Source organism: Ruminococcus sp. AF17-22AC (assembly GCF_003460065.1).
Taxonomy (GTDB): Bacteria; Bacillota; Clostridia; order Lachnospirales; family Lachnospiraceae; genus Blautia_A.
Genome location: NZ_QRXT01000006.1, coordinates 19,826 through 77,496, shown reverse-complemented (window position 1 = coordinate 77,496; position 57,671 = coordinate 19,826). Strand labels below are relative to the sequence as shown.

Genomic DNA, 57,671 nt, shown 5'->3' with positions numbered 1-57,671 from the left:
TAGCAAATTCTAATCTATCCATCATATCTGGATCCTCCAGACTGCAATGTAGTATTTCTTCTATCTTGCAGATTCTGTGTGCCATGGTATTTCGATGAAGAAACAGTGCCTCTGCTGCCAGTTTACGTGAACAATTATTATGAATAAATGCTTCAAGAGTATCAAGAAGTTTTGTGCCGTGTACACGGTCATAGGTTACCAGTGGACCCAGCTTCTTTTTGATAAATGCCAGTGCTTCCTTATCAGCAGACATGCGTAACATAATACGATCATATTGAAGATCAGATAAAAAAACCTGAGACCATTGCTGTTTTCTTATATTACGAACCAAAAATCCCTCTTTTATCTGCTGATAGGTATTGGGAAGCGCCAGATAATCTTCTACTATATCGCTGATGATTGCAGAGCACATACAGTTATTGATTTCGCATGTCTTTTGAATCATATCTTCTGTCATTTTCTTGATTATGGACTCATTTATTGAAGAAGTTGTAATCGCATAACATTTTTCTTTACCGCATATAACTACATTTTTGATGTGATGATTATTAAGAACTCGGGATATACCCTTTATCTGGGATTCCTTCTTTATTTCCAAAAGAAAAGAATTCTCTGATGTTTCCAGCGAAAGGGCAATCACACGAAATGGTTCAGATGGCCACTGAAGAGAAGCGATTCTATATTCTGCTTCCTCGGTCTGTGTAACTTTTCCATTAATAATATCAAAAAACAGTTTTCGATCCAGTTCAGATTTATTCTGACGTCCGATCTGATAACGGGTATCAAGTGCAACATTGCTTCTGGATTCCACAATTGCAGTCATTATTGGAAAGGTAAGTTCTGTAAAGCCCGCATTATTGTTGAGAAAGAACAGCGGAAGTTTTAATTCATCTGCCAGCTGAAGAGCTTCCTTAGGAAAATCATCAAAAAAACGTGTTTTTATTGCAAGAGCTGACGCATTCGCATCGTTCATATCTCTTATAATCTGAAGAAGAGCCTCTTTATCATTTCGTATCACATATCCAGTAGTTATCAAAATCAAATGTTCTCTGAGCCACGGTTTGATATTTGGCTGCTCCATCATATCAAATACTTCAACCTTACGTAAAATACCTTCTTTTCCTGCAACAAGCGAAGCGTCTCCATTATTCCAAATTTTAACTATATCTTTAACAAGTAAATCCATTTTTCTCTCCTATAATGATATCAGACAGAACAGCAGCGGTATGATCAACATACAAAGCAGAGTTGTCGTTACCACAGCTGTAGAGGCATATTCTCCGTCCAGATTATATTGTTCTGCAATCATACTGGAAGTTGTCATTGCTGGTGCTGCACAGATCAGCATAAGGATCATACTTTCAATTTCTGAAAGAAAATGACGAGAAATGAAGTATATGATCAGTGGAAGTGCAAATGATTTTGTAAAAAACAGGACCAGTATGGACTTATATTTAAAAATATTGGTAAGTTTCATAAATCCAAGACTGCATCCAAGGTAAACCAGCCCCCAACTGTAGCAGGTATTGCCAACAGAACCAATGGTACTCAAAATTATGTCCGGAACAGAAATATGAAAACTAGTCAGACATAAACCCAGTAGGATTGAAAGGAAAATTGGATTCATAATGATCTTTTTCCAGGGATTCTCTTTCAGTCCGATTCCATTTGTAAATAATGTAAAACCCAGAGTCCAGACCAGAGTCGTATCAATAACGGAACATATAGGAATATATACATTGCCGCCCTGATCACCAAACAGTGTCATGATCAGAGGAATCACCAAAAAACCATAATTGCCACCTACAGAACATCCACAATGAACATTGGCTGTAGTTCCTTTAAGATGACAAATGTGGCTTCCAAGGATTCCTCCTGCAGCCATAACAAAATACATAAGAATCTGTGATAAGACCATTTTTCCATATTGAGTCATTGTCTGAAATGTGGTCTGATTTTCAAAGATCAGACCAATCGTCAGTGCCGGCAGCGCAATCCTAAGTAAAAACCCGGAAATAGAGGGCATTGCTTCTTTTTTTATTATACCTGTGCGTGAAGCAGTAAAGCCTATGAGAACAAGTAAAAGAAAACCACACATTTTAGGCAGAATCGCCATCATATAATTCATAAAGTCCTCCTGTGACCCGTTAGTATCCTTTTAATAAGAATAACAGATCAATTACTTATGTTATTATACGAGCCTGATTTTTCTTTTTCAACCCTGTGTAGAATTTCATTACAACAAATATCGTAATGCAGGCAATCAGTGACTGTGAACTTGGATAACTGCTACTTCTCCTCACGCAATTAATTTGCGTGGGGAATTTGAAGTTTCAAATAAATTGCAGAGAAGATTCCTATTGCAATAAGATCCCTTCCTGATATCCAAGTGCAAAGAATAAAGAAAACCGTGCAAAAAGGAGTGTGATGCTTAACCACACTCCTCTAAAACTTTCTTTTGAAAAATAGTTTTCTGCTGGTTGTCAGCCTCGGTACCCAGTTAAGACATCTGTCGAGATGGATATTTACCCTGCTCCACCTGCAGCCCAACTTTTAACGATGCTCTTACATCGAAAACATTTCTGTTTCTATTTTTCAGGCAATTTCTCCAAACCCGCATTAATCCATGTTTATACTTGCAAAATCAGGTGTTCCGTACAGGTCGAACGGTGTACTCTGGTATACGTAATAATTCAGCCAGTTTGTGTACAGATTGTTTGCATGTGCGCGCCACAGGAGCAGTGGTTTATTTTCCGGATCATCATCTTTGTAATAATTTTTCGGAAGATCGATCGGAAGTCCCTTTCCCATATCTCTCTTGTACTCTCCATCCAGCGTGATGCGGTCGTATTCCGGATGCCCCATCACAAAGATCCGGCGTCCACCCTGCGCCATTGCAAGGAAAAGTCCTGCTTCTTCGGATTCTGCAAGAATAGTAATTTCTTTGCACGCACGGATATCTTCGATAGGCACTTCGGTATGTCTGGAATGCGGTGCCAGAAAAGCATCGTCAAATCCTCTCACAAGCGGAATCTTACGGTTCAGGACTTTGTGCCAGAAAAGGCCGAACATCTTATGGTCAAGCTGTCGTTTCTGAAGTCCATAAAAATGATAAAGGCTTGCCTGTGCAGCCCAGCACAAAAAGATCGTTGAAGTTACATGGCTTTCTGTCCAGTCCATGATTTCTTCCAGCTCTTTCCAGTAATCCACTTCCTCAAATTCCATCTGCTCTACCGGCGCACCTGTCACGATCATTCCATCAAACTTCTGATCTCTCAGATCAGGAAATGTCTGATAAAATTTGTTCAGGTGGCTGACAGAAGTGTTTTTGGCCTGATGACTCTCAACCGCCATAAAAGTCACATCCACCTGCAGTGGTGTATTTGACAGCGAACGCAGAAGCTGAAGTTCCGTCTCTTCTTTCAGCGGCATCAGATTCAGAATCAGGATCTGAATCGGACGAATGTCCTGATGAACCGCTCTTCCTTCGTCCATCACAAATATATTTTCTCTTTCCAAAATTTCTTTTACAGGCAGATCGCCCTGTATCTTAATCGGCATTTCCCATTCCTCCTTTAATTACCATGCTTCTATATTTCAATCTGTTTTGATTCTTCTGCCAGCTTCAGGAAATCTTCTTCGGAAAGAATCGGAATCCCAAGCTCTCTTGCTTTTTTGTTTTTTGAAGAATTCGAATTGACATCATTGTTGATCAGATAATTCGTTTTTCCGGTCACAGAACCAGTCACCTTACCTCCCAGAGATTCAATCAGATTTTTCGCTTCTCCACGATTGCTGAAACGCTCCAGGCTTCCCGTGATCACGAAATTCTTTCCTGCAAAAATCTGATTGTCAGCTTTTTCTTCTTTTACAATATGAAGATATCCCATCAGATGGTCGACCTTCTGATTATTCTCAGGCTTCGCAAAATACTTCGTCAGACTTCCTGCAATGACCGGCCCGATGCCGTCAATCGCACTGATTTCTTCCTCTTTTGCCGAACGGATTTTATCCAGATCATCGTCAAAATACCTACAGATGATTTTTGCATTCGACAGTCCGATATTGCTGATTCCAAGACTGTATATTACCTTTGCAAGTGTAGTATCTTTTGCCTTCTCAATGCTGGATATAAGATTATCAAAAGATTTCTCTCCGAAACCGTCCATCGTAACTATCTCGTCTCTGTATTTCTCAATTTCAAAAATATCTCCGAAATTATGAATAAAACCTTTAGCAATAAATTTTTCCAGAGTAGCTTCTGAAAGGCCGTCAATGTTCATCGCGTCTCTGCTGACGAACAATGTGAATGCCTTGATTTTCTTCGCTACACAATCCGGGTTCATGCAGTACAATGCTTCCACATCATTTTCACAGATTATCTTTGCCTCCTGTCCACACACCGGACAGGTATCCGGAATCTCCAGATTTCCACTCTGTGTAAGATTCTCCGCAATCTGTGGAATGATCATATTTGCCTTATAAACCTGAATCGTATCACCAATGCCAAGCTTCAGATCTTTTACAATACTGACGTTGTGAACACTGGCCCGGCTGACTGTCGTCCCTTCCAGTTCCACCGGATCAAAAACTGCGATCGGATTGATCAGTCCCGTCCTTGACGGACTCCATTCGATTTCCCGGAGCGTCGTCTCCCGCACTTCATCCGCCCATTTAAAAGCAAACGCATTTCTCGGAAACTTCGCCGTACTTCCAAGCGACTCTCCATAAGCAATGTCATCATATAATGCCACAAGCCCGTCCGACGGAAAATCATTGGTTACGATCTTCTCTGCAAAATAATCCATCACCTCATCCAGATTCTCAGATGTTACCACACGATACTCCACCACTTCAAATCCCTGTGTCCGCAGCCATTCCATCTGAAATTCTCTGGAATTATGCATTTCAACATCCTGCGCAGATACAAGCGCAAATGCATAAAAACGTACATTTCTCTCGGCCGTGATCTGATTATTAAGCTGGCGCACAGAACCACTGCAGAGATTTCGCGGATTCTTGTATTTCGCATCAACATCCTCAATAGAATTATTGATCCGCTCAAAATCAGAGTAAGTAATGATTGCCTCTCCGCGAAGCACCAGTCTTCCCTGATATGCGATCTTCAACGGAATGTTTCGAAAAACACGTGCATTGTTGGTGATAACTTCTCCAACGATACCATTTCCCCTGGTGACTGCCTTCTGCAGTTCTCCATTTTCGTAAGTAAGAACAATAGTCAAACCGTCCATCTTCCATGACAGCAGCGTTTTGTGATTTCCTATAAACCCCCGCAAAACTTCCCGGTCTTTTGTTTTGTCCAGAGAAAGCATCGGAGATTCATGTGTTTCCTTCGGAAGCGCGTCCACTGCCTCATATCCGACACGAACGGTCGGGCTGTCAGCAAGAACGATTCCTGTTATTTTTTCTGCCTGCTCCAGCTCGTCGTACAGCGCGTCGTACTCCCTGTTGCTCATGATTTCTCTGTCTTCCTGGTAATATGCCTTTGCCGCCTCGTTCAGCTTCTGAACCAGTTCTTTCATTCGGGTTACTTCTGCCGTTTCCATGATGGCCTCCTGTTTCTGTTATTGTTTCATTTGATGAATCACGTATCAGCTCTTTAAGCTCACTCCACTCATCTCTTTGTATTTCACGATATGCCCCGCATTTCAACCCATTCAGTGTAAGATTCATAATCCGCACTCGTTTCAGCGTACGTACCTGATATCCGAGGTATTCACACATCCTGCGAATCTGTCGGTTCAGTCCCTGCGTCAAAACAATTGTAAAACTTGTTTTGCCGGTCTTACGTACCGTACAGGGTCGCGTAACAGTCCCAAGTATCGGCACACCTGTCTGCATATGACGTACAAATTCATCCGTTACTTCGTGGTCCACAGTCACCTGATATTCCTTTTCGTGATAATTGCCTGCCCTCATGATTCGATTGACAAGCTCACCCTGATTAGTCATCAGAAGAAGTCCCTCTGAGTCTTTATCGAGCCTTCCCACCGGATAGATCCGCGTCGGATAATCAATATACTCAGTTACTGTTGTCTCCTGTCGCTGTTTCTTCGTGCTGCAGACGAGTCCACGTGGTTTATAAAAAAGAAGCAGTACCTCCCTTTCTTCCCGCTCCACTGGTTTGCCATCCAGACAGATCACCGCATCAACAGGTATCCTCTCTCCTGTGCCTATTTTTTTCCCGTTCATGGTAACTCTTCCAGCTTCTGTCAGACGATCCGCATCCCTTCTGGAACACACTCCGGCACTGCTCAGATATTTATTTATCCTTATTGTATTCTGATCTTCTGATTTCTTTTTTTTGTCCATTGTTTTATTATATAGTGTTTTTATTTCGTCCGCAACCGGCAGTTTTATATTTTATACACCTCTTGTATTTTTTCGCCACATCATGTATGATGAAGATAATATGTAATTGTGTGATTGCACAAAGGAGGAAAATTATGTCAGATAATAACCGACAGATAAATCCCCTGCTGCTTATCATAGTCATTCTGCTTTGTCTTTTTTCCGGATTTTTCCTGCGTCAGTCATCCTACGATCCAGACTATTTTACAAAAGAATCCGTGGCCTCCACGAAAGCAGACAAAGCTTCATCAGCAAAGGATTCAAAAGACAAGACGAGCACTCAAAATTCAGATAAAAAAAAGACTTCCGGGTCAACACCATCAGCAACACCAGAACCCACTCAGAAACCAACCGAAACGCCGGTCGTTTCTGACAACAATGATGTTTCCACGGAAGCAGCCAAAGGTACATGGACTGCCAACGGAAGCAGCTGGATGTTTCTGGTTAACGGACAGCCTTACACCGGATGGCTTACCGACACTGATCATAAAAAATATTATTTCAATCAAGACGGTATCATGCAGACCGGCTGGATCGAAGTAGACAAAAAGCGTTACTACATGGATCAGGACGGTATCATGCAGACCGGTACTGTCACTGTGGGCGGAAAAACATATGAACTTCAGGCGGATGGTTCTCTGAAGAACTAGAAAAGACACAGGAAAAACTCCTGTGTCTTTTATCTTTTCTTATTTACTGAAGCAATCCACTGTAAACATATCCGGTCTCGCCATCGTAATCGATCTGAATCCAGTCACCCTCCTGACCTACTTTCACAACCTGATCACCAGTGTCAAGACCACCTATGATATCACTGTCGCTGCTTGCTTCTGCCCTGACATTACATCCTTCTGTAACTGTCAGAGTCGTGCCGTCTGCACTCGTGCCGGAAGAAGTATCTACTTCTTCACCTAGTCCATTCAAAAACTGTGCCAGAGCCGGATCATCTTTCTGTGCCTGCTCATATGCTGCCTGCACTTCTGCAGTCAGCTTCTGCACATCTTCGTCTGACTTCAGTGAATCCATATACCCAGAAACCTGTGTGTTCTGCTCGAGATCACCAAGTATCTTGTAATTATTATCACTGTCTTTTACTACATAAGAACTCCACAAAGACGGTGCCGGTGTATCAATTCCTTTGCATACAAAACTTCCCCGTGTATACACTACAAAAGAATTATCATCCAAGCCTTTCTTTGTATAAACATTGCTGACCTGATATCCTTCGATGTAATCTTTGGCATTTGTGATCTTTGATTCATCTGAGGGTGTCAGATTATTGACAACAGTTCTCAATGCGGTAATGTCTTTGTCCCCTAAAGCTTTGTAGTAACTGTTCATAAGCGCAGCAATTTCTTCGCTGCCATCCTCCAAGGGATTCGTGTCTTCTTCTTTCTTCCCGTCGTTTGTCTCCCCATCATCTTCCGGAGAAGAAGGATCAGTTCCCTGGTCGTTGTCCTGAGCTGTTGTTTGTTCTCCGTCTGAAGTTCCCTTCCCACTTCCGACACAGGCGCGAACACCAACGAACAACACAGCTACGATCACCAGAATCGCTCCGCCAAGCATAAAATAGCGAAGGTTATCTGACAACCATTCCCTGAAATTATCCAAGTTCTTGTCCTCCTTAACTTACAACGCACCGAGGCAGACCCGTACCTCGTGCAACACACCTGAAGGGAATCGAACCCCCGCACATGGTACCGGAAACCACTGCTCTATCCACTGAGCTACAGGTGCAGGCTATTAAAGCTTTTTATAATATAGCATATATTTTACTATTTGTAAAGTTTTTGAATAATTTGCTATTTATAAACAACTTTCTCAATCGCCTAATATTTTTGTATTTCTGTAATCTGTGACATGATTTCCCAGACGGAATATGGTATATCTTCCAATGCTTCCAATCTCCTGATATCCTGCCTCAGCCAGCACTTCTTTTTGCTCATCTGCCGTAATTCTTAATGCCAGATAATTACACATCTGTATTTTTCCGCCTATAGCGATTATTCGGTAATCTGGCTCCGGCGAATTAATCTCATAATAAAGCTTCCTTGATCTGCCCTGTGTCGAACGTGCATTTCTTCCTATCAAATTGTAAATAGACGGATCATATACACGCACATATGAACTTATATCGTCGTCTGATGCAAATGTAAATTTTTCGCCCTGCGCATCCGCCTGAATGAGCTCGCAAATTCCGGCAACCTCATCCGGCACCTGCTGATAATTATGAACACGTGTATAATTTCCAGCCAGATATACTTCCTTTCCACTCACTGCAACGATTCCTATACACAATACCACCAAAAGCATCTGCATGTTTTTCTGATGGTCTTTTATCAATTCTGTCATTGCCAGTGCAATTACAGGAGAAGAAGGAATCAGCCATAACACTCGCCAGTAAACGCTCGCACCAATGCATTTCTGAATGACAGCAGCTGTAAGAGGACAGAAAAACAAAAAGAGCATGATCAGAAGATAGGTGAGCACATATTTTACATTTTCTTCTTTTCTTTTAAAAATGAGCAAATAAGCAGCTGCAAGAATCAACAAATATGAGAAAAGGCTGTCCCCCCAGTAATTGCTCCAGAAATTCAATATCTGATTGATTAATTCTTTCATTCAAGTTTTCTCCTGTTTACAGAACATATAAAAAGATCAGTCCCAAAACCAATGTCGGAATACAGCACAATGCACACTTCCAAATACACGTAAAATCTTTTTTATAAATCAACTTCACGACTGCAAAGCTTCCGATCAACAATGGTGCCAGTATAATTCCCATAGAAGATACCAGACAACAGCTCAAATTTGCCATCAGCATCAATCCCCATGAATATTCCGCTTTTTCTTTCATAACTATTGTCAGGCACAGATACACCAGCATCGGAATCAGGATTGCTGCCAAAATCGCTTTTCCCTGCCACAGGCGAACCATCTGAAAATTACCTGCATTATAAACAGAATATGCCGAAAAACTACTGAGCACTGCCACGAGCAGCAAATAAATATCCCGGGCTTTTCGATCATTCGGAAACCAGCATCTGCTCAAAAGACTTTGAACCATATAAACTACACCCAAAAATACTGCCGGAAATACCACATGCGCCATAATCGCAGGGTGCAGTCCGGCACTCAGCTGACTGACTACCGCAAGAAATACCGGAAACGGAGAAAGGATATATCTCTCCGGCAATACCATATAATATCTGCCTGTATCAGGGTTCACTTCAAAAATAGTGTCCGTATAAACATCTGTTGTTGCACTTGCCACAAAGAAACTGTCATCTGCATCCATATGTGCCAGAAGCGCACACATTACAATCTGGCATATAATAAGAAGAAGCGCCAACGCAAAGTAAAACGTAATCTTATTTTCCCTTTTTTGTACACTTATCACATTTTGTCTCTTCTCTTTATTTCCAACAACCGATACAACTCCCACTACTGCCAGAAGTACTGCCACCCCACCATACAATACTGTCAAAATATGAAGGGGTGCCTTCAAAAAAGTCAATGGAAGTGTGAATATCTCCATCAATGAAAATAAGACCAGATATCCAAACGGCAGGCATGCTTCCGGACAAATGTCTTTTCTTTTTGACATAAACAGAATTCCGATTGCCGCCGGTACCAGCAGCAACCAGAATAATGCAAGTATTCCTTTCAGAATAATACTCATTTTATTTCTCCAATTTCTTTTTGAGGATTCCCATCGCAACCTTCTCCGGTGTGATCGGAAGTTCACGCACCCGGACGCCTGTTGCATTATAGATTGCTTCTGCGATTGCCGGACATGGAGTATCAATAACAAGTTCTCCGATTGATTTTGCACCAAACGGACCACTCTCTTCATAACTGCTCTCAAATGCCACACGGATGTTTCCAAAATCTTCTCTGGTCGGAATTTTGTACTGCATCAAAGAATTGTTACGGACCTTACCTTTTTCGGTATACTGAACCTCCTCAAACAGTGCCATTCCGATTCCCTGCGCAATACCTCCCTCGGTCTGCACACGGGCAAGATTCGGATTAATCGGTGTTCCACAATCTACGGCGGCCACATAGTCCAATACCTCCACAGTTCCTGTTTCTGTATCAACCTCTACTTCTGCCATACCCACCATAAACGGCGGCGGAGACAGCGGTGAAGAATGCTGTTTTACTACCTGAAGCTCAATATTATTGAAAAATGTACCCTTTAAGGCAATCTGTTCCAAAGATACTCGTTTCTCTTCTTCTTCTCCATCACAGAAAACATACGATCCGTCAAAATCCACTTTGTCCTGATCTACTTCGATCATCTGTGCGCCAAGTTCACAGATCTTTTTTCGAAGCTCCTGGCAGGCCTTCATAACTGCCACACCTGTGGTATATGTGGTTGAAGAAGCATAAGAACCGGAATCATATGGTGAAATATCAGTATCCACACTGAATACAACAATGTTTTCCATCGGTGTCTCAAGACAGTCTGCCGCGATCTGTGCCATGATGGTGTCACATCCGGTTCCCATATCTGTACATCCAAGTGCCAGAGTATAAGATCCGTCTTCATTCAACTTAATATCTGCGCCACCAACATCAACACCGGCAATCGAAGAACCCTGCATTGCCATAGCTACGCCAACACCACGCACCTTACCATTGCCCATATCACGGAACGGATATTTTGAATCCCAGTCCATCATCTCTTTGGCTCTTGCCATACATTTATCCATGGTACAGCTCTGTGCATAAGGAACATCCGGATATCCCGGAAGTGGGCCGCCCTCGATCGGCATGTTCAGCTCTTTGATTCTGACCGGATCCATGCCCATCTTGTGTGCCAGCTCATTCACTGCAGATTCGACAGCAAAGATTCCCTGCGTCGCACCATATCCACGATAAGCTCCTGCTGCCTGTACATTCGTATAAACTACATCAAACGCAAAACGATATGCTTCTGTGTGACGATAAAGACCTATAGATTTGTGTCCACTTAAGCCAACTGTGGTGGAACTGTGTTCGCCATATGCCCCCGTATTTGATAATGTATATACATCAATTGCTTTAATGATTCCATTTTCATCTGCACCGGCACGCACTGTAATTTCCATCTCATGACGCGGTGAAGAACAGATCATAGATTCATATCGTGAAAAGATCATCTTTGACGGACGACCGGTTTTCCATGTAACGATTGCCGGGTAAATTTCACTGACGGATGTCTGCTTTGCACCAAAACCACCGCCAATCCTAGGTTTGATGACACGCACTTTAGATGCCGGAATGTCCAACGCCCTTCCTACAATTCTTCGTACATGAAACGGAATCTGTGTAGATGAAAGTACAACCAGTCTGCCAAAATGATCCATATAACAGGCCGTACGGAAAGTCTCCATCATAGTCTGCTGATTTGCTTTTGTGTGATAAGTCTGCTCTACAGTATATTTACACTCGCTCAGGACTTTATCCACATCACCGTGCTCTTCCAGTGCTTCCGCGCACAAGTTACGTTTATTATTTCCACCAAGCGGGATTTTTAGTTTCCAGTTTTCTTCCGGATGAACCAGAATCGGATTGTCTTTTGCTTTATGCATATCAAGAACCGGTGCCTCGACACGATACTGTACTTTGATTCTTTTTAATGCTTTGTCTACCGCTTCCTCGGTCTCTCCGGCAACAATTGCAACTACATCTCCGACAAAACGTACATGACGGTCGATGATCAGACGGTCATCCGGACTCATCTCCGGTGCTGTCTGTCCTGCCAGTGTAAAACGTTTCTGTGGAACATCTTTATAGGTAAGAATGCATGCGATTCCTGCAACCTTTTCTGCATTTCCGGTCTTGATATCCTCCACCCATGCGTTTGCATGCGGGCTTCGCAGAATTTTTACGATCAGGCAGTCCTTTGGAGCCAGGTCATCAGTATACACCGGTTTTCCAGTTACCAGTGCCATTGCGTCTGTTTTGCGTACAGGCTGATTTACATATTTCATTTTATGCTTCCTCCTGTGCTTTTTTGTATTTCAGAAATTTCAAAATGCTCGTTGTCTGAGAAACAAATCCTGAACATCTGCATAAGTTGCCTGCAAGATATTCTTTGATCTGTTCTTCCGTAGGCTCTTTGAGTTCACGCAGCATTGCAAATACATTCATAATAAATCCCGGATTACAGAAACCACACTGCTCAGCGCCTTCATTTGCAAGAAAGCTTCCAAACTCCTGCGCCTCTCTCTGCATTCCTTCCAGTGTCACAACTTTTTTGCCATCAATTCTTGCAGCAAGCACTGAACATGACAGTACCGGTCTCTCATCAAGTAATACGGTACAAAGTCCACAGTTTGCCGTCTCGCATCCTCTCTTTACACTGAAGCAGCCTTTTTCTCTCAGGAAATCAATGAGAAGCATCCCAGGTTCTATCTCTTCCTGGCGGTAAGCGCCATTCAGCCAGAAACTAATATTCATCTTTCATTCCTCCTACTGTTTCCCATGTTCTTCTTGTGAACACTTCAACAAGAAGTGTTCTGTATTCTGCGGAGGCACGCATATTTCCGGAAGTTTTGACATTTGCAGCCGCATATTCTGCAAACTTCCTGATGGCTTCCTCTCGCTGCTTTTTCGTCATATTCTTAAAATTTTTAAGAATATGATCTTTATCTTCAACTACAACAGCATGTCCCGGTCTTGCACCAATCACTGTCCGCGCTTCTTCTCCGATCATAGATGCTACGCATGTCAGTACCGGGAAATCCGTCTTTGTATTACGCTGGCTCATATAACAGACACGAAGAGGCTGTTTTTTTACAATAATATTGACCAGAATATCATTGTCCTTCTTACGGTTTACAAATTCTGTCAGCGGAATCTTTCCTGCATCGTAAAGTTCCACCCATGTATCCATACCCAGAAACATGGTCAGCACATCAGAAAATCCATAGCGTCCCCAAATGCTTCCCCCTACTGTCGCACAGTTGCGAAACTGCACTCCGACAATGTGTCGCAGACTTTCCTGTATGGCTCCATGTGTGTATTCATTCAGACTTTCATTTATCTCCAGTTCCCGAAGTGGTGTCATACAGCCGATCACAAATTCATCGTCAAATTCCTGAATCGTATCCAGCCCCAGCCCCGAAAGATCAATGGCTGTGGAAATATTACGATTTCCCATCTTCAGCCACACCATTCCGCCAAGGACAATTGCTGTTTTTTTCTGATTCAGCTCATACGCTTCTGCAACGCTTTTTACTTTCACATAGCTTTTAATCTTTAGCATCTGTGTATCGTTTCCTTTCTGTCATCCAATTTCGAATATGCACAGGCATACTTAATTTAAGTTTAGCAGAATTTTTTTTAAATTTCCATAGTCATATCTATATTTTTTGTGTTTGTTTTCTGTGAAATATGCATAAAAAAGCCTTCTTTACATTGACAATGTCTTTTTGCTGTCGATGTAAAAAAGGCTTTATATTCAATAAAGATCAACGGTTGTTGATAGCAGTTACAAGGGCGTCAATAGAGGCTCTGATAATGTCAGGATTCACTCCTGCGCCCCATGCAAGGGTGCCGTCCGGTTTCTGGATACCGACATATGCAATCGCTTTGGAGCTGGTGCTCTTTTCAAGTGCATGTTCCTGATAAGTTACCAGTGTAAACTTCATCTCGTATGCCTTCCTAAGTGCATTGCTGACTGCATCCAGACGTCCGTTTCCAGTTGCCTCAGTCGTGATGGTCTTACCATTGAAGGTAGAAGTTACCTGGGTTGTAATACCGCCATCTTTCTGCTGGAAATGAACTTCATTGATACTATATGGTTCCACAATATTTTCAAATGTAGATTTAAACAGGTTGAAGATCTCATCCGGATGAAGTTCTTTATGGCTGTGATCGGAAACAGCTTTTGCTGCATATCCCATAGCTTCGCGCATTTTCGGAGGCAGGTTCAGACCGTATTTTGTCTCAAGAATATATCCGACTCCACCTTTACCAGACTGGCTGTTGATACGGATAACATCAGCATCGTAGTTTCTTCCGACATCGGTCGGGTCGATTGGCAGATACGGAACCGTCCAGCGACTCGGATCTTTTTCTTCTCTCCAGTGCATGCCCTTTGCGATAGCATCCTGATGAGAACCTGAGAATGCTGCAAATACAAGCGCACCACTGTACGGGCTTCTCTCATCTACTTTCATTCCGGTACATTCTTCGTAAACTTCGCATACATGCGGCATATTTGAGAAATCCAGTTCAGGATCCACACCCTGTGAAAACATGTTCATGGCAAGTGTTACAATATCTACATTACCGGTACGTTCTCCATTACCAAACAATGTTCCTTCGATTCTGTCTGCGCCTGCAAGCAGTCCCATCTCAGAATCTGCAACGCCACATCCACGGTCGTTGTGCGGATGAAGAGATACAATCACATTGTCACGATATTTTAAGTTTTCACACATATACTCGACCTGGCTTGCATATACATGCGGCATGGAGTGCTGTACAGTAACCGGCAGGTTGATGATTGCTTTGTTGTCTGCAGTTGGTTTCCATACATCCAGGACTGCGTTGCACACTTCCAGTGCATATTCCGGCTCTGTTCCGGTAAAGCTCTCCGGGCTGTATTCAAACTGGAAGTTTCCTTCTGTCTGATCAGCCAGTTCTTTCAGAAGTGTTGCACCATCTACGGCAATCTTTAAGATTTCTTCTTTTGATTTCTTAAACACCTGTTCTCTCTGTGCAACAGAGGTAGAGTTGTATACATGTACGATTGCCTTCGGAGCACCTTTGACTGCTTCAAAAGTCTTACGGATGATGTGCTCTCTGGCCTGTGTCAGTACCTGGATCGTTACATCGTCCGGAATCAGGTTCTGCTCGATCAGTGTACGGATAAAGGTATATTCTGTTTCAGATGCAGCCGGGAAACCAACTTCGATTTCTTTAAATCCAATCTCAACAAGCAGTTTGAAAAATTCCACTTTCTGCTCAAGGCTCATCGGGATTACCAGCGCCTGGTTTCCGTCACGCAGGTCTACACTGCACCAGATCGGGGCTTTATCTACATATTCTTTTTCTGTCCATTTCATACATTTTACCGGTGGCATAAAATACTGTCTTTTGTATTTTGTTACGTTTTTCATGATCATTCCTCCATTTTCGCTGAATGTTTTGCTGTGCAGAGCAAAAAAAAATCTCTCATCTCTACAGACTACTGTAAGAGACGAAAGACAACTATCTTCGCGGTACCACTCTTATTTATGAACGGTTCATACACTCATGGGATACGGAACTAAAAAGTACTTATATCCTCTCCATATAACGGTGGATACCGTCTGCGCCTACTATCCATTATGGAATTCGGACAGATGCTCAAAGGCGAGTTCCATGAATTCCTTCTACTGTCTCGCACCACCCGACAGTTCTCTGTGCTCCAGTCCTCACGTACTATTCCTCATCAAAGCATTTCGCATATTTTATCGATGCATAAAGACTAACATGTCAACGGATGATTGTCAAGTGGGAATTTACTTCCGCATAGCCCTGAATATGCAAAAACGCCCTGCCGTAAGCAGAGCGTCCCCACATTTTTCTGATATCAGCCTTTTAATCTGCACACCATATCCCAAAGTGCTTTTGCTGAATTAAAGTTATCCGGAATAATATCTGCCGGAGTGATCGTGATGTCAAATTCATCCTGTAATTCACTTACGATAGACAGAATTGCAAAAGAATCCAAAATACCATCATCGATTAAAGTTGTACAGTTTTCATAATCTGCGTCTGGCTGAATGTCTTCCAGAATTTCAATTAATTTTTCCATTTTAGTTCTCCCTTTAATTTTCTGAATTTAAAATATCAGTATGTATGCCATCCCGCACTAAATGAAGTCCATCTGCCTGTGTCCAGAAATAGATTTTCGGAAGCGGACGACTCAGAAACAGATAAATTCCTTCTGTTACAGAATATGCACCTACTCTTTCAAAAACCAGTATATCACAAATTTTCGGATTTCGCAGTGGAAATTGTTTTACGATCACATCACTGACTGTACAAAGTGCACCACATAAGTTCCAGTGTTGTTCTTCATCCCCGGTCTTTTCATGGCCTTCAAAGTCCAGTTGACTGCAGTACGGATGTTTCATCGCCATTGCCTGTCCATAATAATTTAAATGATTGATACCTCCATCCAGTATTACATATGGCTGTTCTTTGTTTACTTTCATATCTACAATCGATGTGATGTAATATCCACAGGAGGCAGCCAGAAACCTGCCCATTTCAAGAACGATCCTGCCTTTAAACTGCAATCCATCAAGAATTTCTACAAATTCTCCCAGAAGTTCTTCTGTCCGCATACTTTTATCTTTCACAAAATATGGTACAAAGAATCCCGGACCGTATTCAAGTGTCCTGATCTCCATCCCACCGATTTCCTCTAACTCTCTGATAAAAGTATCCAGATGTTTCAGTTCTTCCTGCATCTGAGACAGATTTCTTTTCTGTGTTCCGGAATAAAACTGTATTCCCTCAATCTCTATACCTGTATATTTTTCTCTTTCTGAAATTATTTTACGTATTTCCGCTTCATCAATACCAAACTGATTTCCACTTGTAACACGTATCAGAACCGACAGGGTTATTCCGTGGCGGACTGCAGTATCATTCAGTACTTCCAGATGCTGAAGTGACTCCACTGTATAAGTTCCCCTGTTTCCGTAAGTATCCAGCATATAAGCTATATCATCCGGATTTTTGTATACGCCTGAAAGTACAATTTTTTCCATTGGAATCCCGGCTCTTTCACAAATTCGAAATTCTCCCGGTGAGCATACTTCCAGAGAAGAAACAATCTCCAGCATCGGTTTTATCAGAAATGGATTTGCTTTCATCGCATAGCAGATTTCTGCTTTCCCGGTCAGACATCTTTTGACTTTTTCAGCGAATTCTTTCATTTTATCCAGATCAAAGACATATGCCGGTGTCGGTATATGTTCTTTTTCTATCAGTTGGTTCATAAATCTGTATTCTGACATTACCTGTTGTCCTCCTGATATTCTGTCATAAGTGCTTTGCGGTCGATTTTTCCGTTTTTAGTAAGCGGCATCTGTTCCACCTGACGAAATGCATTTGGAACCATAAACGCTGGCAAATACTGCTTTAATGCTCTGACGATCTCTTTTCGCTCAACATTTCCTTCATAGAAAGCTACAATTTTACTTTTACCCTGATCAAACAGACAGCAGCTTCTTATTATCTCAGGGATTTTATCCATTGATGCCTCTATTTCTCCCAATTCGATCCGATGTCCCATGTGTTTAATCTGAAAATCTTTTCTTGTTGCAAAGCATAGTTCACCCAGATTATTATAATACGCCAGATCGCCGGTACGATACATTGGTTCCAGATATCTGTCATTAAGCGGGTTCTGTACAAAAGCCTTTGCTGTCTGCTCCGGATTTCTGTAATATCCAAGTGCAAGTGCACTTCCGGTTACACATACTTCTCCATTCTGATTTCTTTCTTCCACAAGGTGATTCTCTTCATCCAGAAGGAATACTTTTTCATTCGGAAAAGCTTTTCCCATTGGAAGGACATCACCCGGCTGAAATTCTCTGTTCACAACGTAATATGTACAGTTACAGGTAATTTCTGTCGGACCGTAAATATTTACATACATCGTATTTGGAAGATATTTTCTCCAGATATTCAGATGCTTCACCGGCATGCTTTCACCTGAAAATAGAATTTTATTTATCTTTTCCGGTACCTTATATTCAAATCCATTCAGAGTTGAAATAATGCACAATGCAGAAACTGCCCATACTAATGTAGTAACTTCTCTCTCAATCAGAAAATCGATCAGTTTAGTCGGGAAAGAAAATAACTGTTTCGGTATAATCTGTACAGTTGCACCGGTCTTCAGCCCGGAATAAATATCCTTCACAGATACGTCAAAATCCCACGGCGCCTGATTTCCGATAACATCCTTTTCTGTAATATTAAACAGCTCCGTAAAACAGTCAATAAAGTCCAGAACTGAACGATGTCCCACAACAACACCTTTAGGAGTTCCGGTAGAACCCGAAGTAAAAATACCATACAGCGGATCTACATCTACTGCCTGATTTCTGATGGTCTCCAGTACTATCGGATCTTCCTGTACAGCATTAAGCTCCGAAAGCATAAGAACCTTCCCCTCAAAGCCCAGTTTTTCCAGATCCTTTAAATATTTTTCTGATGTGATGATGACTTCACTTTGCAGAATATCCAGAATCTGATTCAGACGGCTGGCCGGCTGTTTCGTATCAATCAAAACATAAAAACAGCCTGCATAGACAGCTCCCATAAACACACCTATTGTCTCAACGCTCTTTTCCATAAAAACCGGAATCGGATTTCTCGGAGCAATATATCTGCTCAACGCTGTTCCTATCTTTCTGCCTGTGCATTCCAGTTCCTTAAAAGTACAGGAGGTATTTTCATCTGCAAACGCAGTTTTATCCGGATATTTTTGTGCCGACTTCTCCAGATATTCCAGAATGTTTTTCTTCATTTTTCTCCCTTCTTTCTTTCAGTCAGTCTGCCGACTCTGTTTGGTTCAGTACCTGTGCAAGGACTTTTGAGTATGCTCTTGCAGCATCTCCGTTCATATGACCGTCATAATCGGTATATGCCTTTGCATTATGTGTGAATGCTTTAAAATATTGTGTATTAAAATTGATATAATCCACACCCTGTTCCTCAAAGAATTTACCGAAATATTTCCATGCGGCATTGTAATTGTCGCTGTGGTCTTTCAGTGTCGCAATTGGAACCGGTGTTGTTACTGCCACAAATTCAATATCATTCTCTTTACAGAAATCTATCAGCTTCTTCAGATATTTCATATTGGACGGAGTTACTTTGCCATCTTCATATAATTTGATATCTGTCTTTTTCAGTTTAGAAATGTCCACTGGATATCTCTCGATAAAACCGCTCTCATGATATTTCTGTGAATCGCTCTTAAGATCTGTAATGCTGTAATCCTTTTTTATTTTCTGAAGGAATGTTTCCTTCACTTTTGGCACTTCATAACTTAGAGAATATTCATACCAGGGAAACAGGATCGTACGGAAATTACATTTTGCGATTGAGTTCCAGAAATATTCCAATTTTGCCTTTGAAAAAGGAAATTCATGATAAAACAGCAGGTAATTGTTGCCTTCTTCTTTCTCTGAAACAAAATATCCCGGATCCACTTCATAAATAATTCTTTTCGGATTCTGTTTCTCAGCAACCAGTCGGGCAAGATAATACGCATCAATTCCGTATTCTCCGCCCACACATAAATTATGTCCTGTTCTTCCGGTGATTTCTTCCATCACTTCAGGATCAATATCCATTTTTCCATGAGAGGTGCCCAGAATAATATCATCAAACTGTTCGCTGACGACAGCATGAACATCATTTCTCATAAATGTACATGGATAAAGTGCAGTATCCAGCCCTTTTAGAAGGATACCACATATTACAAGTACAAGAACTGTTTTTAATATTTTTTTAGAACTGTGCATAAATAAAACCTCTCGCTACCGCTGTGGAACCAAAGAATCCGATGGAAACCAGCAGACAAAAATATACTGCAACTGTAACAGGAAGAGGAAGTTTTGCCAGAGATTCCCTGATCTTCATACCTCTCTCCTGAAGTACACTGACTACAAATAAGATCACACATCCTACTGCAAGGATAAGAAGCGCATATGGTGTGAATGCGGTTCCCTGCTTGCCTGCCGCAATCTGTAAGATCTGTGACGGGTTAAATCTGGTCACTGACAGTTTCATCATATGCAGTGCAACTCCCATATCGTCCGGACGGTCAAAATACATACTGATCACAGTAAGGATAAATGTCCTGATCACCGTGAACACATAATACCATGTTTCCTTTCCGCTGATATGAAGTTTCTTTTTCCAGCTGCGATAATTACCTGCCATAAGACCACTGAACGCTATGATCAGGCCGTTATACAGACCATAAATAATATATTTCCATGCTGCGCCATGCCATACACCAACTACAAAGAAAACAATAATATTTGCAAGACAGATTGGAAGTGTACGACCTGTCTTTCGGCCGAAGACTTTTTTCGCCCATTTGCTAAAGCTTCCCATCCAACGCGACAATGTAACCGGGTAAAAAACATAATCTTTCATCCATGTACCAAGCGTAATGTGCCAGCGATGCCAGAAATCTGTAACAGAAACTGCAAAAAACGGACGCTTGAAGTTTTCATCCAGTTCGATTCCAAACATAGACGCAATACCAATAACAACATCCATTCCTCCGGAAAAGTCTGCGTACAGCTGAAGCGTATACAAAAGAATTCCAATAAGTGCAAGTCCGCTGTACTGATCCGGATTTGCAAAAATCTCATCTACAAATACCGCCGCCCAGTCTGCAAGGATCATCTTTTTGAAAAAGCCCCATAAAATACGCTCAAACCCTCTGGCAATATTTTTACCCTCGAATTTATGTGGTGCATAAAACTGATTTGCAAGACGGCTGTATCTTCCGATCGGCCCCTGAAGGATCTGCGGGAAGAAAGATACAAACAATGCATATTTCAGAGGATGCTTCTCAGCCTCACATCGTTTCCAGTAGACATCCAGAAGATAGCCGGATGACTGAAAAGTATAGAATGATATTCCAAGCGGAAGCAGGATTGCCATACCCCTTAAATTCATATGAAACAGCGCATTCAGATTTTCGATTGCAAAATTAGTATACTTAACTGCCCCAAGCATACCAAAGTTTAAAATCAGGCCAAGAATCAATATATTCCGTGCTGTCTTATGATTTTCCTGCGCTTCCATTTTTTCGATCATAAGTGCAGCAATCCATGTGACGATCGTAGAAAACAGGATAAACACAACAAATCTCGGACCACCCGCTACGTAATAAATGTAACTGAATACAAGAAGTACCAGCCACTGCCATTTATGAGGCACTATGTAATAAACCAGTACAGATGCAGCCACAAACAGCAAAAAAAGATTTGATACTAACGACATAATAATTCTCCTGAGCAAATCATAACAGGGCGCTGCACTAATTCCTTAATGCAGCGCCCTGCCCTTTTCTTTTCATTTAATTTAAAATTGCATTATCCAGACAGCCGTCAGCGGAACCACCCTCATCTGATCCACTGTCATCTGATCCTGCAGCATCATAGCTGTTGTCATCGTAATCATAACTGTTATCATAATCATAGCTTTCATTATAATCATAGCTATTGTCGTAGCTTTCCGTTGCCGGCTGCGCAACCGGAGCAGCAGTAGGTGTCGGTGCCAGAGCTTTTTCGTTTTCCAGAGTATTAATAGATTTCTTCTGGCTGGCGCTGTCAAATACAAGATATGCTACGCTTCCTTCCAGATGAAGTTCTGCTTCCTCTGTATCCCCAAACGGGAATGTATGGATTTCAGATGTTGTTCCATCTTCAAAAGTAAGCTGAATATTATATTTCGGAATTTCTTTTTCCTCTGTATTCTCAGCATTTTCTTCTGTCTTGGCATCCTCTGTCTTTTCTGCATCTGAAGTTTCATCTTTTTTATTCAGATCAAACCACAGTTCGCGTTCTTCGTCTGCTGCAAACTTGTCGTCTTCTTTCAGAAAGTTATCCGGATACTTTTCATCTTTTTCATTCTTAATGGTAAAACCGGTAATCACTTTGCCAGTCAGGTTTTTGAGTTTGACATCCAGAATGCCTTCTGTCTCTTTCTCCGGTTTTTCACCGATGGTCTTTAATTCTTCTGTTTTTTCTTCAGAAGTCTCATCTGCTTTTGCAGTGTCTTCTGTCTGTTCTGCGGTATCTGCTGCCATAGCTGTCTGTGCAAATAAAATGCTGCTTCCAAGCATTGCTGTCATTAAAACTGTTACAATTTTTTTCTTCATTATTTTAATTCTCCTGCTGTCTCTTATTTTGTTTTATAATATTTCAGAGTTCCCTTCTGTCCGTATCTGATCTGATATCCGGTGTAACCCTTTTTGCCATACTCACTCTGGAAGTTTGGATCATATACATAAGTTCTGTTTCTGATTTTGATTTCAACCCATGCATGTGGCGCTTTACCTTTACCTTTTGCCACATAACCGCTCACATATTTTGCATTATATCCTGCAACTTTTGCCATCTGATAGAATGTAGCAGCCTGTACATAACAGTCACCACATCCTCTCTGGAAACCATACTGAGCATAGTAGATTGCATTTTTTCTTGCGACTCTGTAATTTGCTACATAACGCAGAGAAGAAGACCAGTTAAATGCCTTTTTCAGGTTGTTACCACATCTCTGATAACGAATTGCTGCCAGTGTCTCGACAGCTGACAGTCTGGTCGCACGTCCATTTCTCGCAATTTTATAATAAATTCTGGAATTGTATCTGTAATACGGTCTGTTTGTCACCAGTCTGCCGTTTTTTGCAAAAACATACGTATATCTGCCAATTTTCTTTACACCGGTAACTTTTCTGCCATTTTGGTCGTAATAATATCTGCCATCTTTACTCCACGTATTTTTTAAAGTTTTTGTGGTTGTAGTAGCTGCTACAACTGTCTGTGCTTCCATAACCGGAGCTGCCACCGGAGCTGCTGCGATCACAGCACTGAGAATCATTGCGGTAATTTTTTTATTCATTTTCATTTATTTTTCTCCTCTTTCTTAATCTCTTTGCATAATACCTTCTACAACTTCAGCACTTGCTCCCTTTCCTGCCGGACGGAACACACTCAGTGCAAGGCTGCCATAAATATAAGTTACATCAGAGCCGTTTCCAAAACATGAATCTTTGCTGATATGCATTTTACTGTATTTGCCAAGTAATTTTTTAATCTGTCTTGCGTTCTTGTATGTTTTTGATGCATTTCTGTATACAGTTGTTTTTTGTCTGTTAAACACACCATTTGAATTGAAGTAATACAGTCCCGGCATTGCATCTTCAGAAGTAATTCCACAACGAATCCCCTTCATCATGTGTCCCTGATAGTCAAAGCCGTAATATCTGCCGTTAATTTTTTTTACAACAATTCCGGTAGTTCCTACATAGTTCCTGTCTGCATGATATGCTCTGCCATTTTTGTCAAAGTAAAATCTAAAACTTCTGTTGCCAACTTTAATTGTACGCCACTGATTGCGAACTCTTTTGCCGTTTTCGTAACCATAATATTTGTTTTTAAGTACCGTTTTAGCTGCTGCCTGCACCTCAACCGGCTGTGATGCTGCTAAAACAACCGGTGATGCTACAAGAAGCATGAGTAGCAGCATTGCCATGATTTTTTTTAATCGTTTCATGTCTCTTCTCCTTTTTCGATTCATATTCTGTGATTTTGAAATTATGTCCGTTACTCAACCTATCACATGTTACATTATAATATATCTTTTACATAAATTCAATGCATCAGGGCTAATTTAATATAGTAAAAAGCTTCGAAATACATAACTGTATCTCAAAGCTTTTCGACATTCTGTCCTCAATCGGGGCAACAGGATTTGAACCTGCGACCTCACGGCCCCCAGCCGTGCGCGCTACCAAGCTACGCCATACCCCGGTGAGGATTATTATATCAAGCAGCCTGCGGTTTTGCAACCGTTTTCTCTATACTTTCTTCTATCCGTTTCAGTGCCGGATACTGATTTTATTGCGTATAACATCTGTATGACTATACCTGTCATATTTTGTCTTTTTATTTGTAAATGTAACTGCTGCTTTTTTATTATTTTTGTCAAGTGTTACTGTTCCTGTCCGGTCATTCAGACTCACATTTGCCGTCTGTGCTGTAATACTTTCAAATACATAACGTAAAGTTTTCTTCTCACTGACCGTGTACCTTCCCAGCGGAATAGTCGAAAACGTACAGCTCAACACCGCATATCCTCTATCTGTCGGATATTCACCCTTACGAAACTCCACAAAATCCTCATATGCATGCGAAATTCCTTTTCCATCTGTTCCGGTCACACAGAATCGAAAAACAGGATTTCCATGCGCCCATATAATGTCCTGCTCTCTGATTCTTTTTGTGATCACAATCTGCCCGTCCGGAATTTCTCTCGGAATTTCTCCTTTTACCCACGAAGAATTTGTCTGCTGCGTATCCTTTATTTTATCTGATACAATTGTTCTGGACGCCTTGTTTTCAATCGAATAAGCACTTCCATTCTGACTTATATGATTATGCGAACTTATTACTGTATTACTTCCGGCTGTAACTTTTATCCGAAAATAGTATGTCACATCATTAAATGCCTCTTCACTTTTCAGATAAGATGTGTTTGCAGTAAATGTAATCGTATTTTTCGTATTCTCAATTCTGAATCTGGATGTCACATCTTTTCCTGCTGAAGTTGTAACGCTTCCACTTCTGAATTTCAGACAGGAATCCAGTGTATCTTTCAGAACAAAAGAGCTGTAGGAGCCAGGCATCAGCCTCTGCGCAATCACATAATCATAATTTTTTCCTTCCTTTATGCCATATGGAGGATCTGTCCGCGTAGATTCATGTTTTGTCATACTGTTATAAGCAGCACCGTCATTTCCCACTCTTTTTTCCGGTTTGGGGTTCGGTTCATATGTACCTACTGTTTTCCCTGTTGTCAGAAAAAACGCATTCTGCGGATACGTCTCATTGTTCCAGCTCTCCTGAGAATTCCAGTTCAGCATAAAGTATCCGTCAAAGTCAAGCTGGCACCATGCTTTCACATCATCAGTATCAATATCTTCTCCTTCCGGACTTGTCAGCTCATTGTAAACAGCGCCATTTGCAATCATAGCCGTTGTTTTTTTCAGATAATTATAGCCTTTGCGCAGATAAATCCGATTTACACCCCAACCATCATAAACACGAATTCCCTGTCCTGCATCCAGATCCTTCAATGTCACATGTCCTTTCGGAGAAATTTTATTCTGTGTTGCATGATCCAGAAATTCAAAACGAAATCTTACAGTTCCCACTCCAATTGTATTAAATGCAATTCTGTTTTTGTAAAACAATATACATGGAATAATATTTCTTCCATCATTTCCTATATGATTTTTATTTACAGGTCCCCATTTCACTGCTGTCACTTTCAAATCTACAATTTTCCCATTATACTCCCCTACATTACTATATATGGCAGTAATAGGATCTGCATAATCCTGATCATCAATTACGCATCCCAAAAATGTTTTACAGTATTCTTCCGTAAATCCACGTTCATCGCCATACCAGTTATGCATTTTAGTATTCAAAGTTCCATTATACCTGCTGATAGAAACAAGACTGCTGGTATTTGCCCGGAAAGCATAAGTAAATGCATATTCGCTTCTCATCTGATAATCAGCAGCTACCCATTTCACCGGAACGCTGCTCGTTGCTCTTGCAACCATTGCTTCAGGATCTGCTGTGTCAAATTCATCGACTTCATCTCCTTCTGCCGAAAACACTTCCTCTGCTCCATTGTCATTATCCGCTGTCTCAATCGATATATCCGGGAATTCCGCCGCTGCATCTTCGTCCGGTATATCTTCTGTCAGATTCTCTTCACATTCCTCAGCATCAATAATAATTTCATCTGTGTCATTCTCTCCATCTGCTTCGTCTTCTGCTGTGTCCTCTGTGTCCCCTGTCTCATCTTCCTCACTGTCCGCTCCATTTTCCAAACCTTCCATACTTTGATTCAGATCCACAGCCTGTTCTGTTTCCGAAAAAGCTGCTGCTGATTCTACAGGCAGCGACATTCCATACCACAAACTTAAAATCATCACAACCATAAGACAGATACCCGTGATTTTTCTTTTCATGATTTTTTCGCCCCTTTCCATTTTTTTATGACTGGTATACTGATGCCAGCTGCAAGAAACAGTAAGAGCATAAGTTCTACCGGCATGGGATCACCTGTTTTTACGGACGATTTCTGTTTGCTGCCAGTATCCTTAACAGATGACTGAAAAGAATCCCCGGAAAAGCTTTGATCTTCATTTTCGTTTTGTTCTTCTGTCGTATCCATCTCAGAAGTTTCATCTTGAACAGAAAATATCCACGAAACATCTGTTTTCTTTAAAGCCCATGCATTATCCCATTCTTTCGGAATTTCCAGTGAGAATTTAAGTTCACCTGACGCTTTGCTTTTAAAAACTCCAAGCGAATGATTCTTTTGAAGTTTTGCAGCATCCAATGTTCCACTGTAAAGTACATTTTTTCCCATGGAAATCTGAAAGCAGATATTTTTCAGCATATCCATTTTTTCTTTTGATCTTCCCTCTGTACTGATTCTGAAAAAAATCTCCGCATCCTTCTTTGTCGTATTTGACACCTTTACTGTATCTGCCAGAACGTCTCCAGGCATTGCTGTTTCCAAATTCGCAAAGAAATCATCCGGGACTGCAATCAGTTTGTGTGCTTTTCCCTGAAATTCCACAGACAGTTTTCGTTCACCCTTTTTGCAGATCATTGTTCCATTTGTTTCATGGACACAATCCTGAATTTCCTGATTTTCCCACGGTGACATGGCGTTAAAATCCGGTTTGAAATTAGCAGCCTGTATCGCATCCGCCTGCACGGTAATATTCAGTTTCTGCCCACTATGCTCTTCTGTCCATCCCGCTGGAACAGATACACTCTGAAAAAGATCCACAGATTCCTGTTTTTTCAAAACCTTCGTATAATAATAGTAATCCCCTCGCTTTATCCACCCTGCTGAAATTCCTTCTATATTACGGTCACTCAGCATTTCCATATCGTCTTTATCACTTCCGTAACTGATATGCGCCCGTATCCAACATGGAAGAGCCCTGTTCTTAATACGCGGAATCTTTGAAATCCGTTCACCAGGAAATATATATGCCGGATCACGATATTTCACTTCTCCGTTCCCTTTTCGCGCAAACTCTGTCATATTTATCCGAATATCGCCCATGGTAATATGATTTTTGATTTCCAGACTATCCGAAAAATAACCATAAGCACCTGTTGCCATACAAAGCAGCGCAGCAAGAATTCCAACCAGCATTTTTCTTTTTTTCTTCACATGTCCACCTGCCTTCTCAGCCCTGTTTTTCATAAGCCTCCCATGCTGCCTGACAGGACTCATATGGTTTTGCCTCTACAGACTCCTCATACACCTGAATTTGGAAATCCTTCAATTTCTCCCAGTATGTTTTTTCAATTTTTTCCGCTTCCACCATAAATCCTGTACATAATGGTCTGGTCGATTCTCCTTCTTTCAATACATTTTTGTAATAATAAAATCCATCATCACTGTATACCCAGTCAGTCGTATTCTGCCCTTTCATCGTGACAGCCCTGCCGATATCACTGTTTGAATACGCCAGAGAAACGCGCACAAAACAGTCTACGCTCATTCCCTCCGCACCCTGTTCACGATTTGTTACCCATATTTTTTTCGTAATATCCGTATTCTTATCCGGTACAACCGGCGTCGGAGAAGGAAATTCTTCTCCGATTCCAGTTGTATTATTTCCCACATATATGATATTTTCTGCTGTATCAAAAGCACTTTGATATGCTGCAATTCCCTGCACAGTTACCAGAATCCCCATTGCGGCTGCCAGAGCTGTGATTCTCTTCTTCCTTCCTGTCATACTGTTTCCTGCTTTCTGCTATTCCGTTACTTTTCCATCCTGCTCCCTGTTCTGATTTACATATTTTTCATAGGCTGCTTTAATCTGTTCCGGAAGATTATCGGAACTGCCACCTGTATAAGATGTCTGTATCGCATAGGCTCTGACCGGAATTTCAAGTGTCTGTCCGTCCAGCTGCCCCTCAATCAGATTCAGGAACTTTACAGTATCAAATAAAGCTTCCGAAGTTTCCTGCGGTTTCAGTATTTTTTTGTACGCATATGTATATACCCTCCGGTTTTCTATATTCTGCGCATTGAGCTGCATCCAGCTTGCTTTCGCTTCAAAAGAAAATAATTCCTGTACCTTTTTCCCCAGGCGGTCACCACTTTCCGCTGCCGCCTCCACATTCGCCATCGGAATTGAAACTTCCATATATACAAATGCATCATTTGTTCCTGTGTTCGTAATCTGCGGATCTTTATGAATTACTTTTGACGGTTCAATTATCCTATTTTCTTCAGGTTTCCATTCCGGCTCTTTCAATTCAATATCAACCTTTCCGACTGTAAACTCATTGGATACTTTCTCATAATCCGTCAGATACGCAGACACGCCTCCAACTGATGCCAGACATAAAATTCCTGCCAGTGCCATAATTTTCACTGTATTTTTTTTCATATTTGTTTTCTGCGCCTTTTTTCGATGCGCTCTCCTTTCCATTCAATTACCAGAAAGACCAGTTCCTGAAAGATCATGAGCAGCAACAGCATTCCCACTGTTTTTTCCTTTAAAAGCTCTGCTGCATAACCTACAAGTGGAACTGTCAGGATCACCGTTCCTATGATCTGTTCCGGTTCCAGCAGTGATACATCCTCCATATTATTTGCATCACCTTTTGTTATGTAACTCTGTTTCTGTTTTGCAACTACTCTGTGACTGACTTTTCCCTGCGCATTTTGAAACGTCACAATATCTCCGACAGATGGCTCTGTTCTTTTTGTATCTGTAAAAACAATTCCTCCTGTTTTTAGCGTCGGTTCCATAGAACCAGACATAACAATATCCACAGAAATACCAATCTTCGGTAGAAAAAAAACAGCAAGACCGAAAAAGCCGATCACAGTCAGTAAAATTCTTGCGGCTTTTTCCGCAATTCGCATAAATCACCTGCTTTCTTATCGTGGAATAAAATACAAAAATAAATGGATTTTTTGCAGATCTGCATTGATTGATAAAATCAAGATTGTCTTAAGATGGTTTAATCTTATGCTCTGAGCGCATAAAAGTCAATAAAATTCGTTCGTCATGTTTTGACAGGATGATACGTCAAAAAACGACACATCCAAAAGGATGTGCCGTTATAATCGAAAATTTACTTAGTTGTTAATGAGCTTGTCTTCGCCGTTCCAGCTGTACAGTTTACGGATTTCTTCGCCAACTTTTTCTGACGGATGTTCGGAAGCAAGTTTTCTCATTGCTTTGAAATGAACCTGTTTTCCTGCATCAGACATATCAAGCAGGAAATCTTTTGCAAATGTACCATCCTGGATATCTGTAAGGATCTGTTTCATAGCTTTCTTTGTTTCTGCTGTAACAATCTTCGGTCCTGTGATATAATCGCCGTACTCAGCAGTATTGGAGATGGAATATCTCATTCCTGCGAATCCTGACTGATAGATCAGGTCAACGATCAATTTCATCTCATGGATACATTCGAAATATGCATTTCTCGGGTCATATCCGGCTTCGCAAAGTGTTTCGAAACCAGCCTGCATAAGTGCAACAACACCACCACAGAGAACTGCCTGCTCTCCGAAAAGGTCTGTTTCTGTCTCTGTACGGAATGTAGTTTCAAGAAGACCAGCTCTTGCTCCACCAATTGCAAGTCCATAAGCAAGTGCTTTGTCAAGTGCTTTTCCTGTATAATCCTGCTCTACAGCTACCAGACAAGGAGTTCCTTTTCCAGCCTGATATTCGCTTCTTACTGTATGTCCAGGTGCTTTTGGTGCAATCATAGTAACATCGACATATTTTGGTGGAACGATACATCCAAAATGAATGTTGAAACCATGAGCAAACATCAGCATGTTGCCTTCTTCAAGGTTCGGCTCGATATCTTCTTTGTAAAGTTTGGCCTGTTTTTCATCATTGATCAGGATCATGATGATGTCAGCCTGTTTTGCAGCCTCTGCTGCTGTATATACTTTAAAGCCCTGTTCTTCGGCTTTTTTCCAGGACTTGCTTCCTTCATACAGACCAACAATGACATTGCATCCGGACTCCTTTAAGTTCAGCGCATGTGCATGTCCCTGGCTGCCATAACCGATAATCGCAATTGTCTTACCATCCAGTAATCCTAAATTACAGTCTTCCTGGTAAAAAATCCTGTTTGCCATCTTTGTTTCCTCCTAAGCTATTCGTAAAATAATATTTATCGTTAAAGGGCTGTACCCCTTAGCAAACGTAATAAACTACTATGTAAAATGCCCTGCATCCTACAGAAATTTTACATCGCTGGCACCACGCGAAAGTCCTGTGATACCTGTTCTTGCAAGTTCCAGTATCTCATATTCACCGAGAAGGTCAATAAAAGCACCGAGCTTACTCTTACTTCCGGTCATCTCAATGACTAAAGAAGTCTTACCGACATCAATGACATTGGCACGGAAAATATTTGCAATGGAAATAATTCCCTCTCTCTGCTCCGGCCGCGCTGCGACCTTCACAAGTACCAGTTCTCGGCTTACACTGTTATCCGGTTCGAGAACCTTAATATCTCTTACATCTACCAGCTTTGCGAGCTGTTTTGTAATCTGTTCCAGAATCATCGTGTCTCCACTGCATACGACTGTCATTCTGGAATATCGTTCATCCGCAGTCACGCCGACTGTCAGACTGTCAATATTATAACCTCTGCGGCTGAAAAGACCGGCAATACGACTTAATACACCGGCAGTGTTATCTACTAACAGGGACAAAATTCTTTTCTGCATAACGCACCTGCTTTCAAGTTACTGTTCACTGCATTTACAGCAGTGTTTTCAATACTTTAATCTTTTAAACAATTCCATCGTAAAATTGTCTGCATGTTTATCATTATAGCAATATTACATCGTTTGTCAATGCAAAATTTTGTATACATTACAATTTTAAAACACTTTTTTGTATTTTTATACAAGGTATTTTTTGCGCAGAGCCTCGATCGTTTTCGGATTCATGTACAGTGCTTTTTTCATAAACTGTTCAACTGAACCATAGTCTTTTTCGATGGTTTCGAATACACAGTCAAGGTATTCTTCTTTTACACGATAAAGCAGACGTATCTTGTCCATGGTTTGGTTGTCCACGATCATCTTTGACTCCAGATAGCGAACCATATGATTCATTTCCTCATCAAGATAAAGATTTGTTTTCATATAGTCTTCATAGATTGTCTCTCTCGGAACCCCAAGTGTACATAGGAGAAGCGCCGTTCCCACACCTGCACGGTCTTTGCCGATGCTGCAGTGCCACAATACTGCCCCTTCTTCCTGATGAAGCAATACATCCAGAAAACGCGCATACTGTCTGACGCTGTAGGAATCGTGCACCAGTGAAGCATACTGGTTCAGTACAAAATCTTCCGGAATATCTTTAAAACTTTTTATAATCTCATCCAGTTTTCCGGATCTGGTAATGCCGGTCGTTTCCTCGTCCACAATCGGTATATCGCAGTATTGTACTCCCTCCATAACTATATCCGGTTTTTCCAGAACTTCCGATTTTGTGCGGAAGTCGATCACAGTCGTCAGATGATAGTCTTTCATCAGAGTATCCTGATCTGCAATCGAAATATGATAAAGTGTTCCGCTTCGAAGAAGTCTGTGCGGAAGAATATGGCGTCCGTCTGATGTCATCAGTGCACCCAGATCTCTTGTATTCGGAAGACTCTGGAGCGGAATCCTGCCGCCTTTCGGAAATCCTGTCACAATGTTCGGATTCAGTGCTTTCAATAACTGAATACAATCCTGAATCTCACGGTCCGTCAGATCAAACTGGTATCTTTTTTTACGGCGTGTAATTATGACCAGCGAACTGGTACTGAACTGCTTCTGTGCCCCGCCTTCTACTCCTTCTTTTCTTTTGTAAGCCCATAAGATATCTTTACATGGAAGATAATTCATCATCATATGTTTGGAAAAAATGAGATTACCATCCTCGATTCTTATTTTTCCGTATTTCATATTTTCTCCTTCTATATAAGCCCTAAATGTTCAAGTCCGTTACGAATACCGTAATGGAACATATCCGTCGTTACATAATCGGCCAGTTCTTTAATCTTCGGTGAAGCATTTCCCATTGCCACCTTTGTTGCTGCATATTCAAACATGGACAGATCATTGTTACTGTCTCCGAATACGATCGTGTCTTCCCATGCGATATGAAAAATCCTGCAGACTGCTGCAATTCCGACTGCTTTATTACATCCCTTCGGAACCATTTCAATCGTATTTCCCACAAAGTTATTAGATTCGTGATAGATCATATCATAATACAGAGAAAGTTCTGCGCATGCCTGCTGCGCATTGCATCCTTTTTGTTTCTTTGCACTGATCTTGTTGATGTGCATACAGTTTTCATTTCCACAGATCGGTCTCCACTTTTCTCCAAGTGATTCTGTGATCAGATCAGTATACCAGTTCACATCTGTCGTATATTCATCCTTATCATAATACATATAGTCGGCACCTTCCATGACCGGAATCAGCCCATATTTACGAAGTATCTCAACAGAAAGCTTTGCTACCTCCGGTGTTCTTTCGTTATTATACAGTCTTTTTCCGTCTTTTTCGATGGTCGCACCACATGCACTGATGATTCCTGTAAACGGAATCTGTTCCAGATACCAGGATACAAACGCCCGGCTTCTTCCGGTACAGAGCCATGCCTGATGTCCGTTGGCAACCAGCTTTTTGATTGATTCTACTGCACTGTCCGGTACTCCTTTTTCCATATCGCAGATAGTTCCATCCGCATCAAAAAAAACTGCTTTTTTATCACTCATTGTATTGTCCTTCTTTTCTACTCTATATGGCAATCTGTTATGCAAAAAGTTCCCCTGCCACCCGGATCAGATATTCTGTATCTTTTACGCCTGCAGTCTCATAAGGAGAATGCATGGCAAGCTGCGGAAGTCCGATATCTACTGTATTCATGGCAACCTGTGTATTGGAAATATTGCCCAGTGTCGACCCCCCGGCAATATCAGACCGGTTTACAAATGTCTGATATGGAACATCCGCCTTTGCACAAAGCTCTATAAACTCTGCCGCAGACACGGCATCTGTACAATACTTCTGATTTGCATTGTATTTGATAACAATCCCTTTATTCAGAACAGGATGATTCACCGGATCTGTTTTGTCTGCATAATTCGGATGAAGCGCATGTGCATTGTCCGCCGAAACCATAAAACTTCCGGCAAGAGTCATCAGATATTCTTCATAAGTTCTGCCAAGCCCTGTATTGATACGAAGAAGTGTATCCTTCAAAAAAGTAGATGCCGCCCCCTGTTTCGTGCTGCTGCCGACTTCTTCATTATCCAGCACGCAATGTACTGCGATATTTTCTCTCGTTTCCGCCCGCAGAAGTCCCTCCATAGAAGAAAACGCACACTGCAAGTCATCCAGCCGTGCGGAAGAAACAAATTCCTGATCTACGCCCCATATCGTACCCGGCATACGATTATACAAAAATAAATCGTGGCTGAGAATATCTGATCTGTCGGCCCCGATCTGCTCTGCAATCATTTCCAGCAGCGTTCTGTCTGTATTTTCTGCTGCAAAAAGAGGCAGCATATCTTTCTGCGGATTATATGCGGTTCCGTTGTTTGCCTCACGATTCATATGAATAGCAAGATTCGGGATCATCACCAGATCGCGTTCTATGTTTACCAGCTTTTCTACAAGTCCGCCATTCTCTCTGACAATGACTCTGCCGGCTATGGAAAGCGGACGGTCAAACCACGGTGCCATCAGCATTCCGCCATATTTTTCCACATTCAGTTTTACATAGCTGCCGTCCACTTTCATTTCCGGATTTTCTTTTATCTTGAATGTCGGAGAATCACTGTGGCTTGCCATAATATGAAATGCAAACGGCGGATCTTCCGGTATGGCAAAAGCAATCAGTGCGGAATTATTTCTGGTCACTACATATTTTCCACCCGGTATGAGATTCCAGTGTTCTCTCTCCGAAAGCACCTGAAATCCACCTTCCGTAAATCGTTTTTTCATTTCATCCACTGCCTGAAATGCAGTCGGACTTTTCTCTATAAATTCCAGTAATTTTTCTGTTGTTTCTATGTACATCTGTAACAACTCCTTGGTCCCGGATCGGGTATTTTCTTAACTGTTCAGTTCCCGCACAGTTACGGGATACTGACTGCTGAATACTACGTATATTCTTAAAATATTTCACTACGATTATACGGTATATTTTTTCGTATGGCAACGAAAAAGAGGCAGTTTGTCAAAAACCACCTCTTTACACTGCCCAAAGGCATGGTTGTTTATTCAAATTTTTATAATGCCTTGATTCTTCTGAGGGCTTCCTGTGTATTTTCATAGCTTCCGAAAGCAGTCAGACGGAAGAAGCCTTCTCCATGAGCACCAAATCCTGATCCCGGTGTACCTACTACATGTGCATTTTCAAGCAGATAATCAAAGAAATCCCAGGAGCTCATATTGTTCGGAGTCTTCAGCCAGATGTACGGTGCATTCACGCCACCTGATACGGAGTATCCTGCCTCTTTCAGTCCGTTGTAGATCGTATGTGCATTTTTCATATAATATGCAACCTGCTCTTTCAGCTGTGCCTTTCCTTCCGGAGAATAAACAGCTTCACCGGCGCGCTGTACAATATACGGTGCACCGTTAAATTTTGTTCCATGCCGTCTTGCCCAGAGGTCATGCAGTGCAACACCTTCTCTTATAAGATCTTTCGGAACAACGGTAAACCCAAGGCGGACACCTGTAAATCCGGCATTTTTTGAAAAGCTTCTAAGCTCGATCGCACAGGTACGTGCACCTTCACATTCATAAATACTGTGCGGAACATTTTCTTCTGTAATATAAGCCTCATATGCCGCATCATAAATGATCACTGCACCATTTTTATTTGCATAATCTACCCATTCCTGAAGCTTATCCTTTGTGATTGCCGCACCACTCGGATTGTTCGGGAAGCAGAGATAGATCAGATCCGGAGTCTCTGTCGGAAATTCCGGAAGAAATCCGTTTTCTTCCAGACACGGCATATAGATCACACCGTCAAAGTTTTCTCTTCCTGTATTGTACTCTCCGGTACGGCCTGCCATAACATTTGTGTCAACATAAACCGGGTAAACCGGGTCACAAACAGCTACTTTATTCTCAATACCAAAGATTTCCTGAATGTTACCGGAATCACTCTTTGCTCCGTCAGAAACAAAGATTTCATCTGCATGAATGTCACATCCGCGTGCTTCGTAATCGTTTTTTGCAATTGCACTGCGTAAGAATTCATAGCCGAGATCCGGTGCATATCCATGAAATGTTTCTGCATTAGCCATCTCGTCAACGGATTTATGCAGCGCATTGATAATTGCCGGTGCCAGCGGCTGTGTGACATCTCCGATTCCCAGACGTACGATCTGTACATCCGGATTTGCTTCCTGATATGCAGCTACTTTCTTTGCAATTGTGGAAAAAAGATAACTTCCCGGAAGCTTCAGGTAATTTTTATTTACTGTAACCATAATATTCTCTCCTAATCTGTCTACAGATTCTTTCTTCGTTCTACTTCTTTTACAAGAGCCTCGCGTACTGCATCCGGACTTGCCTTGCCCTTCAGTTCCCTCATCATCTTACCGACAAAGAATCCGAAAACTTTTTCTTTACCGCCAAGAAGTTCTTCCAGCGGTCCCGGATTCTCATCCATGATCTTCTGCAATGTATCATTGAGAAGTCCGGTGTCTTCAACAATTTTCAGACCGTGTTCTTCAATATAAGCTACCGGCTCAATGTCTTCTTCAAAGACTTTTTCAAAGACTTTCTTTGCATTTTGGGCGCTTACTTCTTTTTTCTCCACCATGGAAATCAGATCTGAAAGATGTTTTGGTGCAAAGGAAACTTTTTCTACATCAAGTCCTTTATCTTTGGTAAGGCGGAGAACTTCTCCCATAAACCAGTTGGCTGCTTTCTTCGGATTGCCGCAGAGCTTTGCCACTTCTTCAAACAGCAGCGAAAGATGTCTGGACTCTGTAAGAATTCCTGCGTCATATGCGGACAGTTCATATTCTGACTGATAACGAAGCTGCTTTTCTTCTCTGAGTTCCGGCTGTGATTCACGTATCTGCTGAATCCACTCATCAGATATATGAATCGGTGGAAGATCCGGATCCGGGAAATAACGGTAATCTTTGGCATCTTCTTTTGATCTCATTGCATGGGAAGATTCTTTATTATCATCCCAGCGACGTGTTTCCTGGATAACAGTTCTTCCCTCTTCGATCAGTTCAATCTGACGTTCTCTTTCTCCCTCGATGGCTCTTGCAATTGCCTTAAAGGAGTTCAGGTTCTTCATCTCTGTTCTTGTTCCAAAAGATTCACTTCCGACTTCACGAACAGACAGGTTGACGTCAGCTCGCATGGAACCTTCCTGCAATTTGCAGTCGGATACACCGAGATACTGCATCATACAGCGCAGTTTTTCAAGGTATGCAATAACCTCTTCTGAGCTTCTCATATCCGGTTCGGAAACGATCTCGATCAGCGGCACACCGCTTCGGTTGTAGTCAACCAGTGAGCAGTCTTCCCATTCATCATGAATCAGTTTACCGGCATCTTCTTCCATATGCATTTCATGAATGCGGACTTTTTTCTTTCCGGCAGAAGTTTCGATCTCTACCCATCCATCATGACAGATTGGCAGATACAACTGGGAAATCTGGTAGTTCTGCGGGTTATCCGGATAAAAATAGTTCTTTCTGTCAAATTTGCAGTACTGGTTGATCTGGCAGTTTGCTGCAAGTCCGGCTTTCAGTGCAAATTCTACTACCTGACGGTTCAGAACAGGCAGAGAACCCGGCATACCGGTGCAGACCGGACAGGTATGTGTATTCGGAGCGCCACCAAACTCTGTAGAGCATCCGCAGAAAATCTTTGTTTTTGTTGCAAGTTCTACATGGACTTCAAGGCCAATGACTGTCTCATACTGTTTCATGCCTTTTTGCCTCCTTTCTCCGGAGTCGGGAACGCTCCCCTGACTGCCTCATAGGCAGCGGCTGCACGGAGGATCTTCTTCTCTGCAAAACAGTCACCGATCATCTGGATACCGATTGGCATTCCGGCTTTGTCCATTCCACATGGAACCGTGATTCCCGGCAGACCACAGAGATTGACTGCAACGGTATAAATATCACCAAGATACATGGCAAGCGGGTCTTTCAGACTTTCCCCGATCTTTGGTGCTGTATAAGGTGCCGCCGGTGCAAGGATCACATCATATTTTTCAAATGCCTGATCAAACTCTTTCTTGATCAGAGCTTTTGTACGCAGTGCTTTCAGATAATATGCATCATAATATCCGGAACTTAATACAAATGATCCAAGCATGATACGACGTTTGACTTCCTCACCAAAAGCTTCTGTTCTCGTTTTCTTATACATGTCGTGCAATCCCTCATACTCAGCTGCACGATAACCATATTTCACACCGTCAAAGCGCTCCAGGTTTGAGCTTGCCTCTGCGCTGGCAATGATATAATATGCAGGGATCATATATTCCATAGTCTCTACGGAGAAAAACTCTACGATTGCGCCCTGTTCGGTAAGTGTCTTCAACACATTCATAAAAGAATCCTTCACTTCCGGGTCAAGACCTTTTGCAAGAAATTCTTTCGGCACACCGAATTTCATACCGAGAAGTTTCTTTTCTTCCAGACTCTTACTGAAATCCAGATCATTTCTTTCAAGTGAAGTGCTGTCTTTCGGATCATGTCCGGCAATCACTTCAAGAAGAGCGGCACAGTCTGCCACATTCTTTCCTACCGGTCCGATCTGATCCAGCGAAGACGCATAGGCAACCAGACCATAACGGGATACGGTACCGTAAGTTGGCTTAATTCCGGTCACACCACAAAAAGAGCTCGGCTGACGGATAGATCCACCGGTATCAGATCCGAGTGCCATAAACGTTTCTCCTGCTGCAACTGCCGCACAGGAACCACCGGAAGAGCCGCCCGGAACATGTTCTGTGTTCCACGGGTTTCTTGTCACTCCGTAAGCTGAAGTCTCTGTAGTACTTCCCATGGCAAACTCATCCATATTTGTCTTACCTATAATGATCATTCCTGCTTTTTCCAGACGGTCAATGACCTCCGCATTGTACTGTGGAACAAAATTCTCAAGGATTCTGGACGCACAGGTTGTTTTCTTTCCTTTGATACAGATATTATCTTTTATTGCGATCGGAACACCGGCAAGCGGACCTGCATAAGTGCCGTCTGCAATTCCTTTTTCCACTTCTTTTGCACGTGCATATGCTTCTTTTTTATAAAGGTCAAGGTAAGCATGCACCGTTTCTTCTTTACTCTCAATCTGGTCAAAGACTGCTTTCACGCCATCCACTACATGGATCTGACGCTGTTTTATCTTTGCAGCCAGTTCTAATGCTGTCATTGTTTCCAGTTCCATAATTTTTCTCCTCTATCCGGATCACTTCTGTTATCCGATGGTCTTCGGTACCTGATACTGTCCTTCTTTTGCCTTCGGTGCATTTGCAAGCATTGCTTCTTTATTGTCTCCGTTTGTTACCACATCTTCACGGAATACATTCTGATCACCAAAGATATGTGAAAGCGGTTCAACCCCTTTGGTATCCAGTTCATCCAGCTTTTCCACATAATCCAGCATCTTCTGCATGTCTTCTTTTGCTTTTTCCTTTGCTTCCTCATTTAAAGAAAGTTTCGCAAGAATGCATACATTTTCTATTGTTTCATCATCTATGATCTTTGCCATTTTTGTTCCTCCTGCTTATCCTACGGCTCCAGTCTGTTCAGATCTCTCGGGAACAGACATGCTTCACGGACATTCTCCTCACCAAGAAGCTGCATAGTCAGACGCTCCAGTCCGATACCAAGACCTCCGTGCGGCGGCATTCCATGTTTGAAAGTATCCAGATACTGCTCCATACCATCTTCTTCCATACCACGGGCAGCAATCTTCGCTTTGAGCTGATTGTAATCATGGATACGCTGGCCTCCGGTTGTTACTTCCAGTCCGTGGAACAGAAGATCAAAGCTTAATGTAAACTTATCATCTGCCGGATCATCCATTGCATAAAATGGACGTTTCTTTGACGGATAATGTGTTACAAAAACAAAATCAGCATCATATTCTTCTTTGAAATATCTTCCGATCAGTGCTTCTTCTTCCGGTTCCAGATCATACGGGTTACGGATCTTGCGGTTATATTTTGCAGAGACAAGTTCTTTTGCCTTGTCAAAACGTACCGCCGGAATCTGATCTACTTTCGGAAGTTCGATCTTAAGGATCTGAAGTTCCTTTGCATAGTCCTTCCTAAGCAGTTCCATCGCATACTGAAGAAATCCTGTTTCCATTCCCATGATATCTTCGAATCCGTCAATATATCCCATCTCAAAATCAAGACTGGTATATTCGTTCAGATGACGTTTGGTATTATGTTTCTCGGCACGGAATACCGGTCCGGTCTCAAACACGCGATCAAAAACACCTACCATCATCTGTTTGTAAAACTGCGGGCTCTGTGCAAGGACAGCCGGTTTGTGGAAATAGCTGAATTTGAAAAGGTTTGCACCACCCTCGGCTCCTCTTGCCCCGATCTTCGGTGTATGGATTTCAGTAAATCCCTGTTCGTAGAGGAAATCACGGAAAGCACGTGTCAACGCTTCCTGAATCTTGAATTTGGAGCGCTCCTGCACATTACGGAGTGCGATCGGACGTAAATTCAGTTTTGCCTCCAGAGAAGTATTTAATTTCCATTTGTCAACTGCCAGCGGCATCGGTTCTGCCGGTGCTGAAAGAATCTCTACCTCCCGGATACGGATTTCTCTTCCATGAGGAGCTCTTTCTTCCTCATTCAGAATTCCTTTTACACGGAGAGTCATCGCTTCTTTCAGATCATGAACGGAAAGATTTGCTTTTTCATTCTCAACAACAGTCTGAAAAAGTCCCTCTCTTCTTCTCAGGATCACAAAAGCCACATCGCCCATATTACGGATGCTGTGAACGGCTCCTTCCAGAATAACTTCCTGATTTAAGAGAGAAGTACCTAACAGTTCATCCCATTCGGTTACTTCTTTTTTGTAAATACCGTTCAAAAACTCCATTTCCTCATCCTCCATATATCTCGTCTTTTTATATTGTGAAGTCCGGATCAAAAAAATCCGTTCCTTACTTCCATCATTGCTGTATCAGCTTTCATACAACAGCATCAGAAGCATCTGTGCTGTCTCCACCATATTCGTTCCGGAATCCATACTGGATTTCTGGATATACCTGTATGCATCTTCTTCATTTAAATGATTTCGCTGCATCAGCATCATCTTCGCATTGGAAATATAATTCTGTTCTTTCTCCGAACGAAGTTTGGGTTTCTTTTTTTCTTTACGTCTCTTGCGATCCTGCTGCATCAGGATCATGCTGACCGTGTTGACCAGATCACCGGACTTTATCGGCATCTCCACTGAAAGAATAGAGGATGGTACTTCACAGATCACCCTCGCTGATGCCAGCAGCAACATTTCAAAATCTCTCGGCAGACACTCAGACAGATCCAGATAGTTCATATCCAGCAGACGATGTCCGCAGATCAGAACACCGCTTCCAAGTTCCGAGGCATTCGAAAGGGCACTTGATGCAGTACTGCATACAGAGGCTACCGTAAATCCGTGACGTTCAAGAACGCTGCGGATTTTTTTGGCATCTTCTATTTTGGGTAATGCAATAACAATACTGCTCATAAAAGTGTCTCTCCTCTTCCCCTTGTCTTATTCATCTCACTTACAGTATGTGTAAAGTCTCATTACAGTCGATACAGATATTCTGCGATTTCCCAGTCAGTTACCTGTCTGGTATATCTCAGCCATTCATTCTTTTTCGCTGCAACATACTGCCTGCAAAATTCCTCACCAAGTACTTCTTTTACCCATGAACTGGACTCAAAATAATCAATTGCTTCCTTTAATGTTTCCGGAAGATGTTCTGCCTGCTGATCCTGTGCCGCAAGATTTGATGATTTTGTCGGTGTAATCTTGTTTTTGATTCCGTCAAGACCTGCGGCAAGGCAGACTGCCAGTACCACATATGGGTTTGCAGAAGCATCAGGGCTTCGAAGTTCTACGCGGATTCCCTCTCCTCTGGTTACCGGAATACGGACCAGCGAATTTTGGTTATTCTCAGTCCATGTAAGTTCTGTCGGTGCATCATATCCCGGAACAAGTCGCTTATAGGAATTGACCAGCGGATTGGTGATCAGCGCCATTTCCTTGCTGTGTGCCAGAAGACCTCCTATAAAATAATATGCATCTTCACTGAGTTCTCCCGGACGGTCTGCGCATTCAAATACATTTTCCCCGTTTTTGATCAGAGAAAACTGGATGTGCATACCGGAACCATTTGCTTCTGTCTTTGGCTTCGGCATAAATGTGGCATGAAGTCCATGGCGTTTTGCCACAATACGAACTGCCATCTTAAAAGTTGTAATGCAGTCGGCAGTCTTACGAATCTCGCCATAACGGAAATCAATCTCATGTTGTGCTGGTGCAGCTTCATGATGGGAAGATTCTACTTCCATTCCCATATCTTCTAGTGTAAGTACCATATCTCTTCTGGCATTTTCCCCGAGATCCAGCGGACTGATATCCAGATATCCCGCCTGCTCATGTGTCACAGTCGTCGGATTGCCATTGTCATCGGTATGGAACAGGAAAAACTCACATTCCGGATCGATATAACAGGTATAGCCTTCTTCCTGTGCTTTGCCTGCCACGTTTTCCAGAATATATCGCGGGCTGTTTTTGTACGGTGTACCATCCGGAAAATACAGGTCACAGATCATTCTGGCTACTTTTCCCTGCTGTGGACGCCATGGCAGAATTGCAAAGGTATCCAGTATCGGGCTGAGATAAAGGTCTGAACCTTTCTCCATATCCATCCCCGCAATCTGTTCGCCGTTGATCATACAGCGATTATCTAACGCACGGGGAAGTTCCCGAGCCGTCACAGCGATATTCTTAATTGCCCCAAACATATCGGTGAACTGAAGACGAATAAATTCTACGTCTTCCTCCTCAACCATCTGCAATATTTCCTCTCTGGTATAATTCCCCATAGTATTCTCTCCTTATATTTGAAAAATAAATAAAAAAAAGGGCGTACTTTCGGAAGGTTACCCTCCAAAAGAACGCCTTTGTTCATGCAGGTATTATAGCAACCGACATGGTCTTTGTCAACGTTTTTTTCCACGTACGGACCGCTTTATCTGCCGGCAGAGCTGACGCATCCACAGACGCTCCTCCTCAGTCACCGGTTCATTTCCATAGCTTGCCCTCAGGATCAGTTTCTGAAGTCTGTTGCCATCTTCCTCCGTAAATACAGGACAGAAATCCCTGATAAAGCGAATCGTTCCGCCATCTGCCGCCGTGCAGTCCTTCGACATGCCCTTTTTGTACAGAATACGACAGATATAGCGATAAATCGCCCTCACCGCCTCTGCCGGATCTTCTCCCACTCCGTAACGAGCCCTATGTGCGGCACGGATCTTTATTCCGCTTCCGAGAACAAGCATCAGCAAGCACAGTACAGCGCATAACTTCAGAATATCTGCAAGGTGTCCTGTGAACCACCCAGCAATACGGACTGCAAAACCGGATACACTGATTTCTTCCTCTTCCGTCTCCGTCTTCGCTTCCTCCGGAACACGGTCACTCTGCTCTTTCTCTTCTGTCTGGTCAACAAACTCTGTTTCCATACCCGGTGTCACTTCCACCGGAGTCCATCCGAGAAACGGCTGATAGATCTCCACCCAGGTATGCGCATTGTCATCCTCCAGAACGGCAGTATAAGTCTGGTCAGCATTTTCCGAAAAAAGCTCCTGTGGTGCCACATATCCCACCACATAACGCGCCGGAACGCCAAACATACGGAACATCATCGTCGCAGCCGCCGCAAAATGCATACTGTAGCCTTCCTTTGTGTCATAAAGAAAAGTCTCCACAAAATCCTGACCGTCCTTCAGCTTATCCGTATCTGTCTCATAGCTACAGTCACGAAGAAGTCTTTTTACCACATACTTGCGAATCTCTTCATACTCATCTGCAACTGCCCAGTCCGGCATCTCTGCACCCGTCTCAGATTCTCCCCAGTGATTCTCTTCCTTCGCTTCCGCACATTCCTTCTTCAGCCTTTCAAGCCCTTTTTCCGGAATCTGAAGATCATAGGTACTGCAAAAATTCCGATACGATTTTTCCGTATCATTCAGCACACCGGAAGTATCCTTACCGTCACGATAGCTTTCCAGGATTTCTTTGGCATTGCTTCTCCAGTAGCAGGAAAAAATATCATCCTGCCTGCTCTGTCCGCACACTGCCCCATCCCCGTTGCTGATCTGATATACATCATTCAAAAAAGCATCATATGGAACATATGTGTACTCCGGGTTGGCATTCAGGTTTTCTACGGTGATCTGGTTCACTGCACTCTCCGACTCCCCGGCATTCTTTCCTGACGACTGCTTCTCATAATACATCGTCCTCAGAAAAGGAAGATTCTGTATATAGATTGAGGAATCCCCGTCTGTTTTCCAGACAGCCGCTGCATTCTGAAAGTTTTCCTCCGCTCCCGGCTCAAAACTGTTCCCTGTATAAGTCTCACCGATATATCCTCTCAGATAGACAGTCTCCGAAGGTCTCTGCACACTGGTCACTTTCAGGGCATCCACCCCGGTAAAAAACACACCGTCTGTCGTTCCGAGTTCTCCGTTGTCCACCCCTCCGGCGATTCCTTCCAGAGAGAGCTGCAGATTTCCCCCTGAAATCTTCGGTAGAAAACTCCACAGAGACTGCAGGAGCCGATTCTGTATTCTTGTCGTGCCTCTTTGAATTGCCGGGATCTCCGCTCCTGCCAATGGCATGGAAATACACCATGACGGAACAGATACGACCACTGCAGTAAGAAGTGCCGCCAGCCCCGCTTTCCATCCGCAGAAATGGCTCCGCCCTGCTGTGAACAAAAGCAGAATACTCATTGCCAGAAAATACATCCAGAGATTTCCCGGCCTGCCTCCGGCAATCATCATCAGTGCGACCAGCGGAAACAGTACGGAAAGGATCAGAAGCCAGTTCCTCTTTCTGACAATTCCAGCCCCCAGAAGCCCCGTCACCGGAAACAGTACAGGCAGCCAGAAGATCACCATATCACCGCTTCCCTTTACTCCATACAGCCTCATGTTTCCATGATAGACCTGATTGATCCTGCTCATCACAAAATCAGCTGTCTGATAAAAGCCTGCGGTGATCCTGTTCTGCAGCACAAAACAGACTGCCATATAAAGGATCACGATTGCGAGAAAGCCATAGATTCTCTTCGAGTCCAGCCTTCTGTCCGCATAAAACCATCCGAAAAACAGGCTGAACAGAAAAATTCCCGGTATCAGAAGCCACAAGCTCTCATCCCTTATCGAAAACGCTGAAACCAGACTTCCGGCAAGAACTCCGACCGCCCCAAAAAGCACCAGAAAAGACAAAAACATTCCGCCTTTCTCTGTCTGCTTCTTTTCTGACCGAGGGACGTACCCTGAATCCAGGATAAGCACCTCCATATTGTTCTGTTCCTTCTGTGTCTGTTTTTTTCTCATAAACGTCCTTCACCTTCCGGAAAATATCGCTGTATCCGTCCGTCCATCGTGATTCTGACACCGCCATGCTCCGGCACCAGAACATTGTCGGATATTCCCTGACAGATTCCCGGAATACACTCCAGTGCCTGATAAAAAGCTTCCTTGCCGTTCACCTCGAAATGCAGGGCTTCCTTCGTTCCCTTTTCCATCCAGACATATTCAAACAACTGCTCCTTCTCAACCAGCGCATTTCCCAGAGATGCCGCAAGGTCCAGAAACTCATCCAGCTGATCCGGCGTTGTTTTTTCTTCCGTCCCGCCCGATGTATCCAGATAAACACTGACCATCCGACCGGCAGGCATGCTGAATTCCTTTACAAGAAGTTCATCTTCCTTGGCACTGAGCTTCCAGTGGATATTTTTGAGCATATCTCCCTGATGGTAATATCTCGTATCAAAAATCTCCTGACTGTCAGTACCTGCCCTGGCTGCATTTTCGTTGTCTTCCTCTTCCCCGTAAAATCCCTGTACTGTTTCCTCGTCCATCGGATGGATCCTGGGGATGACTGCGATTGTCCTGGCAAGAGAAGGAATCCTGATCTTTGCCGAAAAAAGTCCAAGATAGTCGAATACTCTGAGCTCTGTCACACCGACTCTGAAAAAACCGCAATGTACCGGTTCCAGAAAAATCTGCCACGAATCCCTGCTCTTTCTGTCTGCCGCAGTGTGCCGGATGATCCTGCCTGCGCCTGTGACATCCATCACGATCTGGATATCTCCGACCGGAAAAACCGTCGAGTTCTCGATCTCAAGAATAAATTTTTCCCGCTCGCCTCTGGTGACTGCAGAACTTTCCGTCTTCGCCGATACGCGAAGCTTTCCCGCCACATACCATACACCGGCTGCCATACACACTGCAAAAAGAAGCTCAAAAACCAGCAGAAAAAAAGCAAACTCTCCCCTGCCGGCTGCTGCCGCCCACAACGTAGCCAGCACCAGTACCATATATATGATCTTACTTTTCATACCTTATCTCTCCGGCCGCGGCTGTCTGACAGATTTCAGAATCTCCCCGATGATCTGCTTCTGGTCTCCCTGACTTAACTTCGCCCTCGCACTGCATTTGAGACGATGCACTGCAGCCGCTGGAAAAACCTCCGCCACATCCTGCGGCAGTACAAATGTACGGTCCTGCATATATGCGCTGGCTTTTGCCATCCTGGTCACTGCTATGGCACCACGGGTACTCAGTCCCAGAGACACCAGTTCATGTGAGCGCGTTGCATTTACAAGATCCACGATATATCGACAGACCGTCTCATGGACAAAAATCTCCGAGACTTCTCTTTGCATCCGGGCGAGATCATCCGCAGTGATCACAGCCTTTACATCCTTCATTGCCCCAAACCCGGACTGCTTCATCAGAATCTGCACTTCATCCTGAATATCCGGATAGCCCATCTCAATACAGATCATAAAACGGTCCAGCTGAGATTCCGGAAGTCTCTGCGTTCCGGCAGACCCGATCGGGTTTTCTGTCGCAATGACGATAAACGGATCCGGAACATTCCTTGTCACACCATCTACGGTGACCGTTCCTTCCTCCATAACCTCCAGAAGCGCTGACTGCGTCTTGGCAGAAGTTCGGTTGATCTCATCTGCAAGAAACAGGTTGCACATCACCGCTCCGGGCTGATAGACAAATGCCTCTTTTTCCTTGATAAACATGGAAAATCCGACAATATCCGACGGCAGTACGTCAGGAGTAAACTGAACACGGTTCTGTGTCAGGTTCATTGCCCTTGCAAAAGCAAGTGCCATGGAGGTCTTGCCGACCCCCGGGATATCCTCGATCAGAATATGACCGCCCGCAAGAATCGCCGTCATTACCTGACGGATACATTCATCCTTGCCGAAAATCACCTTACGGACCTCTCTCATGATCTCTTCTGTTTTTTTATTTTCCATTTTTCACTTTCTCCTGTCTTTCTCAGTATCATCACGATTCACGCTGACCCTGGGTCAGAGTGCTTTTATCCTTTTTTCTTCTTATCATGGTGCCTCTTTATGAGGATCAGTAAAATGATCACACCTTCTGTCACTGCCACACCTGCCATCATAAACAGGAACCATGGCCATACATCTACCACTCGCTTCGCCATTGCCGCCGGGCGGATCTGCGAAACTGTTTTTGCCTTCTCCTCCCCTGTATACGGCACACGGTGTCCTCTCACAAGAAGGCGGTATGTATTGACAGCATACGGTGTGCAGGTGACAAGCGTCACATAATCCTTTCCTTCCACAATATCCAGATCCGAAGTATCCTCCGGATCGACCACCTTGATCTGATCAACTTCATACGCAAGTACCTCATCCAGCACATGAATATAAAACTGATCTTTTTTCTGTACCTTGTCCATATCTGTAAAAAGCTTGGCATCCGGAAGTCCTCTGTGCCCTGTCAGCACACTGTGTGTGCTCTCTCCTCCCAGCGGAAAAGAAGTCTCCGGAATGTAGCCAACTCCCTTGGCCAGAACATCCTGTGATGTACCTTTATATATAGGAAGATTTACATTGATCACCGGCACGGTCAGATAGCCGATCACATCTCCGATATCCAGCATATCCACATGACTGGTGCCTGTCTGCTGCTCACCGATAGCATCCTGAGTAACTGCATTTCCAAGCTGTTCATTATACTGCTGCATGGCTTCCTTTACCGCATCGATCTTTTCTTCATCCATGTCTTTAATCTCATCATTGTACTCCGTGATCGCCTGCGAAGCATGCTTCTGTGCGAGTATATTGCTGATAGTCGGATATAATGCGAGCGAGATTCCCGCAAAGATCAGGATCATACTGAAAATCGTCGTAAGCCTTGGTTTCTTCATGACCTGTAGTTCCTTTCCCTGTGATAGCCGGGGCTTTTGACCCTGCCTCTCATTTGTCTTATATGAAGCGGCCTGAGCTGTTTTTCAGACAACTTCATATAAGGCAAATAAGACACACCCACACTCTGCCTTGCGGCAGAGTGACGAGTCTGTCCTGTAGGATTTATTCAAAAAGAGGATTTATGGTAGCTAATTAATGAATTCATGTAACTGTTCAGTACCCTCACAGTCACGAGTCAAAATGCTCTTTAGTCGTTCCTCAATTCTTATTTCACAGTTTTCTTTCTGGATGCGCCGATGATCAGAACACCTGCGAATGCAAGGGCAACACCAAGAGCTGTGATAGCGATTGTACCCATACCACCAGTTACAGGGAGAACAAAACCTTTCTTATTAACAATGGTTTGAACACCTGTAAAATTAAGTCCAGTGTTAGAAGCATCTTTGTCATATTTGAATGTTGCACTGGTTTTCTCACGTTTTACCAAATGCCAAGCGCCATTTTCATCCTTCCCAAATGTAGATGTAGTTGTCCATTCAGTTTTATACTGCACATTTAACTCTTTAATTTCTACCGGTTTTGTAAGAAGATTGTATCCTTCTGGTGCCTTTGTTTCTATTACATAATAGTAACCTGCTTCAAGTTTGTCTGCTTCAAAGGTTGATATATTTTCATCCGTCCATTCCTTAACTTTTGTACCATTTTTAATTTCAGTTTCTGAAGTCAAACCTGCATTATCACATTTATACAGTGCAAAATTTGCACCTTTCAATTCATTACTGTCTTTGTCTGTTTTCTTAATTGTAAATTTAAATGTATAGACAACTGCCTTGTCCTCGATATATGCATGATCCTGTTCTTTTCCCGGATTTGGTTTATCTGTTTCATTGGATTTCGGATAAATTCCGTTTGAATAATCCAGTTTTACAGTGTTTGGATTGCCATTAACTGTTGTAGCAGCATTATTTGTTAATTTTGCGTTGTAGTATACATAAATATCCTTATTTGCATAGCCTGCAAAAGCATCTGTTACTTTGCTCGTACCTGCCTTAATAAAATCTAAAATAAATCCATCGTCATTTTTAGTAATTTTATAATCTGTATCTTTAATAAGATTATTAATTTCCTGTGTACATTCTTTATTACTATACAGTTTTATAGTATTTAAATCATCTATAATATTCTCTGGTGTATCTGTAATTTTGAATGTATTAAGTTTTGCAATATTTCCCGGTACAGATACTTTTACACGATATTCAATTTCTTTATCTGCTTTTGTATCCGCATCTTCTTGCCAATTATTATCTTCTTTTACTTTCTTTTCGACATCAGGTCTTTCGTTCTTTACTGTTATAATAGCGGACTTCTTATTCTCGACACCTTCACTCAGTGTATAAGTTAAATACTGTCCATCGCTTGTAATATTACCATTATTCTCAATCGTAAACTCATATGCAATAGTTCCATCCATAATATAACCATTATCTGCACTTACCTCAAAAAGTCGGTAAGAACCATTTCCAAGTCCAGTAATAGACGCTCCCTGAGTAAACTGTGTAGCTTTATCAAACTCTGCGACATTATAATCGTAAGATTTTGTTGTCTCATTTAATAAACTAGTATCTTTCACATATTTCCATGTAGTACCATCTTTTTTCTGAAGTACGAATTGCGCATTTGCATCAATTGGGTCACCTGCAGCATTAACCTTGTTTATAGTAACACCCGCTTCAGTTTTTACATTTTTCGGATATACTGTTACATCATAAATCCATTTTGTTCCACCATCTGGTTTTTTATCTGTCATCGGAACTGAAACAACAAATTCTGCTGGTGTAGATGAGATATTTGCTGGTGTTTTTGTCTCTTTCACATAATAGTATCCAAGTTCAAGTGGATTTGTTTCATTATTTTTCCCAAATACAGCTATACCCTTTTCGTTTGTTGTTTGTATAGCATCTGCTGTTTTATCTCCAACCAGAGCTCGTGCCCTTGTCACATCTGTTGTGTTACCGACAACTTCAAATTTTTGATTTGTCTTTCCTTCAATGGTTACATTTCCATCAATGTCTGCAACTCGCCAAATTGAAAACTCTGCTCCTTCCAAAGGAGTTGCCTCGCTTGGAATCTCTTCTCCCGCTTCTCCTGTTCCTTCTTTAAGAGTATCCGGCTGACTATTTGTAAAATAATACTTATGGATTGTCAATGATCCTTTCAGTGATGTATCAATTGTAGCAGCAGTCATTTTCGGTGTATTTGTCTCTTCTGCTGCAAATGCAGTTGCTGACATGCTGCCCAGCATCATTGCGCCGGCAAGGATACCGGCAAGGAGTTTTTTGAATTTCTTCATACTCATTTCCTCTCTTTCTCTTTCTCTTTCTTCATTTCCTTTTCCATTTGGTTTTTAAGATACCTGGGAATTGTTTCGTGCATTGCACGCCACAACCCTGGTATCATATATTGAATCATCTGTCTGCTTCTTCAAGCGGTCAGGAAGTTTTGCCCTCCTTTCTCCGCTTTTGTAACAACAGATACATGATTATCACAGTTCCGGCGATGATCGCACCGGTAAAGCCAAGGATCAGTCTGCTCCAGCTTCCTGTTGCCGGCAGCTGGAATTTTGCCTGGTTGGCAACCTTAATCGTTATGGTATTATCTGAAATCTTATCAAACACATCAGTTCCATCTACTGTGATGGAATTTCCTATTCTGTTGATCACAACAGTGATCGGTGATTTCAAAAGATTGTATCCTTCCGGAGCTTTTGTTTCTGTGATCCGATAGGTTCCATCTTCCAGATTTTTAAATTTTGCAACTCCAAGTTCTTCATTTTCTTTACCCGTTGTAACAGTCTGTACTGTAATAGTTCCATCGGCAGTCAGTTTTTCAAGCTTAAATTCTGCCCCGCCAAGTTTCACCTGATTCTCTCCTGATGTTCCTGCCTTTATCTTCAGAATCTGAATGTCTGTTAACGGCTGATAGGTATTGGTAATTCTTGCAAAACCATTATTATCTTCCCCATAAGAAACCTTAAACATACTCCGTTTCCCGCTAGCGTCCGTGAACTCGATGCAGCCTCCATTTTCCACAGGTGTTACTTTTGTCACTTTTCCATCTGCATCTTTTGTCAAGATTACCTCAACGATACGATACTGCCATGCAACCTGTTCCTGTTGTGTCTTTGTATAGTCCACAAATTTATCCAGGTCTTTAAACGATGTTTTCCATTCTTCAGTATAAATGTTATATGTCAGCTCTGTATAAATGCTGTTGTTATAATCTACTGCCTCCCATGTGGCTGTTGTGGATGTATCTGACGACCTTCTCTGCAGCTGGACATAAATCTTCTCTGGAAGTGTTCCTGTATAAGTTTCACCTGCTGCTGTTTTCCAGAATTTTTCCACAGACAGATTTACCTTTGGTTTTTTCGTATTTTTAAACACTACTTCTGCCTGTTTCTTATCTGTATTGATATCTCCATGAAGCACTGTCGTTCCTTTTTCCTGCGGCACTCCATTCAGACAAATACTGTCAAGGGTGGAACCATCAGACGTCTCAGTTTCTTCGATCGTAAAGAAGGTTCCGATTGGAATTCCTGTGATCTCCTTCGTCTCGTTTAGATTAAGCTGTACCGTCTGTACGATTGGCTCTTTCTCCAGTCCTGCACCACCCACATTGGTAAATGTAATCTTGAATGTATAGGTACCATTCAGCGAATCATCTGCCGGACTGTATGCCGGCGATTTTGTGAGTTTCAGTGAACCTGTCTTGACTTTGTTGTAAAAGACTGCCTTCAATTTGGTTAAAGTCGTAGTATCATCCGGTTTCGCATAAGAACGGAATACGAAGGTATCCTCCGGTACTTTTTCTGAAGTATTCTCTGAAGGTTGTTTTTTTGGTCTATCTCCATCATACTTGTTATTTTCCTGAGGGTTCTTTCCTTCGGCATCAGTCAAAACTATATTTTCTTTTCTTCCATCATTGACGGAGAGCCCTTTCACCTCATTGAGGCTGCTCACGTCGCTTCCATTTGTTACAGTTCTGCCTGCTCCCATGGAAGTCACCGACTGTCCATTCTCAAACATGGTCCAAGTCGTATCAAACAGATTTGGATCGACTTTTTCTTTCAGGTAAATATAACTGCCTCGACGGAACTGATCTCTGAATGTAATGGTTTCCTTATCCCGCAATACAAAGCTTCCATCATCCTCAATTGCATAGGCTCCTGACTTTGCAGAAGAAGTGTACACCGCACCTTTTGGATTTTCCAGATTACCTGATTTGGCTGAACCATAGTCCGCAATATCATACTGCTTCGTCGCAAATCCAGTAGAAGCTGTCAGTTCTGCTGTCGGACGGAATATAAAATTCTTCAGATAAATATCTCTGGGATAGTTATAACCAAAACGGATTTTTTTCAAGTTGCCAAAGCCTTTAATTCCTGACAATTTTGTGAGATCCAGTTTTACAGTTATCCACTTTTTGCTTGCAACGGAAACAGTACCATAAGTTCGTCCGGAAAGAGTTTCCTTATCCAGACAGCCTGCTGTATTACCACTTGAATCTTCCAATTGCAGATACATATTTGACAGTGATGGTGTGTCATCGTAATCGTAATAGAACTTAAATTTCAGATACTGCATATTGGAAATATCTAACGGATCGTTTAAAGTCAGTTCTCCATATCGCTGTGACCGACAAGTACTTTCCACGTCCTGTTCTTTCGCATACCAGTGAACGGAATCTTTAAATCCCTCATTTGAAGCTTTTTCAAATATATTACCGGTATCTGGTACCGGAGCAACGGTGTAAGCCAAATCACTGATCTTCACCGGTGCTGTTGTTGTGGCTGAAGCAGCTTTTTCTCCATAATGTGTTGCAAGGTTCTTAATTTTGAAATCAAACAGGTCTGTATCTTTGAATAAGTCTTTGAACAAGGCATTTACGTCTGTAGCATCTACCTGTTTCTCCACCTGAAGCTGGTTCTCATCCGGGAAGTTGAAGGTAACCTTCATATTAGATTCCCAAAGTCCACGCTCCATGTAGAACATGGTCAGTGTATGTTCTTTTTTGTAAAAATCCGAACCATTTATTAAAGATTCCGGAAAATCTGTTATTTTATTATTCGTAAATCCGCCGCCTGACTGATTCTTTACTTTACTTACCCAGGCTTTCTTGTCTCTGAAATTGATACGACCGGATACAACATCATGATCACCGCCCACATCAAGAACCAGCTGGTCATCTATGAATACCCATACATCATCATCACCTGAAAAGTTGAATTCTATCGGAACTTTTTCATTACTTGTAGTTGTAACTGTTCCATCCTGTGTCAGACGAAATTTAAGCTGAAGTTTCTGTCCAAATCCATAATTCAGCCTACAGGCATATCCACTCTCTGATGAGTTTAAAGGAAAATAATTTCCATCTGCTGTGGCTGGATGTCCACTCTCTACTGTCTGACCCTTTACAATGTCATTCGTTGACTGCAGAAAATATCCATTCGAGGAATCATATTTCAGACGAAGATTTTTGTTTGAGTTAGTTTGATCTGCACTGTCAAAGCACCAGTAGTCAACGGTTCCTGCCTTTGAGGTATCAGCAGAACTGGTCAGTGCTTTTTTTATAAAGGGAAAAGTAACATTATGGTATACATTTCCCAGGACTGTATGCTTACTGTTATTGCCTTTCAGAAAATCTTCATTAAAGAATGGAGCGATCGCACCTCCTGCCAGTGTCAGCGATCCACTTGCCAACTGTGCTCCACTTAAGCCCTGTGTTGCATTCTGTCCTTCCTGTTCTATTTTCTGTCCGTTACTATCCCACATTGAGTTGTTCTCATAAAAAAACTTGTTTTTTTCATTTTCTGAATATCCATATAGATTTAAAGTTCCTGCAATCTCACTATAATGAGAACCGGTAAAGTTCTGGAAGTTTCCCCAATAAAGCGGATAGGTTACATTATTTTGTTTATAATATGTACTTAAAGCCTGATTAAACTGTCTGAACGGCTGATAGATTCTGTGACTGGCAATATCTACTAACTTATATTCATCACGGTTCTGTCCGTTCAGCTCATAGTCTGTATAATAATCGTACAGGGTAGTATCTACATACAGAGTATTGGAATCCCTGGTGAAAGTCCCCTCTGGCACATTGACAACCGTCTTTTTCTTACCACTCTCCGCATCTCGGAGGCTGCCTTTCTCACCCCAGTATCCGCCGCGGTTGCCGCCTTCGTAGATCACATCGTCGCTGTCATCGCCAAAATAACATGGATTTTTCAGGTTTTCTGGAATGTTCTCCAGTTTTGTTCCGGCACCATTCTTCGAAATAGTTTCATTTTCCACTGCATATCCTGCAAAACGGATTTTTGTATAAACTCCGGAAAGACTAACACTCCACAGATCTGAATCTTTCACAGGTGTCATCTCACCATAAACTGGATCCTTTCCATTCTCTTTGGTGGCATAGTAGTAAACCTTTGAATTACTATCACATGGAATTCCTTTGCCATCATTTCCACTGCTTCCTGCATAAGACATCTTTGACAGGGTCGCATCGTAATAAACGGTTCTCTCTCCCAGCACTCCCCAGGTGGATTCTTCAGGTGTTCCGGCATATTTATAACAGTCCATGGAGCCGGCTGCAAAAAGGAAACTCTCAACATCCTCTTCGTCTGCTCCCTGACCGTAAAAGTTTGAGTAAGTATCACCTAATATCTTTCCCGATGCATCCTTAAACTGTACATACGAACATGCCGCTGCTGGGATCGTTACTGAGAAACCCTTCTGAATACCTGTCATCAGAACAGGGTCTCCTACCTGCTGTGGCTTTCCATCTGCATCTTTCTCGTAAAAGACTGCCTTAACTGCATTCAGAGATTCTTCTGTATTATTCTCAAAATACATGGTTTTTCCGGCGAAGAAAGTGTGATCATTCAATGGATCATACCACACGTTGCCCCAGGCTCCGTTATCGTCACCATTTGCTATATAGAGATTTGAGCCATTATTCTGAGTGAAAGATAAATCCATTCCACTCGGCATCCATTTTTTTTCTCCTTCATTCGGATTATCTAAAGTAAATTTAAAGCTATTGTTTTCGCCAACAATATCAGGAGTAAGCTGAATCCGAAATCTTCCATCATTTCCTTTTGTCATTGGTTTCTTATTCCAACTCTGCCCCGAGACTCCATAATTGATGGATACCTGTGCATTATCGAACTTCCAGCTAGTAGTTTCCTGCACATCCAGGAACAACCAGTCTCCAGCCTTCAAAGGCCTTGCTTCCCCCACATCCTCGGCTGCCAGTTCTTCCATCTCCACCAGAGCATCATCTTCCGTTTCCTGCTCTGCCTGGCTGTTCCAGATAAGTGTAAGTCTGCTTTCCTCTTCGTTCAGTGAAATCTCTTCGTCGGTTCCTTCTGGCTCACGGAACATTCTGGCTCTGAGTTTTGCCTGGAAATCATATTCTTCGGCATCTGTTGTATAAGTGAAAGATGCCTCAAACGCTGTACTTCCACCAGACGGTACTTCATATTCCAGATAATAAGCTGCAATCTGATAATTACCGTCTTCGTCAAATACATAATCGCCATCTTCATCCAGCTGGTATTCCGTAACCGGTGTGACTGTGAGAGGTTCATTCTGGTTTAGGGCTTCCGGGAGCTGAACCGGATCCTCTGCGATCTCCTGTGTACTCTCTCCACTTGAAAGAGTGATCTTAAGGTCTGTCACCGGAGTTTCATTCTGTGCATCTGTCAGATAAAGTCTGACTTTTGCCGCCTCCTGTCCCTCTGGAACGCTTGAAGAAATTTTTGCTTTGTGTACCTCTCCCTGTGCCAGCTCTGTGTTTTCTGTCTCGTCTGCCTTCTGAAGAACTGTCACAGCGGAAGCAGAATCTGGACTGACATTTTCTGTATTGCTTGTGTCTTCACAGGAAAAATCTTCAATACAGTCTACACTGTCTGCTTCGTTATTTTCCGAACCTTCCTCGGCGGCTGTTTCACTTCCGAAATTCTCTTCAGGTTCCTCTGTTGTTTCAAAAAAATCTTCTGTTGTATCTGAGAAGTCTTCTGTTGTATCTGAGAAGTCTTCTGTCGCTCTTGAGATGTTTTCTTCGTTTTCACTTGCCGGAATAGTTTCCTCAGATATTGGTACCATATCAACAAATTCAGTTGACGATCCTTTCACCAGATCTGTAATTCCCGGCGATGACAGTATTACAGCAACAGTTGCCAGAGCTGCTGTTATCTTATGCCACTTGCGCTTCTTCATCCTCTCACCCTTCCCTCAATATTGCTTTACATCTTTTTCAATTATGTGTATATTCACATAATTTCCTCACTGCATTTTTTAAATATTATTTCATTTTTTCACATGGTTTCTCTCTGAATCTCATTTTTTCTAAAACGATCCGGACTGCATCCATAGTATTCGCGGAAGCTCTTGCAGAAATACGATGGATTCGTAAATCCTGTTTCCGCACAAACCTGTACAATCTTTTTATTTGTTGTACACAAAAGCTCCTTTGCCTTTTCCAGTCTGAATTTCCTGATGAACTGAGCAAGACCTTCGCCTGTCTCTTTCTTAAAAATATAACTCATATAGCCCGGTGACAGGTACACTTCCGCACTCAGGAATTCAAGATTTATGTCTTCCTGATAATGTGCATAGATATAGCTTTTTACTTTTTCAACTTCACTCCTGTTACTGTTTTTGACAGAAAACAGTTTTTGCTCAAAAAGATGTATCGTCTCTTCCAGTGCCTCTGCAACTTCCTGAATATTTTCTACATGAAACATTTTTTCAATGACATTTGAATATTTTTCAACCGGATAATCCATCTGCGTATACATGCTCTTGATCAGATTAGTGCATACGAAATTCATATAAATATAAGAAAATCCTGCTCCATATTCCTTATATTTCATAAACTTGTTGTAATGCTCCCACAGATGTGCAATATCATGAAGCCTGATATCTTCTTCCATTTTTTCGACCATTTCAAGAGGAAGCTCATAATTCTCTTTGTTTTCCCAGTTTGTATCCGGCATAAAAATCCACTGATCGGCTCGGTAATACCTGTTTTCCATGAGACTTTCCAGTTCTTTCATTCCCTGTGGAATTGCCTCTTTCCCTTCGAGCTGACTGGAAACTGCAATATAAATCTGTCTGCCGCAGCTTTTTTCAACAAACTCAAATATATGTTTCGCAAGAATCTGAAAATCTACTTTAACATTCTGTTCAAAACAAAGGATGGAACTGTCCGAGTCATAATTCAGATAATGAAATGAAAATGGAAGTTCTTCTGTCAGCATCTGTTCAAAATCGCCGTCATAGTTCTCAAAAAAGCCATCCTCACCATTCAGCAGCAACATTCTTCCGGTTCTGTTCCACCAGGAAACATCCAGAATTTTCATTGCATCATCCATAATTTCAGATTTTCCATTATGGATAAATTTATGCAGAAAATACTGCCCAAGAAACTCCTGTTTTTTCTGCATTGCTTCTTCGTTCTGTTTCTTTTTATCCAGATATGACATGACACTATCCATGACATTTTTAAATTCCTGTGGATCTACCGGTTTCAGGATATATTCCAGCACGCCATTGCGGATTGCTTCTTTAGCATAATTAAAATCACTGAATCCACTGAAGATCACAACTGCCATATCTGGATTCATAATTTTTGCCTGGCGTGTAAGCTCAATTCCATCCATAAATGGCATCCGGATATCACTCAGCAAAATCTCCGGTTTTTTTTCTTTCAATATTGTTAATGCTTCTTTTCCATTCACTGCCTCCAGAATTTCAAGATTATAATTTCCCATCTGGAGAAGAGCTGCGATTCCTTCTCGTTCGATTCTCTCATCGTCAACAATCAGAACGCTTCTCATTTAGTCTACCCCCCCCCCCCCC

General features: G+C 42.3%; 44 protein-coding genes, 2 tRNA genes, 1 pseudogene and 1 other annotated feature (1 of these 48 cut by a window edge). Of the genes and pseudogenes, 1 reads left to right on the top strand and 46 read right to left on the bottom strand.

Annotation, left to right across the window (positions count from 1 at the left end; all coding sequences use genetic code 11):
• From DWW86_RS10425 to DWW86_RS10405, 5 genes and pseudogenes are all read right to left on the bottom strand, one after another.
• Positions 1 to 1,186, bottom strand: the 5' portion of a protein-coding gene (locus DWW86_RS10425; protein ID WP_117943019.1) for a PucR family transcriptional regulator. Its footprint begins 26 nt before the window's first position; 1,186 of the gene's 1,212 nt are visible here — the first part of the coding sequence; the start codon lies at positions 1,184 to 1,186; its stop codon lies beyond the left edge, outside the window.
• A gap of 9 nt (positions 1,187 to 1,195) precedes the next feature.
• Positions 1,196 to 2,128, bottom strand: a complete 933-nt coding sequence (locus DWW86_RS10420) for an AEC family transporter (RefSeq protein ID WP_117943018.1) — start codon at positions 2,126 to 2,128, stop codon at positions 1,196 to 1,198.
• Between the two features lie 491 nt (positions 2,129 to 2,619).
• Positions 2,620 to 3,561, bottom strand: a complete 942-nt coding sequence (gene metA, locus DWW86_RS10415) for a homoserine O-acetyltransferase MetA (protein WP_117943017.1) — start codon at positions 3,559 to 3,561, stop codon at positions 2,620 to 2,622.
• A 29-nt stretch (positions 3,562 to 3,590) separates the two neighbouring features.
• A complete protein-coding gene (ligA, locus tag DWW86_RS10410; protein ID WP_117943016.1) occupies positions 3,591 to 5,567 on the bottom strand; it encodes an NAD-dependent DNA ligase LigA in 1,977 nt (658 codons plus the stop codon).
• An 88-nt stretch (positions 5,568 to 5,655) separates the two neighbouring features.
• Positions 5,656 to 6,333 (bottom strand): annotated as a pseudogene (locus DWW86_RS10405) (pseudouridine synthase); the annotation flags it as partial.
• A gap of 134 nt (positions 6,334 to 6,467) precedes the next feature.
• Between DWW86_RS10405 and DWW86_RS10400 the strand changes: the two are divergent.
• Positions 6,468 to 7,022 (top strand): N-acetylmuramoyl-L-alanine amidase family protein, encoded by a 555-nt coding sequence (locus tag DWW86_RS10400; RefSeq protein ID WP_117943015.1) that lies wholly within the window; start codon positions 6,468 to 6,470, stop codon positions 7,020 to 7,022.
• Positions 7,023 to 7,065: 43 nt separating this feature from the next.
• Here DWW86_RS10400 and DWW86_RS10395 read toward each other — a convergent pair whose 3' ends face one another.
• The 41 genes from DWW86_RS10395 to DWW86_RS10195 form a co-directional block, all read right to left on the bottom strand.
• Positions 7,066 to 7,983, bottom strand: coding sequence for an SH3 domain-containing protein (locus DWW86_RS10395; protein ID WP_227196111.1), 918 nt, complete (start codon positions 7,981 to 7,983; stop codon positions 7,066 to 7,068).
• 54 nt (positions 7,984 to 8,037) lie between these two features.
• A tRNA-Arg gene (locus DWW86_RS10390) sits at positions 8,038 to 8,109 on the bottom strand.
• Positions 8,110 to 8,193: 84 nt separating this feature from the next.
• Positions 8,194 to 8,994: a hypothetical protein gene (locus tag DWW86_RS10385; protein ID WP_072520926.1), complete on the bottom strand. Its 801-nt coding sequence runs from the start codon at positions 8,992 to 8,994 to the stop codon at positions 8,194 to 8,196.
• Positions 8,995 to 9,010: 16 nt separating this feature from the next.
• Positions 9,011 to 10,054 (bottom strand): DUF6077 domain-containing protein, encoded by a 1,044-nt coding sequence (locus tag DWW86_RS10380; RefSeq protein ID WP_117943014.1) that lies wholly within the window; start codon positions 10,052 to 10,054, stop codon positions 9,011 to 9,013.
• A 1-nt stretch (position 10,055) separates the two neighbouring features.
• The gene (locus DWW86_RS10375; RefSeq protein WP_072520924.1) at positions 10,056 to 12,353 is read right to left on the bottom strand and encodes a xanthine dehydrogenase family protein molybdopterin-binding subunit; all 2,298 of its coding nucleotides are present in this window, start codon (positions 12,351 to 12,353) and stop codon (positions 10,056 to 10,058) included.
• Between the two features lies 1 nt (position 12,354).
• Complete coding sequence (locus tag DWW86_RS10370) at positions 12,355 to 12,822, bottom strand: (2Fe-2S)-binding protein (protein ID WP_072520923.1); 468 nt, start codon at positions 12,820 to 12,822, stop codon at positions 12,355 to 12,357.
• Positions 12,812 to 13,630, bottom strand: a complete 819-nt coding sequence (locus tag DWW86_RS10365) for an FAD binding domain-containing protein (protein ID WP_072520922.1) — start codon at positions 13,628 to 13,630, stop codon at positions 12,812 to 12,814. Before DWW86_RS10365 ends, DWW86_RS10370 begins: the two co-directional genes overlap by 11 nt.
• 205 nt (positions 13,631 to 13,835) lie before the next feature.
• Positions 13,836 to 15,491 (bottom strand): 2-isopropylmalate synthase, encoded by a 1,656-nt coding sequence (locus DWW86_RS10360; protein WP_117943013.1) that lies wholly within the window; start codon positions 15,489 to 15,491, stop codon positions 13,836 to 13,838.
• Positions 15,492 to 15,564: 73 nt separating this feature from the next.
• Positions 15,565 to 15,818: a binding site (T-box leader), on the bottom strand.
• A gap of 128 nt (positions 15,819 to 15,946) precedes the next feature.
• Positions 15,947 to 16,171 carry an acyl carrier protein gene (locus DWW86_RS10355; RefSeq protein WP_072520920.1) on the bottom strand — a complete coding sequence of 75 codons (225 nt, stop codon included), beginning with the start codon at positions 16,169 to 16,171 and terminating at the stop codon, positions 15,947 to 15,949.
• 13 nt (positions 16,172 to 16,184) lie between these two features.
• Positions 16,185 to 17,384, bottom strand: a complete 1,200-nt coding sequence (locus DWW86_RS10350) for a diaminopimelate decarboxylase family protein (protein ID WP_117943012.1) — start codon at positions 17,382 to 17,384, stop codon at positions 16,185 to 16,187.
• Entirely contained in the window at positions 17,384 to 18,904 is a 1,521-nt protein-coding gene (locus DWW86_RS10345; RefSeq protein WP_072520919.1) for an amino acid adenylation domain-containing protein, read from the bottom strand. Before DWW86_RS10345 ends, DWW86_RS10350 begins: the two co-directional genes overlap by 1 nt.
• A gap of 22 nt (positions 18,905 to 18,926) precedes the next feature.
• Positions 18,927 to 19,907, bottom strand: a complete 981-nt coding sequence (locus DWW86_RS10340; protein WP_072520918.1) for a hypothetical protein — start codon at positions 19,905 to 19,907, stop codon at positions 18,927 to 18,929.
• Positions 19,894 to 21,405, bottom strand: coding sequence for an MBOAT family O-acyltransferase (locus DWW86_RS10335; protein WP_117943011.1), 1,512 nt, complete (start codon positions 21,403 to 21,405; stop codon positions 19,894 to 19,896). Before DWW86_RS10335 ends, DWW86_RS10340 begins: the two co-directional genes overlap by 14 nt.
• A 76-nt stretch (positions 21,406 to 21,481) precedes the next feature.
• Positions 21,482 to 22,285 carry a hypothetical protein gene (locus DWW86_RS10330; protein WP_072520916.1) on the bottom strand — a complete coding sequence of 268 codons (804 nt, stop codon included), beginning with the start codon at positions 22,283 to 22,285 and terminating at the stop codon, positions 21,482 to 21,484.
• A gap of 23 nt (positions 22,286 to 22,308) precedes the next feature.
• Positions 22,309 to 23,034 carry a transglutaminase domain-containing protein gene (locus tag DWW86_RS10325; RefSeq protein WP_117943010.1) on the bottom strand — a complete coding sequence of 242 codons (726 nt, stop codon included), beginning with the start codon at positions 23,032 to 23,034 and terminating at the stop codon, positions 22,309 to 22,311.
• Positions 23,035 to 23,052: 18 nt separating this feature from the next.
• Positions 23,053 to 23,682, bottom strand: a complete 630-nt coding sequence (locus DWW86_RS10320; RefSeq protein ID WP_117943009.1) for a hypothetical protein — start codon at positions 23,680 to 23,682, stop codon at positions 23,053 to 23,055.
• 183 nt (positions 23,683 to 23,865) lie between these two features.
• Positions 23,866 to 23,939, bottom strand: a tRNA-Pro gene (locus DWW86_RS10315).
• Between the two features lie 68 nt (positions 23,940 to 24,007).
• Entirely contained in the window at positions 24,008 to 26,173 is a 2,166-nt protein-coding gene (locus tag DWW86_RS10310) for an isopeptide-forming domain-containing fimbrial protein (RefSeq protein WP_117943008.1), read from the bottom strand.
• Positions 26,170 to 27,432, bottom strand: coding sequence for a hypothetical protein (locus DWW86_RS10305; protein WP_117943007.1), 1,263 nt, complete (start codon positions 27,430 to 27,432; stop codon positions 26,170 to 26,172). The genes DWW86_RS10310 and DWW86_RS10305 overlap by 4 nt, the downstream gene beginning before the upstream one ends.
• Positions 27,416 to 27,973: a hypothetical protein gene (locus DWW86_RS10300; protein ID WP_117943006.1), complete on the bottom strand. Its 558-nt coding sequence runs from the start codon at positions 27,971 to 27,973 to the stop codon at positions 27,416 to 27,418. Before DWW86_RS10300 ends, DWW86_RS10305 begins: the two co-directional genes overlap by 17 nt.
• An 18-nt stretch (positions 27,974 to 27,991) precedes the next feature.
• Entirely contained in the window at positions 27,992 to 28,633 is a 642-nt protein-coding gene (locus DWW86_RS10295) for a SipW-dependent-type signal peptide-containing protein (RefSeq protein WP_117943005.1), read from the bottom strand.
• On the bottom strand, positions 28,630 to 29,115 hold the full coding sequence (locus DWW86_RS10290) for a signal peptidase I (protein WP_117943004.1): 486 nt from the start codon (positions 29,113 to 29,115) through the stop codon (positions 28,630 to 28,632). Before DWW86_RS10290 ends, DWW86_RS10295 begins: the two co-directional genes overlap by 4 nt.
• Positions 29,116 to 29,331: 216 nt before the next feature.
• Positions 29,332 to 30,351: a ketol-acid reductoisomerase gene (ilvC, locus tag DWW86_RS10285; RefSeq protein WP_015543106.1), complete on the bottom strand. Its 1,020-nt coding sequence runs from the start codon at positions 30,349 to 30,351 to the stop codon at positions 29,332 to 29,334.
• Between the two features lie 99 nt (positions 30,352 to 30,450).
• Positions 30,451 to 30,948: an acetolactate synthase small subunit gene (gene ilvN / locus DWW86_RS10280; protein ID WP_072520908.1), complete on the bottom strand. Its 498-nt coding sequence runs from the start codon at positions 30,946 to 30,948 to the stop codon at positions 30,451 to 30,453.
• Between the two features lie 177 nt (positions 30,949 to 31,125).
• Positions 31,126 to 32,178 (bottom strand): tyrosine-protein phosphatase, encoded by a 1,053-nt coding sequence (locus DWW86_RS10275; RefSeq protein ID WP_117943003.1) that lies wholly within the window; start codon positions 32,176 to 32,178, stop codon positions 31,126 to 31,128.
• A gap of 11 nt (positions 32,179 to 32,189) precedes the next feature.
• Positions 32,190 to 32,999, bottom strand: a complete 810-nt coding sequence (locus DWW86_RS10270) for a Cof-type HAD-IIB family hydrolase (protein WP_072520906.1) — start codon at positions 32,997 to 32,999, stop codon at positions 32,190 to 32,192.
• A gap of 37 nt (positions 33,000 to 33,036) precedes the next feature.
• Positions 33,037 to 34,305 (bottom strand): M18 family aminopeptidase, encoded by a 1,269-nt coding sequence (locus DWW86_RS10265; protein ID WP_117943002.1) that lies wholly within the window; start codon positions 34,303 to 34,305, stop codon positions 33,037 to 33,039.
• A 212-nt stretch (positions 34,306 to 34,517) separates the two neighbouring features.
• Positions 34,518 to 35,732 carry an LL-diaminopimelate aminotransferase gene (locus DWW86_RS10260; RefSeq protein WP_117943001.1) on the bottom strand — a complete coding sequence of 405 codons (1,215 nt, stop codon included), beginning with the start codon at positions 35,730 to 35,732 and terminating at the stop codon, positions 34,518 to 34,520.
• A gap of 20 nt (positions 35,733 to 35,752) precedes the next feature.
• Positions 35,753 to 37,198: an Asp-tRNA(Asn)/Glu-tRNA(Gln) amidotransferase subunit GatB gene (gene gatB / locus DWW86_RS10255; RefSeq protein WP_117943000.1), complete on the bottom strand. Its 1,446-nt coding sequence runs from the start codon at positions 37,196 to 37,198 to the stop codon at positions 35,753 to 35,755.
• Complete coding sequence (gatA, locus tag DWW86_RS10250; RefSeq protein WP_117942999.1) at positions 37,195 to 38,670, bottom strand: Asp-tRNA(Asn)/Glu-tRNA(Gln) amidotransferase subunit GatA; 1,476 nt, start codon at positions 38,668 to 38,670, stop codon at positions 37,195 to 37,197. Before gatA ends, gatB begins: the two co-directional genes overlap by 4 nt.
• 30 nt (positions 38,671 to 38,700) lie before the next feature.
• On the bottom strand, positions 38,701 to 38,994 hold the full coding sequence (gatC, locus tag DWW86_RS10245) for an Asp-tRNA(Asn)/Glu-tRNA(Gln) amidotransferase subunit GatC (RefSeq protein WP_015543113.1): 294 nt from the start codon (positions 38,992 to 38,994) through the stop codon (positions 38,701 to 38,703).
• A gap of 20 nt (positions 38,995 to 39,014) precedes the next feature.
• Positions 39,015 to 40,346, bottom strand: coding sequence for an aspartate--tRNA(Asn) ligase (gene aspS / locus DWW86_RS10240; RefSeq protein ID WP_117942998.1), 1,332 nt, complete (start codon positions 40,344 to 40,346; stop codon positions 39,015 to 39,017).
• Positions 40,347 to 40,430: 84 nt separating this feature from the next.
• Positions 40,431 to 40,979 carry an ANTAR domain-containing response regulator gene (locus tag DWW86_RS10235; protein ID WP_117942997.1) on the bottom strand — a complete coding sequence of 183 codons (549 nt, stop codon included), beginning with the start codon at positions 40,977 to 40,979 and terminating at the stop codon, positions 40,431 to 40,433.
• 62 nt (positions 40,980 to 41,041) lie between these two features.
• Positions 41,042 to 42,349: a type I glutamate--ammonia ligase gene (glnA, locus tag DWW86_RS10230; protein WP_015543116.1), complete on the bottom strand. Its 1,308-nt coding sequence runs from the start codon at positions 42,347 to 42,349 to the stop codon at positions 41,042 to 41,044.
• A gap of 117 nt (positions 42,350 to 42,466) precedes the next feature.
• The gene (locus DWW86_RS10225) at positions 42,467 to 44,872 is read right to left on the bottom strand and encodes a transglutaminase TgpA family protein (protein ID WP_117942996.1); all 2,406 of its coding nucleotides are present in this window, start codon (positions 44,870 to 44,872) and stop codon (positions 42,467 to 42,469) included.
• Complete coding sequence (locus tag DWW86_RS10220; protein WP_117942995.1) at positions 44,869 to 45,879, bottom strand: DUF58 domain-containing protein; 1,011 nt, start codon at positions 45,877 to 45,879, stop codon at positions 44,869 to 44,871. The genes DWW86_RS10225 and DWW86_RS10220 overlap by 4 nt, the downstream gene beginning before the upstream one ends.
• A 3-nt stretch (positions 45,880 to 45,882) precedes the next feature.
• Positions 45,883 to 46,821, bottom strand: coding sequence for an AAA family ATPase (locus DWW86_RS10215; protein WP_117942994.1), 939 nt, complete (start codon positions 46,819 to 46,821; stop codon positions 45,883 to 45,885).
• Between the two features lie 65 nt (positions 46,822 to 46,886).
• Complete coding sequence (locus DWW86_RS10210) at positions 46,887 to 47,744, bottom strand: class C sortase (protein WP_015543120.1); 858 nt, start codon at positions 47,742 to 47,744, stop codon at positions 46,887 to 46,889.
• Between the two features lie 266 nt (positions 47,745 to 48,010).
• On the bottom strand, positions 48,011 to 50,095 hold the full coding sequence (locus DWW86_RS10205; protein WP_181985340.1) for a SpaH/EbpB family LPXTG-anchored major pilin: 2,085 nt from the start codon (positions 50,093 to 50,095) through the stop codon (positions 48,011 to 48,013).
• Between the two features lie 139 nt (positions 50,096 to 50,234).
• Positions 50,235 to 56,027 carry a SpaA isopeptide-forming pilin-related protein gene (locus DWW86_RS10200; RefSeq protein ID WP_117942992.1) on the bottom strand — a complete coding sequence of 1,931 codons (5,793 nt, stop codon included), beginning with the start codon at positions 56,025 to 56,027 and terminating at the stop codon, positions 50,235 to 50,237.
• Between the two features lie 98 nt (positions 56,028 to 56,125).
• Complete coding sequence (locus DWW86_RS10195; RefSeq protein WP_072520893.1) at positions 56,126 to 57,649, bottom strand: response regulator transcription factor; 1,524 nt, start codon at positions 57,647 to 57,649, stop codon at positions 56,126 to 56,128.
• Between the last annotated feature and the right edge of the window lie 22 nt (positions 57,650 to 57,671).

Excerpts from the sequence above, each read along its gene's own strand:
- DWW86_RS10420 (WP_117943018.1), bottom strand. The coding sequence starts at position 2,128 with ATGAATTATATGATGGCGATTCTGCCTAAAATGTGTGGTTTTCTTTTA.
- metA (WP_117943017.1), bottom strand. The coding sequence starts at position 3,561 with ATGCCGATTAAGATACAGGGCGATCTGCCTGTAAAAGAAATTTTGGAA.
- ligA (WP_117943016.1), bottom strand. The coding sequence starts at position 5,567 with ATGGAAACGGCAGAAGTAACCCGAATGAAAGAACTGGTTCAGAAGCTG.
- DWW86_RS10400 (WP_117943015.1), top strand. The coding sequence starts at position 6,468 with ATGTCAGATAATAACCGACAGATAAATCCCCTGCTGCTTATCATAGTC.
- DWW86_RS10385 (WP_072520926.1), bottom strand. The coding sequence starts at position 8,994 with ATGAAAGAATTAATCAATCAGATATTGAATTTCTGGAGCAATTACTGG.
- DWW86_RS10380 (WP_117943014.1), bottom strand. The coding sequence starts at position 10,054 with ATGAGTATTATTCTGAAAGGAATACTTGCATTATTCTGGTTGCTGCTG.
- DWW86_RS10375 (WP_072520924.1), bottom strand. The coding sequence starts at position 12,353 with ATGAAATATGTAAATCAGCCTGTACGCAAAACAGACGCAATGGCACTG.
- DWW86_RS10370 (WP_072520923.1), bottom strand. The coding sequence starts at position 12,822 with ATGAATATTAGTTTCTGGCTGAATGGCGCTTACCGCCAGGAAGAGATA.
- DWW86_RS10365 (WP_072520922.1), bottom strand. The coding sequence starts at position 13,630 with ATGCTAAAGATTAAAAGCTATGTGAAAGTAAAAAGCGTTGCAGAAGCG.
- DWW86_RS10360 (WP_117943013.1), bottom strand. The coding sequence starts at position 15,491 with ATGAAAAACGTAACAAAATACAAAAGACAGTATTTTATGCCACCGGTA.
- DWW86_RS10355 (WP_072520920.1), bottom strand. The coding sequence starts at position 16,171 with ATGGAAAAATTAATTGAAATTCTGGAAGACATTCAGCCAGACGCAGAT.
- DWW86_RS10350 (WP_117943012.1), bottom strand. The coding sequence starts at position 17,384 with ATGTCAGAATACAGATTTATGAACCAACTGATAGAAAAAGAACATATA.
- DWW86_RS10345 (WP_072520919.1), bottom strand. The coding sequence starts at position 18,904 with ATGAAGAAAAACATTCTGGAATATCTGGAGAAGTCGGCACAAAAATAT.
- DWW86_RS10340 (WP_072520918.1), bottom strand. The coding sequence starts at position 19,907 with ATGCACAGTTCTAAAAAAATATTAAAAACAGTTCTTGTACTTGTAATA.
- DWW86_RS10335 (WP_117943011.1), bottom strand. The coding sequence starts at position 21,405 with ATGTCGTTAGTATCAAATCTTTTTTTGCTGTTTGTGGCTGCATCTGTA.
- DWW86_RS10330 (WP_072520916.1), bottom strand. The coding sequence starts at position 22,285 with ATGAAGAAAAAAATTGTAACAGTTTTAATGACAGCAATGCTTGGAAGC.
- DWW86_RS10325 (WP_117943010.1), bottom strand. The coding sequence starts at position 23,034 with ATGAAAATGAATAAAAAAATTACCGCAATGATTCTCAGTGCTGTGATC.
- DWW86_RS10320 (WP_117943009.1), bottom strand. The coding sequence starts at position 23,682 with ATGAAACGATTAAAAAAAATCATGGCAATGCTGCTACTCATGCTTCTT.
- DWW86_RS10310 (WP_117943008.1), bottom strand. The coding sequence starts at position 26,173 with ATGAAAAGAAAAATCACGGGTATCTGTCTTATGGTTGTGATGATTTTA.
- DWW86_RS10305 (WP_117943007.1), bottom strand. The coding sequence starts at position 27,432 with ATGAAAAACAGGGCTGAGAAGGCAGGTGGACATGTGAAGAAAAAAAGA.
- DWW86_RS10300 (WP_117943006.1), bottom strand. The coding sequence starts at position 27,973 with ATGACAGGAAGGAAGAAGAGAATCACAGCTCTGGCAGCCGCAATGGGG.
- DWW86_RS10295 (WP_117943005.1), bottom strand. The coding sequence starts at position 28,633 with ATGAAAAAAAATACAGTGAAAATTATGGCACTGGCAGGAATTTTATGT.
- DWW86_RS10290 (WP_117943004.1), bottom strand. The coding sequence starts at position 29,115 with ATGCGAATTGCGGAAAAAGCCGCAAGAATTTTACTGACTGTGATCGGC.
- ilvC (WP_015543106.1), bottom strand. The coding sequence starts at position 30,351 with ATGGCAAACAGGATTTTTTACCAGGAAGACTGTAATTTAGGATTACTG.
- ilvN (WP_072520908.1), bottom strand. The coding sequence starts at position 30,948 with ATGCAGAAAAGAATTTTGTCCCTGTTAGTAGATAACACTGCCGGTGTA.
- DWW86_RS10275 (WP_117943003.1), bottom strand. The coding sequence starts at position 32,178 with ATGAAATACGGAAAAATAAGAATCGAGGATGGTAATCTCATTTTTTCC.
- DWW86_RS10270 (WP_072520906.1), bottom strand. The coding sequence starts at position 32,999 with ATGAGTGATAAAAAAGCAGTTTTTTTTGATGCGGATGGAACTATCTGC.
- DWW86_RS10265 (WP_117943002.1), bottom strand. The coding sequence starts at position 34,305 with ATGTACATAGAAACAACAGAAAAATTACTGGAATTTATAGAGAAAAGT.
- DWW86_RS10260 (WP_117943001.1), bottom strand. The coding sequence starts at position 35,732 with ATGGTTACAGTAAATAAAAATTACCTGAAGCTTCCGGGAAGTTATCTT.
- gatB (WP_117943000.1), bottom strand. The coding sequence starts at position 37,198 with ATGAAACAGTATGAGACAGTCATTGGCCTTGAAGTCCATGTAGAACTT.
- gatA (WP_117942999.1), bottom strand. The coding sequence starts at position 38,670 with ATGGAACTGGAAACAATGACAGCATTAGAACTGGCTGCAAAGATAAAA.
- gatC (WP_015543113.1), bottom strand. The coding sequence starts at position 38,994 with ATGGCAAAGATCATAGATGATGAAACAATAGAAAATGTATGCATTCTT.
- aspS (WP_117942998.1), bottom strand. The coding sequence starts at position 40,346 with ATGGAGTTTTTGAACGGTATTTACAAAAAAGAAGTAACCGAATGGGAT.
- DWW86_RS10235 (WP_117942997.1), bottom strand. The coding sequence starts at position 40,979 with ATGAGCAGTATTGTTATTGCATTACCCAAAATAGAAGATGCCAAAAAA.
- glnA (WP_015543116.1), bottom strand. The coding sequence starts at position 42,349 with ATGGGGAATTATACCAGAGAGGAAATATTGCAGATGGTTGAGGAGGAA.
- DWW86_RS10225 (WP_117942996.1), bottom strand. The coding sequence starts at position 44,872 with ATGAGAAAAAAACAGACACAGAAGGAACAGAACAATATGGAGGTGCTT.
- DWW86_RS10220 (WP_117942995.1), bottom strand. The coding sequence starts at position 45,879 with ATGAAAAGTAAGATCATATATATGGTACTGGTGCTGGCTACGTTGTGG.
- DWW86_RS10215 (WP_117942994.1), bottom strand. The coding sequence starts at position 46,821 with ATGGAAAATAAAAAAACAGAAGAGATCATGAGAGAGGTCCGTAAGGTG.
- DWW86_RS10210 (WP_015543120.1), bottom strand. The coding sequence starts at position 47,744 with ATGAAGAAACCAAGGCTTACGACGATTTTCAGTATGATCCTGATCTTT.
- DWW86_RS10205 (WP_181985340.1), bottom strand. The coding sequence starts at position 50,095 with ATGAAGAAATTCAAAAAACTCCTTGCCGGTATCCTTGCCGGCGCAATG.
- DWW86_RS10200 (WP_117942992.1), bottom strand. The coding sequence starts at position 56,027 with ATGAAGAAGCGCAAGTGGCATAAGATAACAGCAGCTCTGGCAACTGTT.
- DWW86_RS10195 (WP_072520893.1), bottom strand. The coding sequence starts at position 57,649 with ATGAGAAGCGTTCTGATTGTTGACGATGAGAGAATCGAACGAGAAGGA.